This window comes from Dulcicalothrix desertica PCC 7102 (assembly GCF_003991905.1).
Classification (GTDB): Bacteria; Cyanobacteriota; Cyanobacteriia; order Cyanobacteriales; family Nostocaceae; genus Dulcicalothrix; species Dulcicalothrix desertica.
In genome coordinates this window covers 219,475-277,145 of the sequence record NZ_RSCL01000007.1, presented here as the reverse complement: position 1 = coordinate 277,145, position 57,671 = coordinate 219,475, and the positions used below count along the sequence as shown (strand labels likewise).

At 37.9% G+C, this 57,671-nt stretch carries 51 protein-coding genes and 3 pseudogenes (1 of these 54 running past the window's edge); 19 read left to right on the top strand and 35 right to left on the bottom strand.

The annotated features are described in order from the left end of the window. On the bottom strand, window positions 1-978 hold the 5' portion of the coding sequence (locus DSM106972_RS16875) for an O-antigen ligase family protein (protein WP_127081780.1). The gene continues 267 nt to the left of window position 1, outside the view; 978 of the gene's 1,245 nt are visible here — the first part of the coding sequence; the start codon lies at window positions 976-978; its stop codon lies off the left edge, out of view. A gap of 18 nt (window positions 979-996) precedes the next feature. Further along, entirely contained in the window at window positions 997-2,394 is a 1,398-nt protein-coding gene (locus tag DSM106972_RS16870) for a GumC family protein (RefSeq protein WP_127081779.1), read from the bottom strand. Window positions 2,395-2,790: 396 nt separating this feature from the next. Between DSM106972_RS16870 and DSM106972_RS16865 the strand changes: the two genes are divergently transcribed. Further along, the gene (locus DSM106972_RS16865; RefSeq protein WP_127081778.1) at window positions 2,791-4,533 is read left to right on the top strand and encodes an ABC transporter ATP-binding protein; all 1,743 of its coding nucleotides are present in this window, start codon (window positions 2,791-2,793) and stop codon (window positions 4,531-4,533) included. A 677-nt stretch (window positions 4,534-5,210) separates the two neighbouring features. Continuing rightward, a complete protein-coding gene (locus DSM106972_RS55360; protein WP_325052193.1) occupies window positions 5,211-5,678 on the top strand; it encodes a DUF2267 domain-containing protein in 468 nt (155 codons plus the stop codon). A gap of 14 nt (window positions 5,679-5,692) precedes the next feature. On the opposite strand, the gene DSM106972_RS51415 is transcribed toward DSM106972_RS55360, so the two are convergent. After that, window positions 5,693-5,833 (bottom strand): hypothetical protein, encoded by a 141-nt coding sequence (locus DSM106972_RS51415; protein WP_158632834.1) that lies wholly within the window; start codon window positions 5,831-5,833, stop codon window positions 5,693-5,695. Window positions 5,834-5,953: 120 nt separating this feature from the next. On the opposite strand from DSM106972_RS51415, the gene rbp reads away from it, so the two are divergent. The 3 genes from rbp (at window position 5,954) to DSM106972_RS16845 (ending at window position 7,514) form a co-directional block, all read left to right on the top strand. Beyond that, window positions 5,954-6,259 carry an RNA-binding regulator gene (rbp, locus tag DSM106972_RS16855; protein WP_019491445.1) on the top strand — a complete coding sequence of 102 codons (306 nt, stop codon included), beginning with the start codon at window positions 5,954-5,956 and terminating at the stop codon, window positions 6,257-6,259. 136 nt (window positions 6,260-6,395) lie between these two features. Next, window positions 6,396-6,590, top strand: coding sequence for a 30S ribosomal protein S21 (gene rpsU / locus DSM106972_RS16850; protein WP_019491444.1), 195 nt, complete (start codon window positions 6,396-6,398; stop codon window positions 6,588-6,590). A gap of 159 nt (window positions 6,591-6,749) precedes the next feature. After that, window positions 6,750-7,514 carry a hypothetical protein gene (locus DSM106972_RS16845; protein ID WP_127081776.1) on the top strand — a complete coding sequence of 255 codons (765 nt, stop codon included), beginning with the start codon at window positions 6,750-6,752 and terminating at the stop codon, window positions 7,512-7,514. A gap of 39 nt (window positions 7,515-7,553) precedes the next feature. Here the strand turns inward: DSM106972_RS16845 and DSM106972_RS16840 are convergent, their stop codons facing one another. The 3 genes from DSM106972_RS16840 to DSM106972_RS16830 all read right to left on the bottom strand — a co-directional run bounded on the left by DSM106972_RS16840 (window position 7,554) and on the right by DSM106972_RS16830 (window position 9,773). Continuing rightward, window positions 7,554-8,441, bottom strand: a complete 888-nt coding sequence (locus tag DSM106972_RS16840) for a hypothetical protein (protein WP_127081775.1) — start codon at window positions 8,439-8,441, stop codon at window positions 7,554-7,556. A 55-nt stretch (window positions 8,442-8,496) separates the two neighbouring features. After that, window positions 8,497-9,012: a hypothetical protein gene (locus DSM106972_RS16835; protein ID WP_127081774.1), complete on the bottom strand. Its 516-nt coding sequence runs from the start codon at window positions 9,010-9,012 to the stop codon at window positions 8,497-8,499. Between the two features lie 116 nt (window positions 9,013-9,128). Next, window positions 9,129-9,773, bottom strand: a complete 645-nt coding sequence (locus DSM106972_RS16830) for a class I SAM-dependent methyltransferase (RefSeq protein WP_127081773.1) — start codon at window positions 9,771-9,773, stop codon at window positions 9,129-9,131. A gap of 258 nt (window positions 9,774-10,031) precedes the next feature. Here DSM106972_RS16830 and DSM106972_RS16825 point away from each other — a divergent pair, with 258 nt between their 5' ends. After that, the gene (locus DSM106972_RS16825) at window positions 10,032-11,651 is read left to right on the top strand and encodes an ArnT family glycosyltransferase (protein ID WP_127081772.1); all 1,620 of its coding nucleotides are present in this window, start codon (window positions 10,032-10,034) and stop codon (window positions 11,649-11,651) included. Window positions 11,652-11,679: 28 nt separating this feature from the next. On the opposite strand, the gene DSM106972_RS16820 is transcribed toward DSM106972_RS16825, so the two are convergent. Together DSM106972_RS16820 and DSM106972_RS16815 are read right to left on the bottom strand one after the other, a co-directional pair. After that, window positions 11,680-12,420 (bottom strand): class I SAM-dependent methyltransferase, encoded by a 741-nt coding sequence (locus DSM106972_RS16820; protein ID WP_127081771.1) that lies wholly within the window; start codon window positions 12,418-12,420, stop codon window positions 11,680-11,682. Between the two features lie 130 nt (window positions 12,421-12,550). Continuing rightward, a complete protein-coding gene (locus tag DSM106972_RS16815; RefSeq protein ID WP_233787083.1) occupies window positions 12,551-13,429 on the bottom strand; it encodes a DeoR/GlpR family DNA-binding transcription regulator in 879 nt (292 codons plus the stop codon). Between the two features lie 60 nt (window positions 13,430-13,489). On the opposite strand from DSM106972_RS16815, the gene DSM106972_RS16810 reads away from it, so the two are divergent. Then, window positions 13,490-15,400, top strand: a complete 1,911-nt coding sequence (locus DSM106972_RS16810; protein WP_127081770.1) for a thiamine pyrophosphate-binding protein — start codon at window positions 13,490-13,492, stop codon at window positions 15,398-15,400. An 81-nt stretch (window positions 15,401-15,481) separates the two neighbouring features. On the opposite strand, the gene DSM106972_RS16805 is transcribed toward DSM106972_RS16810, so the two are convergent. Both DSM106972_RS16805 and DSM106972_RS16800 read right to left on the bottom strand, forming a co-directional pair. Continuing rightward, the gene (locus DSM106972_RS16805; protein ID WP_127081769.1) at window positions 15,482-17,845 is read right to left on the bottom strand and encodes a hypothetical protein; all 2,364 of its coding nucleotides are present in this window, start codon (window positions 17,843-17,845) and stop codon (window positions 15,482-15,484) included. Between the two features lie 222 nt (window positions 17,846-18,067). After that, window positions 18,068-18,466 (bottom strand): hypothetical protein, encoded by a 399-nt coding sequence (locus DSM106972_RS16800; protein ID WP_127081768.1) that lies wholly within the window; start codon window positions 18,464-18,466, stop codon window positions 18,068-18,070. Window positions 18,467-19,010: 544 nt separating this feature from the next. Here DSM106972_RS16800 and DSM106972_RS51410 point away from each other — a divergent pair. Then, entirely contained in the window at window positions 19,011-19,160 is a 150-nt protein-coding gene (locus tag DSM106972_RS51410; protein ID WP_158632833.1) for a hypothetical protein, read from the top strand. 18 nt (window positions 19,161-19,178) lie between these two features. Here the strand turns inward: DSM106972_RS51410 and DSM106972_RS16795 are convergent, their stop codons facing one another. The 4 genes from DSM106972_RS16795 to DSM106972_RS16780 all read right to left on the bottom strand — a co-directional run bounded on the left by DSM106972_RS16795 (window position 19,179) and on the right by DSM106972_RS16780 (window position 22,794). Next, on the bottom strand, window positions 19,179-19,802 hold the full coding sequence (locus tag DSM106972_RS16795; protein ID WP_127081767.1) for a response regulator transcription factor: 624 nt from the start codon (window positions 19,800-19,802) through the stop codon (window positions 19,179-19,181). Between the two features lie 66 nt (window positions 19,803-19,868). Then, window positions 19,869-20,792: a S1C family serine protease gene (locus DSM106972_RS16790; protein WP_127081766.1), complete on the bottom strand. Its 924-nt coding sequence runs from the start codon at window positions 20,790-20,792 to the stop codon at window positions 19,869-19,871. Between the two features lie 132 nt (window positions 20,793-20,924). Next, window positions 20,925-21,413 carry a HugZ family pyridoxamine 5'-phosphate oxidase gene (locus tag DSM106972_RS16785; RefSeq protein ID WP_127081765.1) on the bottom strand — a complete coding sequence of 163 codons (489 nt, stop codon included), beginning with the start codon at window positions 21,411-21,413 and terminating at the stop codon, window positions 20,925-20,927. Window positions 21,414-21,444: 31 nt separating this feature from the next. Then, window positions 21,445-22,794 (bottom strand): hypothetical protein, encoded by a 1,350-nt coding sequence (locus DSM106972_RS16780; protein ID WP_127081764.1) that lies wholly within the window; start codon window positions 22,792-22,794, stop codon window positions 21,445-21,447. A gap of 502 nt (window positions 22,795-23,296) precedes the next feature. Between DSM106972_RS16780 and DSM106972_RS16775 the strand changes: the two genes are divergently transcribed. Continuing rightward, window positions 23,297-23,887 (top strand): L,D-transpeptidase, encoded by a 591-nt coding sequence (locus tag DSM106972_RS16775; RefSeq protein ID WP_127081763.1) that lies wholly within the window; start codon window positions 23,297-23,299, stop codon window positions 23,885-23,887. On the opposite strand, the pseudogene DSM106972_RS53535 reads toward DSM106972_RS16775, so the two are convergent. The 8 genes and pseudogenes from DSM106972_RS53535 to DSM106972_RS16735 all read right to left on the bottom strand — a co-directional run. Then, a pseudogene (locus DSM106972_RS53535) lies at window positions 23,884-24,456 on the bottom strand (type I restriction-modification enzyme R subunit C-terminal domain-containing protein); the annotation flags it as partial. The gene DSM106972_RS16775 and the pseudogene DSM106972_RS53535 overlap by 4 nt on opposite strands. A gap of 161 nt (window positions 24,457-24,617) precedes the next feature. Beyond that, window positions 24,618-24,773, bottom strand: a complete 156-nt coding sequence (locus DSM106972_RS55795) for a DUF4288 domain-containing protein (protein ID WP_127081917.1) — start codon at window positions 24,771-24,773, stop codon at window positions 24,618-24,620. 416 nt (window positions 24,774-25,189) lie between these two features. Next, the gene (locus tag DSM106972_RS53530; protein WP_233787084.1) at window positions 25,190-25,387 is read right to left on the bottom strand and encodes a hypothetical protein; all 198 of its coding nucleotides are present in this window, start codon (window positions 25,385-25,387) and stop codon (window positions 25,190-25,192) included. Continuing rightward, complete coding sequence (locus tag DSM106972_RS16755; protein ID WP_127081762.1) at window positions 25,384-25,824, bottom strand: SDR family NAD(P)-dependent oxidoreductase; 441 nt, start codon at window positions 25,822-25,824, stop codon at window positions 25,384-25,386. The genes DSM106972_RS53530 and DSM106972_RS16755 overlap by 4 nt, the downstream gene beginning before the upstream one ends. An 8-nt stretch (window positions 25,825-25,832) precedes the next feature. Next, on the bottom strand, window positions 25,833-25,964 hold the full coding sequence (locus tag DSM106972_RS54930; protein WP_267901128.1) for a hypothetical protein: 132 nt from the start codon (window positions 25,962-25,964) through the stop codon (window positions 25,833-25,835). 346 nt (window positions 25,965-26,310) lie between these two features. After that, window positions 26,311-26,643 carry a Txe/YoeB family addiction module toxin gene (locus DSM106972_RS16745; protein ID WP_127081761.1) on the bottom strand — a complete coding sequence of 111 codons (333 nt, stop codon included), beginning with the start codon at window positions 26,641-26,643 and terminating at the stop codon, window positions 26,311-26,313. Beyond that, window positions 26,618-26,920: a type II toxin-antitoxin system Phd/YefM family antitoxin gene (locus DSM106972_RS16740; protein ID WP_127081760.1), complete on the bottom strand. Its 303-nt coding sequence runs from the start codon at window positions 26,918-26,920 to the stop codon at window positions 26,618-26,620. The genes DSM106972_RS16745 and DSM106972_RS16740 overlap by 26 nt, the downstream gene beginning before the upstream one ends. Before the next feature lie 284 nt (window positions 26,921-27,204). Further along, window positions 27,205-28,179, bottom strand: coding sequence for an SDR family NAD(P)-dependent oxidoreductase (locus tag DSM106972_RS16735; protein WP_127081759.1), 975 nt, complete (start codon window positions 28,177-28,179; stop codon window positions 27,205-27,207). Between the two features lie 181 nt (window positions 28,180-28,360). On the opposite strand from DSM106972_RS16735, the pseudogene DSM106972_RS16730 reads away from it, so the two are divergent. From DSM106972_RS16730 to DSM106972_RS51405, 4 genes and pseudogenes are all read left to right on the top strand, one after another. After that, window positions 28,361-28,528: pseudogene (locus DSM106972_RS16730) on the top strand (type II toxin-antitoxin system HigB family toxin); the annotation flags it as partial. Continuing rightward, complete coding sequence (locus tag DSM106972_RS16725; RefSeq protein ID WP_127081758.1) at window positions 28,512-28,916, top strand: helix-turn-helix domain-containing protein; 405 nt, start codon at window positions 28,512-28,514, stop codon at window positions 28,914-28,916. The pseudogene DSM106972_RS16730 and the gene DSM106972_RS16725, both read left to right, overlap by 17 nt. 101 nt (window positions 28,917-29,017) lie before the next feature. Beyond that, window positions 29,018-29,293, top strand: a complete 276-nt coding sequence (locus DSM106972_RS16720; protein WP_127081757.1) for a hypothetical protein — start codon at window positions 29,018-29,020, stop codon at window positions 29,291-29,293. Between the two features lie 6 nt (window positions 29,294-29,299). Further along, the gene (locus tag DSM106972_RS51405; protein WP_186538409.1) at window positions 29,300-29,515 is read left to right on the top strand and encodes a hypothetical protein; all 216 of its coding nucleotides are present in this window, start codon (window positions 29,300-29,302) and stop codon (window positions 29,513-29,515) included. An 89-nt stretch (window positions 29,516-29,604) separates the two neighbouring features. On the opposite strand, the gene DSM106972_RS16715 is transcribed toward DSM106972_RS51405, so the two are convergent. Continuing rightward, entirely contained in the window at window positions 29,605-32,148 is a 2,544-nt protein-coding gene (locus DSM106972_RS16715) for a polynucleotide kinase-phosphatase (RefSeq protein WP_127081756.1), read from the bottom strand. Between the two features lie 139 nt (window positions 32,149-32,287). Continuing rightward, window positions 32,288-33,670, bottom strand: a complete 1,383-nt coding sequence (locus DSM106972_RS16710; RefSeq protein WP_127081755.1) for a 3' terminal RNA ribose 2'-O-methyltransferase Hen1 — start codon at window positions 33,668-33,670, stop codon at window positions 32,288-32,290. Window positions 33,671-33,952: 282 nt separating this feature from the next. Between DSM106972_RS16710 and DSM106972_RS52545 the strand changes: the two genes are divergently transcribed. After that, window positions 33,953-34,324 (top strand): hypothetical protein, encoded by a 372-nt coding sequence (locus DSM106972_RS52545; protein WP_201800738.1) that lies wholly within the window; start codon window positions 33,953-33,955, stop codon window positions 34,322-34,324. Here the strand turns inward: DSM106972_RS52545 and iscB are convergent. Continuing rightward, window positions 34,321-35,409: an RNA-guided endonuclease IscB gene (iscB, locus tag DSM106972_RS16700; RefSeq protein ID WP_127081754.1), complete on the bottom strand. Its 1,089-nt coding sequence runs from the start codon at window positions 35,407-35,409 to the stop codon at window positions 34,321-34,323. The two genes, DSM106972_RS52545 and iscB, sit on opposite strands and share 4 nt — an antisense overlap. Further along, entirely contained in the window at window positions 35,348-35,632 is a 285-nt protein-coding gene (locus DSM106972_RS54925; protein ID WP_127081753.1) for an RRXRR domain-containing protein, read from the bottom strand. The genes iscB and DSM106972_RS54925 overlap by 62 nt, the downstream gene beginning before the upstream one ends. 262 nt (window positions 35,633-35,894) lie before the next feature. Between DSM106972_RS54925 and DSM106972_RS16690 the strand changes: the two genes are divergently transcribed. The 3 genes from DSM106972_RS16690 (at window position 35,895) to DSM106972_RS16680 (ending at window position 39,598) form a co-directional block, all read left to right on the top strand. Continuing rightward, the gene (locus tag DSM106972_RS16690; RefSeq protein ID WP_127081752.1) at window positions 35,895-36,344 is read left to right on the top strand and encodes a PIN domain-containing protein; all 450 of its coding nucleotides are present in this window, start codon (window positions 35,895-35,897) and stop codon (window positions 36,342-36,344) included. Between the two features lie 852 nt (window positions 36,345-37,196). Beyond that, a complete protein-coding gene (locus tag DSM106972_RS16685; RefSeq protein ID WP_127081751.1) occupies window positions 37,197-38,168 on the top strand; it encodes a terpene synthase family protein in 972 nt (323 codons plus the stop codon). Window positions 38,169-38,215: 47 nt separating this feature from the next. Beyond that, window positions 38,216-39,598 carry a cytochrome P450 gene (locus tag DSM106972_RS16680; RefSeq protein ID WP_127081750.1) on the top strand — a complete coding sequence of 461 codons (1,383 nt, stop codon included), beginning with the start codon at window positions 38,216-38,218 and terminating at the stop codon, window positions 39,596-39,598. A gap of 117 nt (window positions 39,599-39,715) precedes the next feature. On the opposite strand, the gene DSM106972_RS16675 is transcribed toward DSM106972_RS16680, so the two are convergent. The 5 genes from DSM106972_RS16675 to DSM106972_RS16655 form a co-directional block, all read right to left on the bottom strand. Next, window positions 39,716-45,286, bottom strand: a complete 5,571-nt coding sequence (locus DSM106972_RS16675) for a trifunctional serine/threonine-protein kinase/ATP-binding protein/sensor histidine kinase (protein ID WP_127081749.1) — start codon at window positions 45,284-45,286, stop codon at window positions 39,716-39,718. Between the two features lie 409 nt (window positions 45,287-45,695). Then, complete coding sequence (locus tag DSM106972_RS16670; protein WP_127081748.1) at window positions 45,696-45,992, bottom strand: hypothetical protein; 297 nt, start codon at window positions 45,990-45,992, stop codon at window positions 45,696-45,698. Between the two features lie 141 nt (window positions 45,993-46,133). Then, on the bottom strand, window positions 46,134-46,889 hold the full coding sequence (locus tag DSM106972_RS16665) for a tRNA(His) guanylyltransferase Thg1 family protein (protein ID WP_127081747.1): 756 nt from the start codon (window positions 46,887-46,889) through the stop codon (window positions 46,134-46,136). Then, window positions 46,879-47,328, bottom strand: coding sequence for an ATP-binding protein (locus tag DSM106972_RS16660; RefSeq protein ID WP_127081746.1), 450 nt, complete (start codon window positions 47,326-47,328; stop codon window positions 46,879-46,881). The genes DSM106972_RS16665 and DSM106972_RS16660 overlap by 11 nt, the downstream gene beginning before the upstream one ends. Before the next feature lie 6 nt (window positions 47,329-47,334). Beyond that, window positions 47,335-48,234, bottom strand: coding sequence for a hypothetical protein (locus DSM106972_RS16655; RefSeq protein WP_127081745.1), 900 nt, complete (start codon window positions 48,232-48,234; stop codon window positions 47,335-47,337). Between the two features lie 294 nt (window positions 48,235-48,528). Between DSM106972_RS16655 and DSM106972_RS16650 the strand changes: the two are divergent. Then, window positions 48,529-48,984, top strand: a pseudogene (locus tag DSM106972_RS16650) (DUF4351 domain-containing protein); the annotation flags it as partial. Window positions 48,985-49,043: 59 nt separating this feature from the next. Here the strand turns inward: DSM106972_RS16650 and DSM106972_RS16645 are convergent. Then, window positions 49,044-49,955: a hypothetical protein gene (locus DSM106972_RS16645; protein ID WP_127081744.1), complete on the bottom strand. Its 912-nt coding sequence runs from the start codon at window positions 49,953-49,955 to the stop codon at window positions 49,044-49,046. 152 nt (window positions 49,956-50,107) lie between these two features. Between DSM106972_RS16645 and DSM106972_RS16640 the strand changes: the two genes are divergently transcribed. Continuing rightward, complete coding sequence (locus tag DSM106972_RS16640) at window positions 50,108-50,866, top strand: hypothetical protein (RefSeq protein WP_127081743.1); 759 nt, start codon at window positions 50,108-50,110, stop codon at window positions 50,864-50,866. Window positions 50,867-50,935: 69 nt separating this feature from the next. On the opposite strand, the gene DSM106972_RS16635 is transcribed toward DSM106972_RS16640, so the two are convergent. The 3 genes from DSM106972_RS16635 to DSM106972_RS16625 all read right to left on the bottom strand — a co-directional run bounded on the left by DSM106972_RS16635 (window position 50,936) and on the right by DSM106972_RS16625 (window position 57,483). Beyond that, a complete protein-coding gene (locus tag DSM106972_RS16635; protein ID WP_127081742.1) occupies window positions 50,936-52,123 on the bottom strand; it encodes a glycosyltransferase family 4 protein in 1,188 nt (395 codons plus the stop codon). A 343-nt stretch (window positions 52,124-52,466) separates the two neighbouring features. Beyond that, on the bottom strand, window positions 52,467-53,753 hold the full coding sequence (locus tag DSM106972_RS16630) for a sensor histidine kinase (RefSeq protein WP_127081741.1): 1,287 nt from the start codon (window positions 53,751-53,753) through the stop codon (window positions 52,467-52,469). Next, window positions 53,746-57,483: a PAS domain-containing protein gene (locus tag DSM106972_RS16625; protein WP_127081740.1), complete on the bottom strand. Its 3,738-nt coding sequence runs from the start codon at window positions 57,481-57,483 to the stop codon at window positions 53,746-53,748. Before DSM106972_RS16625 ends, DSM106972_RS16630 begins: the two co-directional genes overlap by 8 nt. Window positions 57,484-57,671 lie beyond the last annotated feature (188 nt).

Genomic DNA, 57,671 nt, shown 5'->3' with positions numbered 1-57,671 from the left:
TACAATTTTGGGACCTCTTGGCTCAACAATTCCATGACCCCATATAGGCGCCTCACTCCAACGCTGTAGGGCTATGCGACCCAAAGCTGCTCTAACTCGTGAAGAGCCTGGTCGAGCATTAGAAAACTGTTCTTTAAATGTTTGAAAAAAATTGAGTAGTACCGGGGCAAACATGCTAGCAAAGAAACTTACTACCCCTGTTGTAATTTGTGTTTTGGGTCGAGTAAAATTTACTAAAAACCAAGTTATGACTGGAACAGCAATAATACTTAGTATTGCTAACCGTGAAAACGTTACTATGACCATAGCGATGGAACCAATTATGCCAATCCACCGCCACTTTTTATTAGGCTCTTGACATGCTAGGAAAAAATAAACGCAGGCAACCATTCCCAACGCAGGAGGCCAAGGAGCAAATAATTGTAGGCGATTTGCATTAGTTTCTTCTTCAAATCCATAAAGTACTATATTATAAAGACTAACATCGTTGCCACCAATTAAATATAATGGAGAAGTGTATAAATTAGGCGGCAAATGTAATATAAATGCTAAATAAGAAATTGGAATAAAAATTAAACTTTGTAAGCAGATTATACAAACAGAACGGTAAAGCAATTGTGGTCGAATATTCAGGCAACCGATAAGGGGAAGTAATGCCAGATAAGCCCATGTTCTAGCCCAATTTATTGACGAAGTAATTATTCTACCCGCTCCTAAATCGAAGTCTATATGAGCCATTATTAAAGCAACTTCCATGACCAACATAGAAATAATCCATACCCATACAGAAAAAGGAATCGTCACTTTTTCTTCAATAGGCGTATTTTCAGTTTGGTTCCAAAGTTTTTTGCCTAAGTAAAGCGTTAGTGACCACGCAATTATAGACATTAAAATGTACTGCGCTCCCAAAAAGTAAAAAACATAGGTTCCTATTAAATAGTACCAAACTAATTTTTCTTCTAAATTTTGAGGTTTCATAATAAGTATTGCTATAATTCATTGCGTTACCAAAGTTTTGCGTTTACGAGCGCGCATCACGAGCAACACCAAACCAGTTGTTGAAAAAAGCGAACCGGAGGCTGCGCCCAGGTAAACATATGATTTTTTCGGTTCGGTAGGACTATCAGGTAAGCTGGGTTCTGTAATAATTTGAATTAGTGGATAAGAACCAAAGGTATTTGACTTGCCAATATCTAATCTAGTCAAAGTAGTCGAAAATACTGCTTCAGCAACTTGCATATCTCGTTTCAGCGCATCCAATTTAGACTCCTGAAGTGTTAAGTTTTTAAGTCTATTTTCAAGTAGGTTGATTTGTTGCTTTATTGCTTGAGCTTGAGTCGTAAGTCCCTTTTGGTCTACCTGAACTTTAATCAGTTCTTGGAAAAGAACCTCCCGACTGCTGCCTAAGTTAGTGCTAGTAAGGTTAAGAGTCTTTATAGTTGCTAAGTTGACCGGGCGCCCTAAAAGCAATTGACTCCGCGCTAGTAATGCGAATTGAGCAGCATCAAGCTTTGCTTTCTCTGCAACTAATGTTGGATGGTCGGGTAAATATTTTGATTCTAGAACAACTACAGTAGTGCTAGCATCACTATAGTTTTTTAAGTTCTGTTGAAATATCTGGTCTGTTTGAAGGACAAAAGCATCTGTAGCTTGCGGCGCCGATAGTTTTAAATTAGCCGATAGTTCTGTCAAACGAGCATTAGCTTGCTGCTGACTCGCTAATACTTCTGCTCGTTGTCTACGTAGCAGTTCAATATTGGTTGTAAGGTCTTTAATTTGAACGTCAGAGTTTAAACCTGAACTTGCTTTGTAATCAGAAAGATTCTTCTGAGCTATTTGCAGTTTTTTCTGCGAGGAATCAAGACCTGTTTGGAAACCTACGTCTCGTCGAACAGCTTCTTGAGTTCTCAACTGATTAAGTCTTGTTTCAAAGGCTTTATAAAAAGCTAAAGATTTATTTTTCGCTTCGTGGGGACTGGCGCCTTTGAACTCAATGGTCATCACAGTGGTGTTATCTACTACTTTAACCCGTGGGTTGCCAAACTCTCCTAGGGACATATTCAAACTAGCAGCAGCAGCTTTTAGTACAGGTTCGCTCTGTGCTATGAATTTATAATTTTCTCTTGGGTCTTGAGAAGAACTAGAAGCATAAGGAGAGGCATTTTCATAGGAAGCTTGACCAATGCCTGGTAAACTTACACTCGCATTTGAACTTGCTCCTGGCAAATTAACAGCCGAATAGCTGGTGTAAGTTGATGGTGTAACCTTTAGATAGAGAAAAGCTGAAACCCAAAAAGCTACATTAGTGGTTAGACCTAAAAGCAAGTAACCTAGCCAACGTCCAAAAGAAGCTGATTTGCCAGAATATCCAGCAGAGATTTGTATATAGGCCATTACAAAAAATCCTCTAAAGTCAAACTTAAACGAAATTACAAAGCCCACACGGCACCATGCAATCACTTGACATTCTGCTATGTTAATGCTATTGGTGACATAAATTTTATATGCAAATCTCAGTATAGTTTCCTCCCAAAACAGTGATAGGAAACACTATCTGATGGCTAAAATCACGGGAAATGCAGACAGTATCCTATCGGAGAAATAAAATTATCCACTTAGATATCCACACCTTAATCATGCGGTTAAATGCTATTACTCGGCTTTTATCTCCGCGCGCTTACTTGTTTTCATGGCAAATAAAATGTGACTATGGGGGGGTGGGTTTAGGGGGCGGGTTTAGTTGATTTTTCGTTCACAATTAGGATAGTCTGTTAACCCGCCCCTACGTACATGGATTCTCAACCTTCTACTCTGCGACGTTTTGCTCAATATCTTATTCCTTATCGTCAACAAATTCCTGTGGCGGTTTTATTTGTTTCTATCGGCGCCTTTTCGCAAGGTGTGGCGCCTTTTTTGATTGGTTGGTCGATAGATAATTTAATTGGTAAGGGTAATTTCTCTGGATTGATGCAAATGCTAGTTGTTGTACTAGCTGTGTATTTAATCGGATTTTCGGCGTTTCGCGGACATATTCTTCGCACTAACTGGATTACTCAAAATGTACTCGCGCAACTTCGTCAAGATATTTTTACAAAAATACAAACTTTACCTCTTTCGTTCTTTGATACGAGTTCAGCCGGTGACTTAATGAGTCGTTTGCTTAATGATGTTAGTACTGTAAACCAAGTATTTGGACTCGCTATTTCTCAAATTGTTAGCAGTTCGTTTAGCTTGGTCGGTATTGCTTTAGCTATGCTCGCTGTAAATTTACAATTAGGACTACTAAGTAATATATTAGTTCCATTAGTAATTATTATTACTACTTTGTTTGGAGGATGGGCGCGTGCTAAATTCCGTTTGACTCGTACTAGTATAGGTGAATTATCTAGTAGATTAGAGGAAGATTTAAGTAGCGTTAGAGAAGCACAAGCTTTTAATCGAATTGAGCGCAATATAAATGATTTTCGCCGTTTGAATGCGATAAATCGAGATGCGAATATTCAGGCAACGGCAATAACAGCAGCATTTTTACCGACTATCGATGTTTTAAATACGCTTTCGCTTGGGGGTGTATTAGCGTATGGTGGTTATCTTGCGGTGGCAGGTAAAATGACGGTGGGAACTGTAACGGCATTTCTTCTTTACGTTCAGCAGTTTTTCCAACCTATTCAAATATTAAGCCAATTTTACACGCAAGCGCAATCAGCAATTGCTGGACTTGAGCGCATTTTTTTGCTTTTAGACGAACCGTCACAGTTGTTCGATGCTTTTGATGCTAGAGAAATGCCACCAATTCAAGGTGGAGTTAGTTTTGAAAATGTTTCGTTTGGGTATAAAGCTAATCAAACTGTGCTGAAAAATGTCTCTTTTTGCACTGCACCAGGACAAATGATAGCCCTTGTCGGCGCCACTGGGGCAGGTAAAAGTACTATTATTAACTTGATATTACGCTTTTACGATGTTACTAGCGGCGCCGTTAAAGTCGATGGTATAGATGTTCGCTCTGTTACACAAGCGAGTCTACGTTCTCAAATTGGGATTGTGCTTCAGGACATGATACTGTTTAGCGGTAGCATTGCCGAGAATATCGCTTTTGGGTGCCCAGATGCAACAACTACAGAAATTGAAACTGCTGCTAAAGTAGCTAACGTTCATGAATTTATTATGACGTTGCCACAAGGTTATGATACTCTTGTTGGCGCCCGTGGTGTAACCCTAAGCCAAGGACAAAGACAACTCGTTAGTATTGCACGGGCAGTTTTGGTCAACCCAAGAATTTTAATTTTAGATGAAGCAACTAGCAGCATCGATACTCGCACCGAAGAGTTAGTACAAGACGCAATAGCCAAAATTCTCCAAAATCGCACCAGCTTTGTTATTGCCCATCGCCTTAGTACTGTAACGCAAGCCGATAAAGTTATGGTAATTCAACAAGGGCAAATTCTAGAACAGGGAACCCATACTGAACTTATTGCTTTAAATGGAGTTTATGCAAATCTCTATGCTTTGCAACTAGGAACTGACGAATCTTAGAAACCGGGTTTCTTGTCAATATCTTGTAAGAAAACAACAATTTTACATATAAACCCGGTTTCTCAAACTATCGGTAGAGATGAGAACTGACGAACCTTAGAAACCGGGTTTCTTGTCAATATCTTGTAGAAAACAACAATTTTACATATAAACCCGGTTTCTCAAACTATCGGTAGATACAACAGTGTTACTACTGATAGATGTTAATACATGTTTTTTTTAATAATTTAATAACTTAGACAGTCATACTTGAGTATTTTAGCTAAGATTTAGCAATTTGCTGTTCGTGTCATTTAATCATTCAAGTATTAATTAAATAATTTGCGGAGGGTAGAATGCCGATTACAATTCGGAAAGATATTGCCTACACTATTCTAAAAAAAATTAGCGATAGTGGGCAAGAAATGCATGAAGTTAAATTTGAAGATGCTGATTTAGCAGGGTTGAATGTCACCGAAGCTGACCTTTTAGGACATTTAGATTATCTTAATCAAAATCACTTTATCAAAGCTAAATTCTCTGGAAATGCGTATGCAGAACCAGCAAAATTAGCTGAAGAAATTTTGCACCCAGAAAAAATAGAGTTTGAGGGAGGCGAAATTACTGAGAAAGGGCGCAAATTACTTAATAAAATTGAAACTGAGTTATCAAAGGCATCAGGGGGGGCAGAAGTTAATATCGCTTCTAAAGATTTGCCATTTTTAGAAAAAGTGTTGCTCAGAAGTGGTTTAGAAGATATTTTTGATGCTAGAGATGTAACCGAGGTTGTCTTCCGAGTCATGCGTGACTTAATGACAACCGAAGCTGCTGACCGAGTTGAAGCAGAACTCCACAAAGAAGCACTACCAGCAGAAGATAAATCGCTGCAAATGGAAATTGCCGATTTATGGCACGATACAAACCCAATTGTAGGCTTTCTGAGTCGCGTTCGTCCACCGTGGCAAGGCCCCGGAATCTTTAAAATCGATTCCGACCGTTTCTTATTCCGGGTTGCTAACGAGAGCAGTTTTTCGCACGAAGTAGACCGTGAACAAGTCGTAAAGGCTGTATTTTCCGCTACCAAGGAAGAACTTTCACAAGAACGTATTCAGGAAATAGCTAGTTGGCTACCTGACTATGTTCGTAAACTCTGGGAAGAAGCGTAATTATATCTACCTTATTAAATCACGTAGGGGCGCCTTTCAACAGTGCCCCTATAATTGTGTAGACCAATATAATAAAGACGGGTTGAGGCGCCGTCAACTAACGTGTCAAACCCTTGAATACGAAGGTTAACGTTTGCTTCAAAACCGACCCCCATGCTAGAATAATCTGCTATACTGGCTATCTAAGATTTATATTCGGTTGTGAAAATCATTTTAGCTTTTAAAACGGTTTCTCCGAATCTAATTCTCTACGTGTCCCGATTTTGGAGATCCCAATGTCTATTTATGTAGGTAACTTATCCTATCAAGTTACGGAAGATGATCTGAAGCGTGTTTTTGCAGAATACGGTAAAGTCAGTAGTGTCAAGGTACCCACCGACCGTGAGACAGGTCGGATGCGCGGATTTGCATTTGTTGAGATGGAAAGCAGCTCGCAAGAAGATGCAGCGATTGAAGCTCTGGATGGAGCGGAATGGATGGGACGTGATTTAAAAGTTAATAAAGCAAGACCTCGCGAGGAAAGAAGTCCATCACGCGAAGGTTGGGGTGGCGGCAACCGAGGTGGTGGTCGTCGTTACTAAGCTTATAACACAAAGATTTCACAAGTTTTGATTTCATTACTCTCCCAGCAGTTATAAGCTTTCATCGCTCTTCAACTGCTGGTTTTTACTGTTCACACTTGAGTTAAAATATTCACAAATATAAGGAGTTGTACTAATGACGCAAGTAGTTTTAGGCGAAAATGAAGGAATAGAGTCCGCTTTACGGAGATTTAAACGTCAAGTTTCGCAAGCGGGTATTCTCCAAGATGTTAGAACCAAGCGTCACTTTGAGACTCCCTTGCAAAAACATAAGCGTAAAGCTGTTGCACGCAGAAAGCAAAATCGCAGAATGCGCCAGCATTTTAAGTAAGCGCATATCATCTCCAACAGAAACCGGGCTTTTACAAGAAGCCCGGTTTCTTTATGTGTGGGTTATTATGTATCTTTATTTAATGTTGCAGTGTTATAAATACAACAAACACTCACTGCAACCAACAATTAGGTACCAAAACACCGAAGGAGCAAATTTTTGCGAGTCTATCATCTATTAATCGGTCTTATTTTACTTGCCCTATCACCATTCATATTGAACTCGGTATTTAAAAATACAAGTAATAATAACAATGTACCACCGCAACCAACACCGCCTAGCATAACGCCAACTGTAACAGCTTCTCCTGCATCTGCTGTAACAGTACAACCATCCCAAGCATCTACTAACGTTTGGAACAGTGTCTTAAAAACAAAAACGGCGCCTGTTGGTTGGAATGTTGCACCATGTAATGGGGACGCACCATTATTATGCATTTCCTCTAATGGTAAAAACTTGGGTTCCGTCAAAATGGAAATTTACCCACTTTCTCAACAACCGAAGTTTCAAAAAATGCTAATTAATGCGGGTATTCCTGCTGATGCTAAAATTGACTATCAAAATCCCAATTACAAAGGGAAAATAAAAGAAGCGCTCGATGCTTGGGTTACAGACGAATACGCAGTTAATTCTAAAGAGCGTCAAAAAAGTTACAAAAATAAAGTTAATTTTTCAGGTTATCCACCGCAACTCGTGAATATTGGACAACTCCAAGGTGTACGCTACGGTTTCACTGGTCTTAAACGCGAAGGTGGAGTTAGTGAGCAACATCTTAAATATGTAGCATTCGATGGAACTTCACTATATGTAATTAATACAGCGTATGACCCTGCCAGGGTAAGCGCAAAATTTGAGAAGTACGAAAATCTGGCAGTGTTTGAGCCGTTTTTGAGCGAAATTGCTTCTAATTTAAAGTTACCTTAAAAGAAACCCGGTAACTTCTACGAAACCGGGTTTCTATATCTATAGTTCTGCAAATGCGCGTTCAATTAGGCGCCGTGCTAGAGTTTGTGTACCAGTGTGTTCATAATAATTTGTGGACACATCGATAAACGCTGCGACGTAATCTAACTTATCGTCTGCAATTTGCATGAAGTTGTTGAGGTTGTTTAAAACCTTTTGAGGTGTTAGACCACGAGAAACAACTAAGTCACTCATCCAGCCTTTTACTGAGTCAAAGCTTTGACCAATAAAATCAAGTTTACCTCCTGAATTTTGACCAGGAATAGTATCTTTGATGTTGTTGAAAGTCGAATTTTGCTCTAAGTCTTGCGGTGTCATTGCCCCAAGACTCGATGTTACCTTCTGAATAAAGTCGGGGCCTAAAGGTAGTAAAGCATCGACGCAAACCAAAGCTGCCATGCGGATAGATGACTCACCGCTATATTCTCCTAGTGCAGCTACGAAGTCACCAATGCTATCACCAGGAATACCGTTAATTTGGCAAAATGCAACTAACTCAGTTACAAGTTTTAAAGATAAGTCGATTGTTTGAGCTTTGTCGGGTTTGGGTGTGACTTTATCGAGAAAACCCAAAAACGAAAATGTTTCGCCAACTTTATTCGCTAACGCTGCGGCGCCTAATGCTTTATCTGTACCATCAACAGTTTGATACAGCCACATCGCAGTTTGGTATCCTTGTGAACGGTCGTTATATAAATATATCGCGCGTTCGCCAATCTGCTGAACTACATCGTCGTCTGTTTCTCCTGTAACATGCTGAATTGTGTTGACAAAACCAGTTATGTTTTGCCACTGACCAGGCGCCGCAAAATCTAATGCATTTAACATTGAAATTGTCAAGCCACCAGTTGGTAATCCGTCAACTAAATCTTGAATTGGTTTACTCATTATTAATCCCGTTTAGAGTTCGTTTAACTTATTGCATCGTCAATGGAGAGGCAAATTATTGCAGTTTTGACAACCTTGTAAGGTTAAATTTCTGAAGCCAAGCTTCTCTGTCGGTTTCGGTAAACGATGGGTCTTTGGATATAGCAGAAACTTGGTACTTACCAACTAAAATCGATGTTTTAGTTTTACCCAAAGTTTTTGCAGGATATCCACCAACCTGTTTTGTACTAGTCTTATAGCCAGCAGCAGTTGCGGGTGTGCTGGTAGTATCGGAAATTGCTAATTGTGCTACTACTTTACCGCCTTCTTTTAAATTCGCTTCTGCGAAACCTTTTTTCTCTTGAGTGAATACTACGTCAAAACCACCGCCATCTGAAGGGAACAGTTTGTTAAATTCGCTACCTTGAGTCGCATTCTTCGCAACGGCTTGACCGCTACGCTTTTGGCTGCTTTCTTGCTGTACGGCATCAAATCTTCCTGGCGCCTTTGTTGCACAAGCAGTTGTGGACGTTATCAATATAACAGATAGCAGTAAGGCTGCTAATATTCTACGTATACGGGGAAAAGACATTGTATTATCTCCTTGAACTGCACATAAAGCGGATGTCACTAAAGCTTTACCTCGAATTTAACCTTAATGGTGGCTAATGTCATGAAAATATAAACAATAATCATGAGTGATGAGGACTATTGTTTATAAGCGACTACAGCGTAAAAGGGGTCACCACCACCGGCACCTAACCATTGTAGTAAATTCGGAACTTGGGATTGGCGGGCGATAACTTCGGGAGAAGTAAAGCCAGGTACACTATTAAAGTAGCTTTTGACTAATTCAACTCGACCTTTCTCGGAATTTTCACGCCAAGCTTCAATGGCTTTTTGGAAGAACATGCGGTTAGAAAAGCTAAATATTGCTACGCCACCAGGTTTTAAAATTCTGTGTATTTCTGAAAATACTGCTTCTGGATACTGTATATATTGTACAGAGACACAGTTGATAACGGCATCAAAATCTTGGTCAAGCAACGGAAACTTTGGGTTTTCATTCAGGTTTTGAACGAAATAGTGGTTCAACGTAGGGTTTCGTGCGAGTTCTTTTTCATTAAGTCCGTGTCCCTCGACATGAGAAAATTCTATTTCTTCTGGTAGATGCGAAACCCAACTACTCATCATGTCTAAAATGCGCGTATTCGGTTTTAACAGTTGGCGATACAAATCTGTAACCTGTTGAATAAATCCTTCGTCTACATGGGTGACAAAGCGTGGTTCAGAATAGAACAATTTGTCGTTGCTGTCGTCTAGCTTAGTACGTTGATTTGGTCTAAGGAGCATAAATATCTTGGGTTTCGTTTACGTTTTCAAGATTTCTTTGGCAAAAAAGCAAAAATATGATATTGTCTTTTATCACAATTAAATGTGTGTGATACGTTTTAGTACCTCATATATTTTAAAAAACACAATTAAAAAAGACAAGAAAATAAACCTGTTAGAAACCGGGTTTGTTTGTTAATATTTTGCAATGAAACAACGATTTTGCTGAAAAACCCGGTTTCTTGGGTGTCAATTAAATTTTTCGCATACAATGCTTTCATGTTGCACCTAAAAAAAAATATTCATTCCCTTTGGTTAAAATTTCAATACTCACAAGTATTTTCGTATGTGAGTTTGTTATTTTTGATACTACCTTTATTACTATTTAGTTCTGGCAATAACAGCTTGATGGCTCATGATGAAGGACTTTACGCAACTCGCGCACGTTTCATGTTCGACTCTGGCGAATGGATACATCCTTGGAATAGTCCACATCACAAAACACCTGGCATTTACTGGATAATTGCACTTTTCTACAAGTTATTCGGTGTCAACGAGTTGAGTGTTCGTCTCCCAAGCATGATTTTAGGCACGCTCTCTATATTTATTTTATATGAAATAGGCAAAATTATATTAGATCGAAAAATAGCATGGCTAGCTGCTGCTATATTTAGCGTAGAATTCCTTTGGTTACAATATTGTCGTTTGGGAACTCCCGATGTCAGCATGGTTTTTTTGGTACTTTCGGGAATCTTACTTTTATTAAAAGCAGAGCTATACCCTAAGCAATATTCCAAACGATACTTGACATATAATCTCTTATGCTTTTTAAGCGGAATCTGTTTTGGCTTAGGTTTACTAGTCCGCAGTTTCATGATTATTTTACCGATTATTGCTTTAATACCATTTTTAATCTCCTTACAAAGGCAACATAGTTTATTAAAGAATCCATATTTATATATAGGTTTTATAGTTGGTTTAATTCCAACTGTCATTTGGCTTTGGCTAAGTTACTTACACTACGGAAACGGAAGTATTTTTCAACTATTAGATTTTGTCTTTCAAGTCGGTTCAACAGAACGGCATGGAAATGGAATTATTTTTTACATGTGGAACGTTCCCGCTAAATCCTTTCCTTGGTTCTTTTTTGCCCTGTTTGGTTTATTCCTAATAATTAGGCGCCCGCAAGCGAAATATAAATCAATATTAGTTGGGTTCCCAGTGATTTTATTTATAGAACTAAGCTTAATTTCAACTCGTTTATCTCACTACAGTCTTTGTCTATTTCCTTTTATTGCGTTACTTGCAGCAGTTGGACTCGATGCCCTTACTCAAGTTAAAATAATTAAGGGTTATGTAAGTTATAGTTTTGGTATTATAGGTATATTATTACTATTTGCAGGTATAATTACATTATTTATAGATGATTTAGAAATCCATAAATATACAACTTTGATTATAGTATTAGGCGCCGGATGGTTGATTTTACCTATTGTATGGATACAGCGTCATAGATTCGATACACATGCATTTTATCAATACTGGTTAGCAGGATGGTTGATACCAGTTTGGTTTGGTTTAGCTGTACTGGGATATATTGGCGCCTTTAATGACTATAACCCAGAGTTCCGCAAATTTATTGAAAATGAAACAGTGGCGCCAATTATCCAATCATCTCCCATTAGTTTAGTTGATGTCGGTGGCAAAACAGGAGTTTTAATTAATTTTTATACTAAAAACATTGCTGCAAGAGTTAATACACTTAAGGAAGTATCACCAAATAATTATGCCTGGATTGAAGAAAGTAAAATAAATGAACCAATAAATTCTCATGTACCATATCGTGCAATCGGTACAGTAAAAGGGTATAGTTTGGTGCAAGTAATAGAAAACCCATAACACCCTGCCTTCTGTTGAGCTTCTAAAATCAAATTTTGACACCAGTTAAATATATTGATTCTGATTCACGTTCAGGAAGGTCTGACACCCTAAGCAAACCTTCTCCAAAATTAACTTCTTCAATTTGGCTAAATCCAGCTTCTGCCATTAGCAATTTCAGCAGTTCCGCATTATACATTACTTTGTGACCATAACAATAAATTACAGTGTTTATTGCTAACATATTCTTTGCTTTTTCATAAGGTATATTTGGTGGTTGTTGGTATTTTCCTAAATATGGAACACAAATACGTATACATCCATTCTTTTTTAAATACCTAAAACAATTTTTTAAAGCAACAAGCGCTAAATTCAAAGGTATATGTTCTAATACATGACTTAAAATAATTCCATCAGCGACTTCTAAAAGATTTTTATCTTCATTACAGATATTCAAAAATAAATCATAGTTTATCTTCTGCTTGCCCCTTATAATTCTCCACATCTCTCCTAGCGAAGGAAATAGTTCGGCGTTAATGTAATCATTATCTGTATCATCCCTACAGCCAATATTAAGAATTACTGTGTCCGATTTTTTTAAATTAAGAACTTTTTTATTATAACCAATAGTCTGCATAAAATTTGTAAGTGGTAACGTAAAAGCACCACTTACATAAGTTCTAAAACCTCGTAAACCCCAAGAATAAATACTAATGTTATGTTCAAGGAGTTGAATTTCTTCTAGCAATATCTTTCTTTCTTCTGCTGTGAAATCTAAATTCAAGTCCATAGATATACCTACAAAAGTGTTTATTAATTATGAGTATAATTATTTTCTTTTTGAAAAATTATACTAAAAGCTATATTTTTGTAAAGTTTAATTTCAAGTTAGTTGAAGATTAGTTACAATATCTTGACTTTTAGTCGATTATTGACTTATACACAGGCGCCTCGGAATCGATTATAGTTGCTGAATCTATATCTTCACGAATTATCGTTAATCCCAAATCTTTGTAGGAAGTTAGTACCTCCAATGGTACAACAGGCGCCGTTACCAAATAGCTTAACGCATGAATCGAGGCAACAACATAAGGCGCCGCAGTATCAAGCTTTGCCGCAGTTACTAATCCTACTACCTCCGCAGCACTCTTTATCATTGCTTGTTTTACATGGGCTTCATTCAAATTTGTAACACTTATTCCAACCTCTGGATGTAAACTACATACCCCTAACATACACAAATCTGCCCGTATCATCCGTAAGGCTTCAACTGTTGCGGCGCCAATATTAACTAAAGCCTTTTTATAAAGTTGCCCACCTAACATCACAACTTCAATATGAGGATGTTCTGCCAAAGCTACGGCAATTGGTGGACTATTTGTTATAACTGTGGCTTGTAAATCTATAGGTAAATGCCGCGCAACCTGAAGTGTTGTTGTACCACCATCTAAAATTACGACTTGACCTGGAAGTACTAATTTCGCTGCTGCACGTGCTATTGCTTCTTTTTCTATTGGCGCCTGCTGTATTCTATCGGCATAACTCGCTGTTGCGGGAGAACTTAATAAGGCGCCTCCATGCACACGCTGCAATAAACCTGTTTCAGCTAATTCTCTTAAATCGCGACGTATCGTATCTTCTGAAACTTTGAGAACAGCGCTGAGTTCGGAAGAAAGCACCTTTTTGTCACGACGAAGAATTTCTAGGATGAATTGTCGTCGTTCGGCAGTCAACATAATTAATTTTCCGGAAGTTGCGTTTTTTTTCTTGAAATTGCACGTTTGTGAGTTTATACTCATTGTATAACCTCAAAAAGTTCATAGCAAACATTTTCGTGTTCTTCAACCCGTTGACAAATCATGACTACAACAACTCAATTTCCAATCAATCTAGGCGCCTACAAATATTTATCGCTCGACCCGGCAAATGGTACACTGACAGCAGAGCAAAGAGAAGCACTCAAAGCGAATATTCAACTTTGTCGTGATGCGATAGTTTTTTTCACTGCGACTGGAGCAGCAAGAGGAGTAGGTGGTCATACGGGTGGACCCTACGATACAGTACCAGAGGTAATGGTTCTCGATGCATTCTTTAGAGGTGCAGCAGATAAATTTGTACCAATATTCTTTGATGAAGCAGGACATAGAGTTGGTACTCAATATTTAATGTCAGCGTTGCATGGTGATTTACCAGAACAGCAACTTCTACGTTATCGTGAAGCAAATTCTAAATTACCAGGACACCCTGAACTTGGCTTAACTCCTGGTGTAAAATTCAGTTCTGGGCGCCTGGGTCACATGTGGCCTTACGTCAACGGTGTTGCAATGGCACATCCAGGTAAAACCGTTTTTTGTTTGGGTTCTGATGGTTCGCAACAAGAAGGTAACGATGCTGAAGCTGCACGTTTAGCTGCCGCTTTACATTTGAATGTGAAATTAATTATTGATGATAATGATGTAACAATAGCTGGACACCCTTCTAAATATTTACCTGGTTTTACCGTTGCTAAGACTTTAACGGGTCATAGTATAAAAGTATTAGAAGGAGACGGGGAAGATATAGATGATTTATATCGTCGTTTGTGTGAAGCAGTAAATACCCCTGGACCAATTGCTGTTATTAACAAGCGTCCAATGTGTCCGGCAATAGAAGGGTTAGAAGGCTCAACTCACGGTCATGATGTAATATCTGTAGATTTAGCAATTAAATATTTAGAGTCACGCGGACACAGTGCAGCAGTCGAATACCTCAAAAATATCGAAAAACCCAAACAAACTTATACATTTCTTGGTTCTAGCGATAAATGGGGCGCCAACCGCAACGTCTTTGGTGAAGCGGTGGTAAATATATTAAGTCGAATGAGCGAAACAGAACGTAAGGAAAAAGTCAAAGTTATCGATAGTGACTTAGAAGGGTCATGCGGTTTAAAGAAAATTCACGATGCATATCCAGAAGTGTTTGTACCATCGGGTATTATGGAGCGTGGTAACTTCTCTGCTGCTGCTGGATTTGGTATGGAAGCTGGGAAGCAAGGAATTTTCGCTACATTTTCCGCATTTTTAGAAATGTGTATATCCGAAATTACAATGGCACGGTTGAACTACTCGAACGTGTTGTGTCACTTCTCTCATGCGGGTATTGATGACATGGCAGACAACACCTGCCACTTTGGTTTAAATAATATGTTTGCCGACAACGGTTTAGATGATGGTCATGAAACACGTCTATACTTCCCAGCAGACACAAATCAAATGACAGCTTGTGTAGAAGCAATATTCTCTGACCCTGGACTACGATTTATTTTCTCAACTCGTTCTAAAGTACCGACAATTAAAGGTAACGATGGCAAAGAGTTATTTGGAGATAACTATAAATTCGTTCCTGGCAAAGATGAAGTAGTACGCGAAGGAACACAAGGTTATATCGTTAGCTTTGGCGATGGTTTATACCGCGCGCTAGATGCAGTCGAACGTCTCAAGCAAGAAGGAATAGATGTAGGGTTAATCAACAAACCGACTTTAAACGTTATCGATGAAGAAATGATAGCGAAAATTGGTAAGGCGCCTTTCGTTTTGGTAGTAGAAGCATTCAACCGTCGCACTGGTTTAGGAAGTCGTTTCGGTTCCTGGTTACTAGAACGCGGTTATACTCCTAAATATAACTACCTTGCCACCCACAAAGAAGGTTGTGGTGGACTTTGGGAACAGTTCCCACATCAAGGTATTGACCCAGTAAGCATCATCAACCAAGTCAAAAACTTGATTAAATAGTCTTGTGGAACAGGCATCCCTGCCTGTCTCTTAACTCTTTAATGTAAAGGGCGGGCAAGGATGCCCGCTCCACAAGAAGGTTTAAAATCTTGCAAATTTGAACATGATGCTGAATACATTATCTGTGGCGCCTAATTTATTTCCTAGTGGGCCACTACCTAAATTATACTCATTGTTATTCCAACCAAAAGAAAGTATCGGACTGTTTTCTTTATCACTCAATTTCCATCTAGCACTGGCGCCAAATCGTGAGCGGTTATTACTCTCGTTGATAGGAGTATAGTATCCTGAAATTAAGAAGTTATTACTCAATTTCCAACTAACATCAGCGAGTAGAGTGTTAGCAATAGAATTTGGGAGGAGGGCACCAAAATAGTTGACTAAACCGAGTGAAACGTCACCAAGATTTGCTCTGGCGCCTAATGTTACAGAACTACCTGGAGACTTGACTATAAATCTGTCAATTTCTGCTTTACGGTCAATTGCGTAGTTAAACCCGGTTGATAAAACTAAATTGGAGTTTTTGCCCAAACTAATTTTTTTAGAAACATTACCTAATACTTGGCTATAATAATCATTATCAGGATTTGTATATCCAATGGCGCCACCAGAAAACGTCCAACCGTCGTTTGTATATTGGGTAAAATCTGTACCTACGTAGGCATTGATTTTTTCACCACCAATCATCCCACCATAATATTTCCAGATATTGTTTAGGGTTGTGATGTTGCCAGTAATACTAATATGAGGATAGAAATTTGTTTCTTCGGTAAATTTAGTTGTGGTATGAAAATTGGCATCATGGCTAAATACTTGTAAATAAATCTGGCTGTAGAAATCTTTCATCAAATAGTTTGAAAAATTTTGCCCGTTGATATTAGTTGCAATATTAATATTAGAATTAAATCCACCTTCGGCGCCTGCTGCTGACAATATCTTGGCTGGACTTGTTAATTCATAACGTGATTTGGAAGAAAAGGTATATTTTTTAACAGGGGAAACACCAATCCATATACTGTCAAAGCTGGCAGCAGGTATTTGATTGACATTATTGGCATCTTTGTATGGACTCTTAGCTTTGCCAATACCTGAATGATAAAAAGTATAACTATTAGTTGGGATGCGCGTGTTGTTTGCTGCGAAAAATAAATTAACGTTAATATTTTTATTATAAGGCTTATCACTACCTTCAATTTGGGGGTCAGCATCGGGTAATAACAAACCAGTCAATTGGAAAGCTGAATTCAGCAGAGCATTTTTATCTCCTGCAATTGCTCCAAATCCTCGAACGGTACGACCAATCACAGCTTCTTTGTGATTTGCTCTGACAATTCTTCTAACAGTCGAGTAAATACCTACTGGTGTATTTTCAATATCTTCTGTTCTCGAAACCGATGTTTGATTCGATTGAGCATTACCATAAGTGCTACCTGCGTTAGGAAAATATAAATCTATTCCATATTGGTCACCGTTTGCACCCATTTGAAAACCCGGTTGCTTCATAGCTTCTACTGACTCTGGTGATACAACATCACCAAATTTTGAGTTTTCAAGGATTTTTGAAGGAAACAATGTGCTTTCTGGAATAGTACTTTTATCAGTAACAAGACCAGGAAGATATGTACACTGACTAGCAGCATTATTATTCGCATCTAAACATGAACCAATCATGCTTAGTTGAATTTCTGTACCAAGCACTGTTCGTGGCTCAATTTTGTTAACTGTAATTTCTCGCTTTTTACGCGCGGTTTGAAATTGGATATAACTACTACGCTGTTCTACAGTAAAAATATTATCCTTTGTTAAGCTTTCTTCAAGTCGGGTATTGATTCTAATCAGTCCATTGACATCAAAATAAGCATTTGTTTTATCACCAAAATTTGCACCTGTCGATAACTGCCATTTTGTTAAATGGTTAATTTGTGTACCATTTAATGACATATTAGTAGTGAATATACTTATATTTTTTTCATTTTGTATTGACCGTGGTGGAATAGTGAAATTTTTATTGGTGTTTAAGTCAACAACATCTGGCTGAATTTCTAATTTATCTTTACTATTATTTGGTTTACAAAACTGTTTACCACTTTGACTAAATTCGGGTTTTTCTATATTTTCAGCAGAACAAGCTTGAGAAATAGTGTTGTTAGCATTTATTGGTTTTAAATTAGAATTTTCTTGTATTGTAGATAATTCTGGCGCCGATGCTGTTTCAGGTTGGATAAAGGTATTGTTTAAGATTAAATCAGCAGCTTTACCTTCATGCTTAGATAATTCAAGTGGCGCCAATTCTGGTTGCGAGATAGAAGGCGAGGTTTCTTGATTACTGAATTTATCAAGTTCAGATAAATCAGTGTTAGTTTGAGCGTAACCTACTTTAGGAACAAGTATAGTTGCTGAAGTAAATAACAGCCCAAATTTCCTTTTTTTATTAGTAATAGCCATAAATTAAAAAGTATTTGATAGGTTTATAGGTGGCGCCTACAAACCAATATTTTTAGTTAGTGGTCTTTGTCATTAATTTTGGTGGGTCAATTCGCAACGGATACAACGGATGGAACGGATAATTAATGATTAAAAACAAAATCTGGTCATTTAAAGTAAACTATCCGTTACATCCGTTCATAATCCGTTGCTAATAAAACTTATGACACGAACTACTAGGGTTTATTCTCCTAGTTCTGTTGTTGTAGTGAAGTCAATAGTTCCGGATTCCGGATTAACTTTAAGACCTGAAGTTTTGTCACTACCTAAAGCAGCAGCAGCATTAACATTTGTAACAGCATCTCCGTCTTCATTTAAAAGTGTGCCACTTACTGCTGCGGCGCCTGCACTCTTTGAACCAACAGATGCAGAAACAGCACCTTGAGTAATATTTCCTTGTGCATCTGTAGAAAATACAGCAGCAGCAGCAGCAGGATTAGATTTGTCAGCATTATCTAACTGAAAATCAGTATTGATTGAACTATTTTCTAAAGATGTCTGTGCAAAGGACTTGGAGGCTAAACCAAAAGTGCTAGCTACTAAAGCAATAACAGCAATTGATATTTTCACGTTAACTTTCATTGAAATTCTCCCTTTGTTTCTTTGACTGAATTATCTTTTGTCAAATTTGCTACTTTAATTAAGCCGTCTCAAATATTTCAAAGCTGCTTTTTATACAGCATAAAATTCCTGTATTACCGCATATATGACAGTAAATAAGGTTAATTAGAGCTATTTAATTAGCTTAAAGTTCAGTAGTTCAATTCTTCAAAAGTTGGTTTACAGCGCACATTTAAATAAAGATAGCAATTTAACTACCTGCCTTATTTTTCATTGTGCTACTGAGTATTACTTAGACAAAAGTATGTCTCCGGATTGAAGTATAATTTTTTATTACTGTATACAGTAACTTTATTGATGAGTCTTTTTATGTAAAAATACGTTAACTTTTAAACTAAGGTATTTTATTATACATGTAAATTTACTTAAAATATGATTGCAATTAAAATATGATTGTAATAAGCAACTATGACAGTTTTAAAACATATGGCTTATTTCTGAAGCTAGATGTAGTTATAGGTAATTGCTACAAACTAGTTATTAAGTGAGTGTAAGTAAATGTGCTATGAATCCTAACCAAACCCAAAAGTTATTACAAAGTAACAAAACTGCTGACAAAAAAGCTTCTACCCAACTTACAGTTAGTGTCATTGTGGGAGTTGTAGTTATTCTTATAATTGCTGCAAGCAGCTACTATGGCTTAATTCGCTTCTAACATACAAACTTACAAATACTACAACATAACCAATCCTAAGCGTATACCCACAGCTACTGCTTGGGTACGTGTGGAGACATTTAGTTTCTGGAAAATTGACGAAATATGAAATTTGACTGTATGTTCTGATATATGTAGGTTTTGAGCAATGGCTTTGTTACCACTACCTGAAGCAAGTAACTGTAATACTTCTATTTCGCGAGAAGTTAGTACTTGATTAACATTAGTTGGTATTGTTTCTGTACTCAAACTAGACGCAGCGAGTAAATAGTCAATCATTTCTGAATGAAAAACTATCATACCCGCTGCTACAGTTTCAACTGCAAGAATAATCTCTGCTTCGCGTGATTCGGGTGATAATATACCTCGTACACCAGAACGTAGCATCAAGTTAAAATCAAGCTGTTCATTCGATGCTATTACAATGATTGGTATAGAATTTTGTGATTGCACAATATCCCAAAATTCTCTATCATCATTCCAATCAAGCAACAATACATCAGGTTGCTGTTCGTTTATTTGGGTAAGTACATCTAGATAGGCGCCGCTTGTGATAACTTGAAATTTAGGACTTTCTGCCAAAACAGTTGCTAAACCAGCCCGAACTATGGGTGATGCAGCAACCACCAATACACGAATCATATCACCTCCGCACTAGAATTCAAAAAATTAAAATAAACAGGCAGGATGCCTGTTCCACAAGATAGCTTAAAATGGTCGCTCACCTATGGTGACTGTCAAATTGACCAACTCACCACCGCGAACAAGTTGTACTGATATCGTTTGATTAACATATTGTGATTGATTCAAATATGCTAAAACATCATTTGTATCTTTAACGCGGGCGTCATTAAATGTAATTAAAATATCTCCTAGCAATATACCAGCTTGTTCTGCTGGTGCATTATTTTCGATATTAACTACAATTACTCCACCATCGCCTGTTATATTAAGTGCAGTTTGCAAGTTTTGTGGTAAACGTACAGGTTGCATTCCTACACCTAAATAACCTCTGGCAATTCTTCCTTTTACAACTAACTGGTCAACTACACGGTTAACTGTTTTTGAAGGAATAGTCAAAGCAGTCGCACGTCGTCCAGATGTATTCATACCAACTACATCACCATTTGCATCTACGAGTGGCCCACCAGCAAAACCGGGATATAAAGTAATATCAGGACAAATGAATTGGTCTATATTACCACCACTCATACTTTTCCAGGCGCCAGAGCATACACTAATATTCCCCATTACTGCTTTAATATTACCTTCGCGACTTAGTGCCATTCCCAGCACTAAATGACCAACCTTTAAAGTTGCCGCATCTCCAATATTAGCAACAGGGATATCTGGACTGTCAATTTGAAAAACTGCAACATCGGTACTCGCATCACGACCTAATAATTTAACAGGTACAGTTTTTCCACCGTTTAGAGTAACAGTAACTTCCTCGCTATTATGTAGCGACTCATCAGAAGTAACAATAATACCATTACGCCAGTGTATTCCACTAGGTGAAAACCTTCTACCTACATTTACAGAAACAACGGCGCCTTCAACTCTTTCAACAGTATCAGCTAAACTTTGAGAGAGCGATAAAAGCAAGTTAGGAGCATTTGAAGATATAGACATATAAAGATATAACACAACATATTCTATATCATTGCTTATTACATAAGGGCGCCACATCAGAAAATTGGCTAGAAACAACCTAGAAAAATGGGTAGTAGAGACGTTACATGTAACGTCTCTACATTTGGTGGTTCACGAGGTTACGTGTATTAATTTATTTAAATCACTCGCATCAACATCATAAGCGGCGCCGAAACCAACGACAAATCGACCAGAAGTTGGGGTAAGCTGGAAAATGCGGAAGTCTGGCAAGTCGCGTAACATCTGGATAATATTGCCAAATCTTGATTCAAAGTTTGATACGGTTTGAATCCATGTCGCAGTGCTGCTATTGACCAAACTTGCTGTACAATCATAGCTTAAACGGCGCCGAGCAAACATCTGTTGGGTTTTAGATTCGTCTTCGATGAACAAGACGCTAGCTACAGGTTTAACGTTTAGGTTTTGTGTGTGAGTCGAAAGACCGCTAACATATATATAGATGTTTTTCATATCATCCATGACGAACGGTGCATAGCTAGCGTTTGGAAGTCCATCTTGACTGACAGTGCAGATAACAGCGCTTTGAAACTGGTCGGTAAAAGTTTGATATGCTGCTTGAATTGCTTCAAATTGGGACATTTGATTACCAGATTAATTTAATTTATTACATCTATTCTAATTTGATTGCTTCTTCTAGGATGCGATTAATTTGTGAATCACTTAATCCCAATATAAATTCCTCTGGATTTGACATAAAACTTTGTGTACTCGGAGTAAGCATCAGTGTTTCTTTGAATGATAATCCGTTAATGATTAGCATTGCTCTCTCGTATTGTTCCTGGGAAATACTACCCAGAATATAACTATTATAGATTCTGTCGAGCAAAGGTTGTTTTTTAGTTACTTCTGCCATTAATCTTTTTTGAAATTCATCTGCTTTAGCTGGTGTGATGCATGGTTCTGTGACATTGCCAAGGTCTTGAAATAAATTTTTGCTCTTTTCGTTACAAATAACCGCTAAAGTCATTGATGCTGGAACTAGACGCCGCAATCTTCCAGAATAACTGATAGTATTTTTATAGTTCAACAATTGAGAAAATTTTAACGATTGTTCTCCATAAGCAAGATTTACAGAAACATCCCACGTCCATAAAGTTAATGATGCAGAGGGAGTCATATCACGACTGGGTTCAAATTTAAAAAAACCAACTTCTGAATTTGCCTGTTGGTTAATTGCTGTAAAAATTTCTTTACCCATTTCTAAAAAGTAACGTCCATACTTTTCATTATCCAATGAGCCTTCTACTAAACGTAATTTTATAATCTTATCACGCTGCAAATCTTGAATAATCTTTTCGTAATCGCCTAGTTTAAACTTGAACCATCCTAATGAAATAGCGAGTGAAACACGTTTACGAACATATGACCAAACTTGGCTCAAATTTGCTTCAACTTCAACCGTCCAAGGGTCGCCTAAAAATTCTGCTTCTCCAACAATATTAATACCAAATGCCGGATTTGGAATAAATTTATCACCTTGCCCTTGAGTTGCGACGAATTGAGCAAATAAACTATTCCCGGTTCCAATTTGGTAGTTAAACGCAGTACCTAGTTGAATCGTTTCAGGAAATTTGATATCAGCATCTTTATCTATACTAAGAGTATTATTAGCAATAACTGGCTGTACACGAACATTTTGCAGTGGTAGTGGTATTAGCGCAGGATTTCGCACACCGTATGCTTTGCGAATTTGTTCAATAAGCATTTGACGCTGCTCAGATGATATATCTATTATGGCTCTACCTGCAAGAATGGCGCCGACAACGCTATCAATACGATTGTTCTTTTGCATAAAGAACGGTTTGCCAATACCCCAATAGGTAACTTTAAAATCTTGTAGTGTTTCTCCGGGTATGCATGTAACTGTTGTAGGGTAGTAGACAAACTGAGTTGTGCGGTCGCTATCCTGGAATGCTTGTACTCCGGGTACCGTTACACCTCTACTCAAAATTGCCACCATAATTTATTTTCCTGGGTATCGGCAGTATATAAAAACACAGTTAAATATAATTCTTTACTTAAGTCAAGTTATATTTATGCATTCATCGAAAGAAACCTGGAATCGCGCGCGAAATCATCATTTTCATTATAAATTATCGATAATATTCCAGGTTTCTAGAACTTACGCAACAAAATGACTAAACGTATTTGTATTCTAGTTACAATTAATATCTTTTATTAACCATATATTTTTATAGTACTAATTTCCAGACTCGATAATAGTTAGATTTTGGAACTTTTTAAGTAAAAAATCTTAAAAAGCTTCCCTAATGATACAGAGAGATGGTACATATTTTACTGGTCTCCTGCACCTGCCCCAACAATTATTCGGCAAAACTGGTAGTAAAATTTACCAAAAGTGTGTAAAAATATATCAGTATAGCCACAACATGCGGGAGTATGAGTGTAGCTTTTTCGTGTAACCAGGAAATCAACCAATATATAGTACTGTAGCGATTGTTATGCATAGCTGGAATTTAGTAAAAGGATTAATTGCTTTTACTCCCTTAATAAGCACTGCCTTAGTTTTAAATGTGGGAGCGTTGATTCTGTCTGATACAGCGCATGGACTTGTAGTTGCATCTTCGCAAAAGGCGCCTGTTGGAGTTAGTACAGATAAACCTAAAAAACCAGGTCAAGAAGTAGAAATAGAACCTGCCGCAGATGAAATACATTTAGTAGTCAAGTTAAGAGCTAAAACAGTGTATGTATATCGCGGTCTAGAAATTATTGCCACCTATCCGATAGCTGTGGGCAAAGCTGGTTGGGAGACTCCTAATGGTGTTTACCGAGTGTTCGAGCAAGAAGTTAATCCTATATTTAAAAGCTTTAAAACAGGACGTATTATTCAACCAGGCCCCGAAAACCCATTAGGACCTCGCTGGATAGGAATTTGGACTGATGGTAAAACTAGATTAGGTTTTCACGGCACAAATCAACCACAATTAATAGGAAAAGCCGTCTCCCACGGTTGTATAAGGATGCATAATAAAGACGTAATAGCGCTGTTTGATAAAGTCAAGGTTGGTACACTCGTTAAAGTTGAGCCTTAAATACTTTCTGTGTCAAGAGCGTCTCTGTGGTAAAATAGTAAACTTTTTTTACTGCACAGGCGCCGAAAAAGGGTGGGCATTGCCCACCATACAAAAGTACTGCACAGCCAAGATGCCTGTGCCACAACTTCAACATCATTGTCTGGAACATAAATCAAATCAGAACCACCGTTCGCAGCGACAACAAGTTTCGCATCCGGTTGAGCAAGTATTTGACCACTACCACCAATCAACCCATTACCTGATGTTGTTCGCTGTCCTTGGGTTGGGTCAACAGCTATCATATCCACAAAGCGTATTTGATTGGCGTTAAAGTTTTGAGTTTGTAGGTACTTGTTAAATGCTTGTTTTGCTGAAGAACGGTCTAAACCTACAAGCCGAGGTATAAAGCTCTTGATATTAACGGCGCCATATACTTGTTGAAACTGCTCTAAACTTTCTACTACTTCGGAACCGTATAACATTGTTGAGAGTGCTGTTACATCAGAGTAAGTTAACGGTACGTTGCGTTTTAGACGCGCGATAGCAACGTGGTTTTGGTTCTCGCGGATATATGTTTCTACTTTTTTGCGGTACTGTTCTCACGTTCCTGCCATTACTACCCTTCGGGAACGCGGTAGGCGCTTCGCCTTCTCGTAGAGTAGCGCGAACATTCCGCTTCGCTCCATACCCCTTCGGGGAAGTAAACTACGCAATGACACATTTTGGATCATTTATTTGTTGGAATACTCTAAGTGAAAGTTACTGTTTTATGATTGGGATTTAAATAGGTGTGTTCATTCTCCCGACCAAGCTCTTCTGCTTTGTCAAAAGCTTCTTCTGGTGAATCTGCACGGACGAGAACAATATTGACATGAACAACATTGCGCGGATTTTCCTCAACTATAGTTGCGGTAACTGAACGGTAGCGCTACTGCGGCGCCTACGCAATCCTTGGTAAATCAGTTGCAACTCCATCCTCCGTCCAATCTTCCTGAATCCAAATCTAAGTACGTAGTAACAAAAAATACTATACATTAGGTTTTTAGTACTTAAAAATAAACTAACTTTTAATAGCGACCACCGTTATTAAAAGATAAGCCCTTATCTTTTAATAACGACTATTACCATAACACCTTCATCGGAAGCAAACATGAGTTTTGTCGCTTGAAGATGAAACAGGCGATATGGTGCATAAATCCTATCAACAGAAACAGATTGATGGTGGCAAGATGAATCAATTTGTCGCCTATGGAGATGCAAGCGGATAGTTAGATACAATGCACCCCGCTTGCTGAAGTCGCAGGATAGTACTTCAGCACCCTAAAATAAATCACCTACCAGTTCTCCTATTACAATTACTACAAAATTACAGAAGCAAATTAATAATAGTTGCTTGTGCAGTATCTTGTGATTTGACTGGTGCAGGAGTTGATACATTACACGGGAAACTTGTGGTTGTACACCTCGACGTAAAAATTCTTTAGCTGCTTCGCGCGCGCACAAAAAATGTCCTGTCATACCAATTTAATGTGAAGCTGCAAATAATTAAATCCCCCCCAGCCCCCCTTAATAAGGGGGGAGTAAGAGTAATAAAGCGCATCTTCATATAAAAATGGTATCAGGTTTACTCCAATAACAGTATTCCACTCCTCAAGAGTCATATCGACAAATGACGAGTCTTTTTGGATACTCGTATTAATAACTAAAATGTCTATAGTGCCAAATTCTTTGAATACCTGGCTAAACATCGATTTAACATCGTCTTCATTGGCAACGTTAGCTCGGATAGCAAAAGCTTCACCATCAGCTGCTTTGATATCATCAACGACTTTCTCAGCTTCTTGGACTTTGGAGTGGTAATTATACTCAAAACGGCTTAAAACTATACTTTTCAAGCAAACGCAAATCTTTAAGATGCTACCCTGCGGGAAAACTGCGTTTACGTACCTCAGCATGACAAAGTTCACTTTTTACCCGTTTGCAGTATAATAGCTACAGCAGCAGCATATGAGCGTGCAATAGCTTCACCAATACCAGAATTGGCGCCACATACAAGTGCTTTTTGACCTTTAAGCGAGTAAGGAGAACAACTCATAATAATTTCAATCAGATACAAACTAAAATTTTAAGTAGCTAAATAATTGCTGATTTTATCTTGATGCTTTTGTAATGTGATAATCGCTTGCTTTTCTAGTTGCCGCACACAACGATTTTTACATTATCCTACTTGTGAGGATGTGATTCAGTTCTTTTGCTATTCCACAACTTATGGAAATACAAAACAAAGAACAAGCATCGATAACAGCTAAAAAATAGTTATCAACCTTATATTGCTTCTGTAGAGTTTGTAAATAAAACTTTTACAGCACTTAAAATTAGTAGCATGTCATAACGGTAACTGTAAGTTATTAAAATTAAGCTACAAAATTCGCATACTGACCTTACTCATAGTAATAACAACAAGTTAAGAAATATACTTCAGCTTCTGCAACTCGGTAGGTAAGTCGATGTTCCAAGTTTATCCGCCGAGACCAAATATCTGCTTCCATATACTTTAATGGCTCTGGTTTTCCAATCCCCTCAAACGGGTCTTGCATCACAGCGGTAATTAAATCCATTATTTTCGATGCTTTTTGGAAATCATGCCTATACCACCATGTTAAATCTTCCTTAAATTTAAGGGTAAAATAAGGAACTCGGTTAACAGTAACAACAATTTTTACTTGATCTGGTTGAGAATCATCTTGTTCAAATTTCTTTTTTTTCTTGCTCAATTCCCAACTCCTGCTTCAATTCTTCGATACTTTGAGGTTTTATATTGCCCGTTTTAGATTCCTCAATAGCTTCCATTAATCGACTTGCGTTTTTAGGCGAACGCAAAAGATACACTGTTTCAACCAAGCTTGTTAAATCTGACTCCGCAATTAACGCTACATTCTCACCATCACGACGATTAACTATATATACTTGACGACTTTCTACAATCGTCTCTAATAATTTAAAGAAATCGTTCCGAGCTTCTGTTGGAGATGTAATTTGGTAAGATAACATAAGAGATGTACAGTTTTACGTACATTATATCAGATCACACCATAAATTACGAATAACTCTAGCAAACAACCGTAAGGTGCCTGCAACAAAGTTTACGCGCGCTCGCTTCATTTGTAGATTGTAGAGACGTGATTAATCACATCTCTACATTTATATTTGTTACAGTGCAGAGGACGATTGCAAGTGCCATAAGCCTAAAAATAAAAACGCTGGTAAACAGAGTTATTCATTCATAATTAAACAGCACTGTTAATCGCCAGTAGCTCAAAAAGATACAAAAAGTATCAAATTTTCGGTGAACTGAGGGCGCCTATTAACAACAACGCCCACGGTACTTTAATATCGGGTATTAGCGATGAATATTTTCTTAGTCCAGGCAATCCAAAGGGTAGTACAAAGCGTAAAGAACGCAGCGAAACAGGACTATTACCACCTTCATCTACAATCCCATATTTGCGAGCAAGTTCGGCTACAATTTGGACTCGTCCTGTACGACGCATAATAGATGACTCACCAGCTAACTGAGCAATAACTCGTCCTGTTAATAAAGGACTTTCCCAGTTATAGCGCTCACTAAATAATGATTTCATTGGGTCACTGCTATCTTGTTCATTAAATTGGTCAGCTAAACTGGAAAAATGCTCAGTTCCAACAATACCGGGCCATATTGATATGGAAGCGACGTTATGAGGCTTTAATTCAACAGCCATATCTGCTGCTAACCTATCACATGCAGCTTTACCGGCGCCGTAAGCAGCACCAAAAATATACGACAGTCCACCCCAAGAGGAAATAGTGCTAATTAGTCCCTGTTTACGTTTGGTCATCATGCGAGCGGCAAAAACACTTGCTATATAATGACTACGAAGACCAACGTTATTACTAGCGTCCCAAAGACTAGTTTCGTTATCCCAAAAAGGTTTACCGTTAGCGTCTGTTAATGCTCTCACACCTGCATAAGCATTATTTACAAGTAAGTCAAGCTGTCCATACTGTTCATCTTGAATACGCTCGAACAGGAAACGCACTTGTTCATCATTGCTATGGTCTACCTGAACAGGAATACATATACCCCCAGCTTGCTCAACTGCTACTTTTGTATCATTTAAACTACCAGAATTACTACTGCTATTTGATTCAAGGCTACGTCCTGTAATATAAACAGTGGCGCCTGCTTCACCGAGTCCCACAGCAATACCCTTACCTATACCTCGTGTGGCGCCTGTCACTAATGCCACTTTTCCTTCAATATTTACCATAGTTTTTTCTTATTATCTAACAAAAATTGTAGCTAATAAAAGCATCGAGTTTTAGTAAAAATAGCCTATAGACAAGCACACGTATAAAATAGCTTGTTACTTTTAGTCCCTGTATGGGAAAACTAAAACTAACAGAAGTTAGGGAAAGCATCTTTATAATATGACAAAACAATACTCCTCTACAGTCTTTGGTTCCAAAGGGAATGTACTATCACGGACGAAAAGGTATTTTTACCGCTATCGTTTAATAGTCAGTATAAACTATGTAAAACAGACAATTTACTTCAAATATTTTTTGACCCACGCTGAGTACGACAAGGATAATTGGAAAAATGACCCTCACTTTTAATCACGAAGTTTACGCTAATCTTTTAACATCAGCCTTGCCACAAGCAATTAAAACTACTTCGGAATACGAACGAGCGCTTTCCATTATTGAAGATTTAATGTACAAAAAGAGTTTAACACCTGAAGAAGACCAGATTTATGACTTGTTTATAGTATTAATTGAAAAATTTGAAGCGGAAAATTATCCGCTGCAAAATTTATCTACTCCTCACAGTCGGTTACTGCATTTAATGGAAGCTAATAATTTAAAGCAAACTGATTTATTAGACGTGTTTGGCTCAAGTGGTATTGCTTCTGAGGTCATAAATGGCAAACGTGAGATAAGCAAAACTCACGCGAAAAAACTTGGCGAGCGTTTTAATATTCCAGCAAGCGTATTTTTAGCTTAAAGCTTATGCCTACACAAAGTCGGCATGTTTCAGAATTAAAATTTAAAGTATTTATTTAAACCAAAAAGGCGTTGTGTATGCAACTATAACGACTATTGAACATGCTTAATTACACTGAATCCCCAAACTATTATGATATTAATGCTTATCATGACCCCTCAACAGAGCATATATATCGTGCTGCGAAAAAAGCAGGTGTAAAAGGAACTTACGTTATTCATACTAGCCCTTCTAGCAATAATATTTTACCAGTTCGACCTGTTGTATATGTAGCAACAGCACAAACAGTAGAAGCTGCGAGAATAATACACCGTAACTTACATCTTGCACCATTGTCAACAAGCTTAAAGAAACCGGGCTTCTGTACGAAAAATTAACGTTTTATGGCAAAGTCTTTGTCAAGAAGCCCGGTTTCTAGGTCTGGTGCAAGATGTGAGGTAAGCTTTGGAATCTTGGTAATGTACCTAATATTTCTTCCAAATCACATTAGAGTATATACAGGTTTTGTTTACTCTCAAGGTAATGATTCGGACGGTTTGATAGATTTAGTAGACCTCAATATTACAGAATTAATTATAAAGGCAGGCGCCTTTCCTTAAAATTTGTCCTCTGTGTACTAATAGTCTCTGTGGTAAATAAGAATACATGAATGCACAGGCAGGGATGCCTGTTCCACAAGTCTACAAGATTACAATCTGGGGTCTACGGGTTCACTTTCTAGGGCTAAAATACCGAATACGCACTCGTGTATTCTTCGTAATGGTTGATGGGAGACGAACCTTTCTAACGATTCTACACCAAGTGCAAATTCGCGCATTGCTAACGAACGTTTATGCGATAATCCTCTTTGACGCAGACGATTTAAGTTTTCTAGACTAGTATATTCGGCGCCATAAATAATCCGTAAATATTCTTGTCCACGGCATTTAACAGCAGGTTGAATAATACCACGATTACCTTTAACTATATAGTCCATAGGTTTAACAACCATACCTTCCCCACCTGCACCCGTCATCTGCTCCCACCAATTAATACCTTCAGCTTGGCTACTAGGGTCATTCAAATCAATGACTTTATAATGGGTAGCTAATAAAATAGGGTCGCATAAGGCAATTTTGGCAATTTGTTCCATGTGCCAACGATGGGTTTTGTCGGTATGTACGGCGCCTTCTGTTGCTAGGATATGAAACGGCGCCAGTTTGATATCAGAAATATCGTTAACATCCCAGCAGTAGCGACGGTAAGCGTCAATATATAAATTAGCCATTTGGGCGCGCTGTGTAAATGCAGTTAATTGGGCGCCAACGTCAACTCCTCGCGCGCTAGCTTTTTGCAACATCGCAACGGCATTACCAAGTCCGGTGCGTGATGATACACCAACGGGAGCATACTGATTTTGTAATAACGCTTGAGCTTTTGCTGACCAAGGCATTAGTTCACAGTCGAGACATACCCAGTCGGTATTAAATGTTTCCCAAAAGTTACTTGTAGATAAAGCTTGATTTATTTTGGCAATAAACTCAGCTTCTAAAGCATCATCATTAAAAAACTTTCTGCCTGTACGAGTGTAACAAATACCAATACCTTCGTTAACGAGACCAAAACGCTTTCTTACTGCATCTTCATCACGACAAACTATGACAACAGCACGCGAACCCATATGTTTTTCTTCACAGACTACCTCTGAAATACCTTGATTTTGATAATAAGCAAAAGCTTCTTGGGGATGTTCCAAATATCCAGGTAACTTTGAAGTCTCTACAGGTGACATTGTAGGAGGTAAGTAAATTAACCACTTGGGGTTAGCGGCAAACCTACTCATGACTTCGAGTGCAGCAATGGCATTTTCTTCGCGAATCGTTATATTATTTTGCAAGCGCACGTTAATAATGCGTTTACCCAACACATCATCCACATTCAACACATCATCATTTTCCGACTGTAGAGACGTTACATGTAACGTCTCTACCAATGGTTTAACAGGTTCGCAATAAACTTTGGCAGCAGGTACGCTAACTAATTCTTTTTCGGGATAGCGTAAAGCTGTTAATTTACCACCGAATACACAACCTGTATCTATATCTATTGTGTTATTCAACCATTCGGCTTCTGGTACTGGTGTATGCCCATAAACAACCATTGCATCACCTCGATACTCACCTGCCCAGTTGAAACGTACTGGTAAACCAAATTCGTCTATTTCCCCTGTAGTCTCACCATACAATGCAAACTCTCGCACGGCGCCACTTCCTCGTCCTTGCATTGCCTGCTTCATACCTGCATGTGCAACAACTAATTGTCCACCATCTAAAACATAGTGACTTACTAATGAGTCGATAAATTCCCGTAGTTCTTTAATATATGGTTCACGGGTATCTTCGGGTAATGCGTCTATTTCTGCTAAGGTTTGCTCTAACCCATGATTAACTTTAACGTTTTTACCGCGCAGTTTTCGCAGTAGTTTATGTTCATGGTTGCCTGGAACGCATAAGGCAGTACCTGAGTTAACCATGTTGCGAACTAAGTTTACTGTATCTAAAATACGGGCGCCTCTATCTACTAAGTCTCCAAGAAATACTACTTTGCGTCCTTCTGGGTGATAATAGTTATCTCCCTTTTGATAGCCTAGTTTTTCTAGTAGAAGTTCTAGTTCATCGCAGCAACCGTGGATATCGCCGATAATGTCAAACGGCCCACGTTCGTGTTTACGGTTATTCCATAATGGTTGACGTTCTATTTCTATATTATTGATATCTTCTAAGGAATTTAAAACGTAAACGTAACGAAAACCTTCTTTTTCTAGTCCGCGTAAGCTTCGACGCAATGCTAGTGTATGACGCTTGACTACATGGGCGCCAAATTGTCTGTCTGGACGCTGTTGGTTACGTTCGTGACAAAGTTGTTCGGGGAGGTTGAGGACTATGGCTACAGGTAAAACATGAAATTCCCTTGCCATTTTTATATATTCTTTACGGTCTTCGGGCTGGACGTTGGTGGCATCTATAACTGTTAGTTTCCCTGCTGCTAGTCTTTTGTTGGCGATGTAGTGTAGTACGTCGAATGCGTCGTGTGATGCTTTTTGGTTGTTTTCGTCGTCAGATACTAGTCCTCGACAAAAGTCTGAGGAGAGGATTTCGTATTGCTGGAAGTTTTTGCGCGCGAAGGTTGATTTACCAGAACCAGAGGCGCCGATGAGTATTACTAGTGAAAGTTCAGGGATTGTTATTTTCATATATATATATGTGTAATGAACGCGAAGTTGATCCCCCCAACCCCCCCTTAATAAGGGGGGGCTAAGAATTGGCTTATTTACTTTTTTAAAGGCTAGAACCCACTCTTGTTCCCCCCTTATCAAGGGGGGTTAGGGGGGATCAGCACTTAAAAACAGCCATTTGTGTCGGCGCCCCAACTAAATTGTCATTATCTCCAATAGGTTGAAACTCGACTGTGTAATTAAATCTTTGTGCAACTTGATTTGCCCAACTTTGAAATTCTTCTCTTGTCCACTCAAAACGGTGGTCTTTATGTCGCAGTTTTCCAGCGGGTAATGTTTCAAATTTGACGTTATATTCTATGTTTGGTGTGGTTACTATTACTGTTTTGGGATGGGTAAACTCGAAGACAACCCGTGATAGAGAGCTTAAACGCGGTAAGTCTAGATGCTCGATAACTTCGATGAGTGTGACTGCATCATATCCTTTGAAACGTTTGTCTTGATATGTTAATGCGCTTTGAAAAAGTTGTATTTTGTCCCATTGGTTGCGTGCTAACCGCAGTTTTTCGATGCGTTCTTTAGCGATGCCTAATGCGCGATACGATACATCAACACCTGTGATTTTGTCGAAAAAGGCATCTTTAATTAAATATCTCAGCAAAGTTCCCTCTCCGCAACCCAAGTCTATGACGGTTTTGAGGTTGTTTTGTTTAAGGGTATCAACAACAGTTAACATTCGCTGTTTATTGAGGGAAAGCGGTTTCTCTACTGCTGCTTCTTCTTGTGCGTGTTCTTCTTCGCTGCTATCTGGGTCAGGGTCTTCTTGTTCCACGAGTTGCGCTAAAGCTGCACGAGTTAAACGACCTTGACGTTTCAGGTAACGACGAGTTATTTGCTCTTTTGCTGGGTGCGAACTTAACCAACCTTCTCCATGACGCAGAAGTTTCTCAACTTCGTCTTCTCCTACCCAATAATGCTTTTCGTCATCAAGAACAGGAATAAGTACATAAAGATGACTGAGTAATTCAGATAAAGGCAAAGTGTGCTGTAACTCTACGGTGTAATATTTACTGGCGCCCCAATCTGGAAATTTTTCATCAAGCTGGTGATTTTGTGCGCTAATGGTATAACCCAACGGTTCAAATAATTCGCGTAGAAACTCTTCACCCCCACGACAAGGTAAAACGCTTATTTTCGCGGTTAAAGGTATTGGGGTTTGCACAAGTTCAGGACGGTCTTTACATCTACCACCAAGCGCAGTCCCAAACACCTGCGACATCGCAACGCTAAAAAACGACGAAGCTACATAAGGTCTATCATTAACATACTGTTCGAGAGTGGCGCCTTTACTACGCACCAATTTTACAGCGTCAATATCCAACAGTAGCGCAGCAGTACAGAGAGTATCGCTAGCTTCTGGGTAAAAAACATGCGCTTGTCCAAAAGAAAGCGAGAACGACTGACACTTGTCAGGGTGCTTATGCAATAAATAACCCAGGTCTGTAGCTGGTGTATGTGTTGTTGTAATTGTTAATAGCATGAACTTTCAAAACGGTTCATAAAAGGTCTTTTACACTTCTACAGTTATAACCCCACCCAATTTCGGAAAACCACCCTAAAATTACTTATGGACTTTCAAAAATTTAATTCTCCATCTTGTGGAATGGGCATCCCTAATGTTGTGGAATGGGCATCCTTGCCCGTTCCAAACTAAAGGCGGGCAGGGATGCCCACCCCACAAGAAAATTTTAAATATAAACGCTGCAAGAAACGTAAAAACAGCTTAATATTACTAACAGGACATAACTTCATGAGGTTAGCAATGTCAGAAAAGAGATCAGACAATACAAATGCAGAAAAAAACCATTCAGGAAAGGCAACTCTAGCAGCTATTCTTAACGAAGTTGAGCAAACCCCAGAGGAACAGTGGGAGACTTTATTACAAGTAATTCGCCAATTTCGGCAAAGCTTGAAAATGCAACCGTCTCCTACTGAAGCATGGGAAGCTGTTATGAAACAAATTCATAGCCAAGACCTTACACAACAAGCCGCGCGTCAACAGGCTCTTAGCGACCTGTTACAATCATGGGAGGAAGAAGGAGACGAGCAAGAACAAAAGGAAACTTGGGAATTTTTAAAGCAAGCTTTGAATAAAGATAGACTTTCTAATCGTCCTTTGTTCCCGTATTATTAGGTAGCGATTTTTTGGAGTAATTCGGAGTCAATAGTAGTAAAGGAATACCGATATCCATCAGAACGATGAATAGGTTTGGTATTTTTGGGACTAAAGCTTGTTTCTTTTCCTCTAAATGGAATAAATATCAGTGTTTTCGCTGCCTTCTTTACACGTCCCAGTACTGATGTACCGTCTTTTTTCTTAACTTTGATGATATCACCTGCTTTCCAGTCCTTCCTTACGTGTTTTGGTGCGTAACAAGAACGTGGGAAACCATGTTTATCCATCGTCACAAATTGACGATTTCCATGTCCATTACATTTTACCCGTAATGGCTGAATAGTTTTTAATGTCACTTCCTGTAACGCATTCACACATCCCGCATCAATAAAATGAGTTTTGGGCAGATTTGATTTTATACGCATCATTTTAGTATAGGCACCTGAACCGCAATAGGCAGGAATATTGAAAGACTTCAATGAATCAAATAATTTATTTCTAGTCGAATTAACCGCAGCAGCATCCCGGAGGCTTTGTTTTTGATGCCTTTTGATATTATCTAATCTTACAGGGTCATTTTTTAAAAATTCATCTATTGATTGATTACTTTTATTTTGATTACAGCGTTGGCAAGATAGTGTTAAATTATTAAATCTGTCTGACCCACCCTGAGATTTTGGGCGAATATGTTCAATCTCTAGAGGTACATTAACAGCATCACAGTAAGCACATTTTCTACCCCAATGTTCTAACAGTGCTTCCCGTAAAGTATATCCCTGTAAAGTGCCTTGTTGATATTCGATGCCTTCTATAGAGGGGTTTTCTAGTTTCTGTATGTCAAATTTAACACGTTCAAATGCAATACTTTTTATCGGTGCCAGTTTAATAATACGTTTTACCCAAGTCATAGTAGTATCAACTCGGTGTTGAAGACTTGGAGGTAACCAACCAGAGGGCTTTTTGTGGTTTGGTCGCTCTTTACGGTACCTAGTATTTCTGCTTCGTCGTGCGTGTCGAGTGTTAGACCTTGCTGTTAAACTTTCAGAAATAGATAATCCACGATGTTCGCTCTTCCATTGCCCAAACAATTGTTTCTGTTTCAATGTCAACAAGTGCAATGCCAGTGAATTTTGAACCCGGGTCGATGCGTAATTCTAAATATGGTAATGGTAATAAGTCAGCTGATTTTTTGAGAATGATTGTTGTAGGATACCATTTAAATAGTGCTGCTTTTTGACTATCTAAGAGTTTCCTTGCTAGTCCGGCAGTACACATTGTTAATGGTTTTTTATCACTATCAAGTACGAAGATAAAATTAGTAGTCATGGTTGTGACTAGTCTCCATATGGGTAAAGTGTGCCTCGACACTGCTTACAGGCTTGTTGTTAGTCTTCGGTTCAACGACAATGGGAAAAATCGTTTTCATCCTTGATCGACGCTTGAGGCTGGCTAACCTCATTAAGTCTTGACCTGTAAGCGGACTAAAAGGGTTTTATGCCTAACGTAAAATGAACAGTTCTACGTTGAGTCTGGGCATGACCCGGAATTATTAGAATTACTCCTAATTACTCCGTTTTCCCATCACGCCATGAGTCGAGTAATTTTGTTAGATACAGGTATCCTTGGTTTAGTAACAAACCCAAAAGCAACCCCAGAGAACCAAGAATGTAAACTTTGGCTCAACTTATTGAAGGCAAATGGAAGTATACCAATAATACCTGAGATTGCAGATTATGAATTACGCCGTGAGCTACTTCGGGCTGGCAAAACCAAAGGTATCAAGCAGCTTGACAGACTCAAAACAGTTGTTTTATATCTTCCCATTACTACAGAAGTAATGCTTAAAGCCGCAGAACTGTGGGCAACTGCACGACAAGGTGGATATCCAACAGCAGCACCGGATGCGCTCGATGGCGATGTTATTTTAGCCGCTCAAGCTTTACTGGTTGCAAATGAGGGTAATGAAGTTATTATTGCAACAACAAATGTAGGACATTTATCTCGTTTTATAGATGCCCGTGAATGGCAAGATATTTAATTTTAGTTTAAAAGAATTCCAAAAATTAAATTTTCTCAGAATTTAAATAGGGTTTGCGATGCCCATTGCAAATCTAGGACGGCAATTGCTGCAATCTAAAAATCATTACTCGTATGTTTGTACTATTATCACCTTTAAATCAAACTTTAACTGTGTCAATTTGTCATCAGTTATTAGAATGATATTTGCTTGATACTTGAGGCTTATTTGCTTACTAGTAATATTTGTTACTAAAGCTTATACCTTAGTTTTTTAGACCTCAAAGCCATATTCAGAGATTAATACGAGTTTTTGAATAACATGATTGGCGCCTAATAATCTCAGTAATGTCACAATTTCTTGATATTTAAGAATAATTACGTAGGCTTTGAGTATAAAAATATGGTTATCAGCATAAATATATTTCAATCATAGCATTGATATAAAGTATTAAAATTAATATTAAAGTGTATAGTGTTTAGCAATTTCCGTCCATACTTGGAAAGCTAACTTGCTTCAACTTAATCCAAGTAAAGGTTGTAAGCTCATAGCTAAAATACAACAACTTTAAAAAACCAAGCAAGCAAATGTATTATTTTTTACATAGTAGTTAATTGCTTGTACACACCTGATTAATTACTGATAAATACGGTTAAAAATTTTAATTAAACATAAAATAATGCTTGCACGGACTAAATTTTTAAGCCTAAGCGATATATTGAAATACCACTTGCAGTGTTAATAAATATCATTCTCGCACTGTAGCAAAATTGGTGTATCAGTAATAGCTCAATGAGGATTTAGAGGTCAGCTTCTTCTGTGTACTGTAGTTTGTGTCTTTCTAACTGTTCCCATTGATTGATAGAGTTATTTATGGAAAAAATCATTTTCCCCGATTTATACTGCCCATTTCCATCGCAGATAAATAAGCATGTAGATGTTCTGGAAGAATATGCGTTGGAATGGGTACTTCGCTTCAACCTTTTAGAAAATGAATCACGAGTCTATCAGCGTTTTAGCAAGTCAAATTTTTTTTTGCTAACCGTATATGCCTATCCTCATTGCCAACTTGAAGAACTGAAGATTGCAAATGACTGGTTGAGTTGGCTGTTTATTTGGGACGATCAATGCGATATGTCAGAGTTAGGTAAACAACCTGAAATTTTAAAGGATTATCAAAAGAGATTTCTAGAAATATTCAATGGAATAGAACCTACGAGTCAAGACATACCTCTTAGTCATGCCTTAAGTGATATACGGAAGCGTATGCTTCAAATAGGTGACCCAATATCTTTTGATCGTGTTGTCCGCAGTTTTGAGGGCTACTTTCACGGTTGTATGCTAGAAGCATTCAACCGTTTACAGGGGATTGTACCTGATGTTAATACGTATACTAAAATGCGTAGGTTAAGTGTAGCCGGGGATCTTGTTCTAGCGTGGATTGATTTTTTCAACCATTTGACGATTCCCGACGTTGTTAAAGAGCAGACTATTGTGAGCAAATTAGGAGAGATGACAAGTAATATCATTTCTTGGTGTAATGATATATTCTCGGCATCTAGGGAAATGGCAAGTGGTGATTTTCACAATTTAGTATTGGTCTTTCACTATCAACAGCGATTGCCTTTAGAAGAAGCAATTAAGCGTTGTGTAGAAATGCACAATCAAGAGGTACAAGCGATGATAGATTTAGAAGCGTCTATTCCACATTTTGGGGAAGAGCTAGATGCTGAACTAGAAAAGTATGTATTAGGATTAAATACCTGGATAAGTGCCAACCTGAATTGGTATGCTGATTCTGCTCGGTATCAGTCTTTAGAAAAGCTAGAGCTAATGGCGGCTTAAGTTGAAGATGAGAACGCTTTTAGGAAAACTTTGCAATAATAACTCAAATGAAACTACCTAACCCTCTCAAAACTTCACCTTTGATACAGAGGTTTCAATGGGTTGCTGATCCTATTGGATATATGGAAAGCGCCGCCCAGCAATATCCCGACATTTTTACTGGTAAGTTGGTTGGTTTTGGGGATACTGTGGTATTTGTAAACCATCCGGAAGCAATCAAGGAAATTTTCACTAATGATAGAAAAAAGTTTGTAGCAGCCGGTAAGTTAAATAAAATTTTGAAACCCTTTCTAGGTAACTATTCATTCCTCTCAATAGATGGCGATCGGCATAAACGGCAACGACAACTGGTGATGCCCTCATTCCACGGAGACCGGATGAAAGCTTACGGTCAGCTAATATGTAGCCTCACTGAAAAAACTTTTAGGCAATTGCCACTAAATAATGTTTTTTCATGCCGTAATGTCACACAGGATATATCCCTGCAAGTTATCTTAGAAGCTATCTTTGGCTTATATGAGGGAAAAAGATATCAACAACTCAAGCATTTACTGCCCTTACTCTTAGATTATTTTAGGTCTCCACTCACTTCTAGTTTATTCTTCTTCTCATTTTTGCAACAGGATTTCTGCGCTTGGAGTCCTTGGGGAAAATTTCTGCGTAGTCGGCAGCAAATAGATGAATTGCTTTACGCAGAAATTGCTGAACGTCGGGAAAAACCTGACCCAGATCGAATTGATATCCTTTCCTTGCTAATGTTAGCGAAGGATGAAGCGGGTCAAGGTATGACAGATGTGGAATTGCGCGATCAGTTGATGACCTTACTACTTGGTGGATATGAATCTACAGCAACGGTAATAGCTTGGGCATTGTACTGGATTCACCAAAAGCCGCTAGTCCACGAAAAACTGCTCCAAGAACTGAGTACACTCGGTGATTCCCCAGACCCTATGAGCATTTATCGATTGCCATATCTCACAGCAGTATGTAATGAATCGATGCGAATTCATCCAATTTTGATGTTCTCGTTCCCCAGGTTAGTGCAAGAGCCAGTAGAATTACTAGGACATTCTTTAGAACCAGGGACGGTACTGCTGGCTAGTATTTACCTCACTCATCACCGTAAGGATTTATATCCTGAACCAAAACTGTTTAAACCAGAGCGCTTTTTAGAAAGACAATTTTCTCCCTACGAATTTTTGCCCTTTGGTGGTGGTGTACGTCGATGTATTGGTGAGACTTTAGGGCAGTTTGAAATAAAGCTAGTATTGGCAACAATCCTATCAAACTATCAACTTGCACTGGCTGGTAATCGACCAGAGCGGCCTCAGCGTAGAGGTTTTACTTTAGCACCTGCTAGTGGAGTAAAGATGGTAATTAGAGGGCGGCGCGCATCTCCATTGTATATGGCAACTACATACGCATATTAATTTTATAACAGTAGTGTTTCATATTATTAATTCTAGGAAATGTAGAGACGCTCCTTATCGCGTCTCTACAAAGGTTTTGATTTTTATTCAACCGCACGGAATTAGTTACATAAACCACTACTGCACAGGTATTTCAATCACAAACTCAGTTCCCGCTCCTGGCGTAGAATTACAGATTAACTGACCTTTATGTTTATCTACTACAACTTGATAGCTAATCGATAACCCCAAGCCTGTACCTCCTCCAACTGGTTTAGTAGTGAAAAATGGGTCAAAAATTTTCTGTTGGACTGCTTCTGTCATACCACAACCGTTATCAGCAATTAAAATTCTCACTGTACGGTTGTTTACTAGCTTAGTGCAAATCCTAATTATAGGAGTTTGAGGTTGACTATTCTCTATTCCCCATTTTTTAGTCCTCATTCCCTCTTCCAAAGCATCAATTGCATTACTAAGAATATTCATAAATGCCTGATTAAGTTGACCTGCATAGCAATTAACTTTTGGCAGTTGTTCGTATTTTTTAATAACTGTAATCTCAGACCGCTCACTTTGTTTTTTCAGTCGATGCTGCAAAATCATCAAGGTGTTGTCAATTCCTTCATGAATATCTATAGGCTTCATTTCTGATTCATCAAGACGGGAGAAGTTTCGTAAGCCTAATACAATATTACGGATGCGTGAAGTCCCCATATTCATGGAATCTAGAATCTTGGGCAAGTCTTGTAATATAAAATTAATGTCAATTTCCTCAACTTGTTCTTTAAGTATAGGGGAAGGGTTGGGGTATTCTTGTTGATAAATATTTATCAAATTCAGTAAATCTTGCACATACCTACTAGTATATTGAATATTCCCGTGAATAAAGTTGATCGGATTATTGATTTCATGGGCAATGCCAGCGACCATTTGCCCTAGAGAAGACATTTTTTCACTTTGAATTAATTGGCTTTGGGTACGTTGTAAATCTCTTAGGGTTTGTTGCAAACTTTGATTTTTATCGTTAAGTTCTTGCGTTCTCTTCTCTACCATTTCCTCTAGGGTATGGTTATATCCTATTAATTTTTCATTAGCTTCAGCTAAATTTCTGTAAAGAATGGCATTCTCTAAGGATATTGCAGCTTGCGTGGTAAGGAGTTGGAGTACTTCTAGCCGATTATTTGTAAACGCTCCCGTAGTCAGATTATTTTCTAGGTAAAAAATTCCGAGCAATTTACCTTGATTAATAATTGGGATGCACAAAAGGCTACACGGTTGTTGATGGATAATGTAGCGATCGTTTACTAAAAATGTGTCAGTTTTTGCATCATCGATTACTAATATTTGTAAAGTGCGTTTGACGTAATTCACTAAAGTAATGGGAACATCATCGCTCAACTCTAGGGAAATTGAAGGGAACTTTGTGGTTGAACTAGAACTGACTGCGGCGATTGTTAAATTTGAGTTATTACCTTTGCTTAAAATTAAAGCACATTTAGAGGCGCAAGCATTTTCTATAACAACTTTTATTAAAGTGGAAACCAGTTGTTCAAGCTCAATTTCTCCCGAAAGTGCTTGAGATACTCTCAGGAGTGCGGCTAAATCCAGAGAGTCAGAAATGCTTGTCTTTGATCCAATAATAGTATGGTGATTGCTGAGGGTGGATAGAGATTTGCTATTAGAAGTAGTTTTATGGCTAGGATGGGGGCTAAGTTTTTCTTGCTCAAGAATGGGAGCAAGTAATTGAGTATAGCGGTTTGCTAAATCTGTAACTTTGGCTTTCGCTCCCCAACGACTGTAACAATAATAGGCATTAGTTAAGTAAGTTTGAGCAATGTTTTGTTTACCCAATTCTAGATAAAAATTAGCTGCAAGTTCGTTAGCGAGAGCTTCTTCATTAATATACTCATTTTCTTTGGCGAGAGAGATAGCACGATCATATAATTCTATAGCCTCGAAAAATTTACCAATAACACGATGCTTTTCTGCTTCGACAAGATAATATTTATGTAAATAATTCATTGGTGCATAATCTGCCCATTTCTGAATCTTTTCCTGATTTGTTAATATTTTATTGAGAATATAATTTTGCTGAGTCTGGGATGCGTCAGGATACAGTGCTAGCCTAGCAAGAGATTCGTAAAAATAGATAAGAGGAACAACAATATTTCCTATCCCGCCATCTAAATACTTTTCTGCCTGAGTAGCATGTTCTACTGCCTGTGAAAAGTCTTGAAATAGGTAACACAGATGTAATTTGCTGAAATTTAAATATAAAAGCCCAACTCTATCTTTGCCTTCAAAGAGAAGTGGTAGCATTTTATCCTCATCATAAGCTTCACCGATTAAACGGCAGGGGTCTTCTACGTCTCCAAGCAGGTTACAGACTAATTGTCTATAGATACTATTCCAATGAAATGCTCTTTCTTGATTCATCTGAGAGATAGCACTGCTGTAACTTGCCATTGTTAATTTTAGTTCTATCAACTCTCTACCAATGAAGTATGAAGCGTAGCAATAGGTGTAAAGACAATAGCTAGCATATTCCAAATTTCCTGTTTCTAATCCAGTCGAATAAGCTTCTAATACAGGTTTTAATACTTCCTTTGTATGCTCCTTCCAAGATCTGATATATGGATTAAATGTTGCAATAACCTTTACATCAACTTCTTTCATTTGGAACTCACGCAAAAGATTTATAGCTAGCTTACCAAATTGATAGCCAGATTCGATGTCTCCTACTACCGCGTTGAGAATTAGCCCGTAGGTGACGTAGGCAAGGGCAGATAACGGAGCATTACCATATCTCAACGATAAATTAATCTGTTTAAGGACATTAAGGGAGAATAGTTCAGGAACTGCTTGATAGGTAAAAGGATTAATACTAGATAGAATACGCATCATTGCCAATTTGTCAGCATGTATCATCTTTGGCAAATTAATTAAGTCCTCAATATGTCTCCCATTCATGTTTGATGCTACTTCTGCCATTGCGAGCTGCATATCTGACTGGCTAGGATTCTCAGGAAACTCAACACCCAATAACTTCAAAAATGCTAGCGCGATATTGACAGCTTCCAGTGCTTTGTTTTGCGCCCCGTAAGCCTGAATTTTTACTTCATGAACTTTTACTTTCTCTAGTAATGTTTTAGCCTGAGCCAACACTACTTCAACAAATCCTTCCATTTGTTCAAATTCGCCAGCCAAGTATGCTGCCTCTGCTGCTGTCTCATACAAAGCTAGAGATAAATCATATTCCTGAACCCAACTATCCGGAGTAAGTAGCTCGATTCCTGTAGTTAAATACCTTAAGGCAGCGGGATAAGCTGTTGATGCTAAAGCCTTACGTCCAGCTAGCAAATTCATCTGGGCTAGCTCATCATACTTAGTTTGATCTGCAATTAATTCAACTGCAATATTACAATGATTAACAATCTGAAAAATATTTTCTTCCCGTTCTGCAACCGGGGTATTATTCAACAGTAATAGCCCAATTTCTAAGTGAATTGCCTTTTGTTGGTCTTCGGGAATCAGAGAATAGGCAGCTTGCTGTACCCGGTCATGGATAAATTTGTATTTAGGAGTTTGCAAATTCCTTGCTGATAATTCTTTAGAGTCTTTACTTTCAAAGCTATCTTTCTGACCATCACCATGTTGAAATAACTTGTAAATGTTAGTTTGAGGTACAACTAACCCTTCTTGTAAAGCTTTCCATATATCTGATGCTGTGTCTACTACAGATTTTTTATATACTGTAGCGAGAGTCTGTAAGTCAAATTCGTTACCAATACAAGCTGCCAGCATTAAAACTTGTTGAGTAAGTTCTGGCAATTTTTTTAATTGAATTGCCATAAACTCGACGACATCATCTGTAAGAGCTATTGCCTGTACTTCAGCAATATCATACTGCCAAGATCCAACATCAAAGCTAAATCTAATAATGCCATCTTGATATAAAGAAGTAAGTAGTTGAGTAGCAAAGAAGGGATTTCCATTGGTTCTTGCAAACACTATTTGCGTAAGAGGTACAGCAAGTGTTTCTTCACACCGTAGGGTATCAGCTATCAAATTATTTAATTCACTTTGATTTAGGGGTTTTAAAGTGATGTGATTAATGGTTGCTCCCGCTTTTTCAATTTCTTGTATTGTTAAATAAAGCGGATGTGCTTTTGATACTTCATTATCCCGATATGCACCAATTAGCAACAAACCCCTTGCAGTTTCGTTGGTTTGACTCATCAATAATTCGATGAGTTTTAAAGAAGCTGCGTCTGCCCATTGCAAGTCATCTATAAAGATAACAAGGGGATGCTCTTTAGTAGTAAAAACCTGAATAAATCTCTGAAACAATAAGTTAAAGCGATTTTGAGCCGCACTGCCAGAAAGTTCGCTAATTTCTGGTTGTTTACCAATAATCTGTTCAAGTTCGGGCAAAATATCAGTAATTACAGCCGCTTGTTCTCCCAATGCCGACAAAATTTTAGTTTTCCAATGTTGAATTTGGGTATCAGTTTCACTGAGCAATTGCCCAATTAAATCCCGAAGCGCTTGTACTAACGCGGATAAGGGAATATCACGCTGGAACTGGTCGAATTTTCCTTTAATGAAGTAACTACGCTGCCGCGCGATGGGTTTATGGACTTCGTTGACCACGGCAGTTTTACCAATTCCAGAGAAACCCGCAACTAACATCATTTCTGTTGTCCCACCTGTTACACGCTCGAAAGCAGCAAGTAGGGTTTCAACTTCATGTTGGCGCCCATAAAGTTTTTCAGGAATCAGGAAACGGTCTGATACATCTCGTACTCCCAACTCAAAGGCGCCAATGTTCCCAGTTTTGTTCACAGTTTGCCATTGGTCACGGCACATGGACAAGTCATACTTTAAGCCATGTGTACTTTGATAACGGTCTTCGGCATTTTTTGCCATCAACTTGGTAACAATGTCAGACAAAACCGGGGGAATATTGGCGTTAATATCGCTAGCTTTTAGTGGTCGTTTTGCAATATGAGAATAAACTAATTCTATTGGGTCAGTAGCGGTGAAGGGTAACTGCCCTGTCAGGAGTTCAAAAAAGGTAACACCCAAAGAATAAAAGTCGCTGCGATAGTCGATACCTCGATTCATCCGACCCGTTTGTTCGGGGGAAATGTAAGCGAGCGTCCCTTCTAAAACGTTAGGATTAGTGAGGAATTGAATTTCTCTCGGTAATAGGGTGGCAAGACTAAAGTCAATGATTTTTACCTCACCAGTGCTTGGGTTAATTAGAATATTGGCGGGTTTAATGTCTTTATGGATGACTCGATAACGGTGCAGTCCCTCCAAAATAGAGACAATTTCAATGGCAATGGGAAAAAATTGACTTAAAGAAATAGCATTATTCTCCATTCCCTGATCTTGCAGTTGCCAATCTGCGAGGGAAATGCCACCAAAGTCTTCCATGACTAGGGCATAGCCATTGCGATAATTTTCTATACTTAAAGGTTTGACTATGCCAGGAAGGTCGAGGCTTTTAGCTATGGTGTATTGATTGCGGAACTGGGTAATTTCACTGAAGGTAGGGTATTCAGTCGCCATTAGTTTAAGAATGACCGATTGTCGATCTTTTTCTCTAATACCTCGATAAACTAAGGTTTTGCTACCTGAGTAGATTTTTTCTGTAATGTGATAGCCAATCACTTTATCTTTTATATCTAATAATTTTGTCATAGTAACTTATACTTATACTCTTCTATAAGTTAAGTATTCCCATTAAAAGGCTGCGATTATCAGCAGTTTCAACAAATTTTATGATGTTGTAGTATCATCTCAAACAATGTAAACAAATTTGAGAGTAGGCGCCTACATATTTCTTCCACGTGTAAGTCAGGTTACACAATAAAACCTGTTTTTTTTGTATATTTTGCTTCTTTTTCGCTTTTTTTCGCCTTTAACGACAGAAAATAATACCCTAACCTTAAAACCTTATTCCCATATCTAAGTCAATAAATCATAAGTTTGATTAAGTACGGAAAATTGGAGTTTTAAATTTTCTCTAGTTAAAATATAATAACAAAGTACTACATAGTGTCATGGATATCAGGCGCCGTTCATCGGTGAAAGTCACTTATACATTAGATTAAATTATGTAAACTTGATTTTTACCCCATTCCAGCCAAGCGGAGGCCATCTGTTTTATTTTTCCTCGTTGTTCAGGTTTTATAGGATTTTCACCTGTAATTTGAGATAATGCTGATAACCAGTAAAGAGGGTTATTTTTTAACTCTCTCAGCAATAATGCTAATATTTGATTCCCCATACTAATAATTTCTTGGTAAGCGGGATGCTGAGACATTTGAACAGTAGAAGACATTCCTTCTACTTCACTTTCCCATTGAGAAGCAAGATCTGGAACTGTGATGTTTATGTCGCTCATACAAAATATACTACTTTTATATATAATGCATTTATATTATAGTCATTTACGGCGCCGTAACAAAAAATCAAGCTCAAGCTGTGAAGTGCCTGTGGTAAACAAAACGACCTCACTGCACAGGCTTTTCGGGCTGTGCTACAATTAGCTAGTAAGCTTCTGAATAAAATTACTATACTCATCTCTCATGGGTAATTCTAAATCTCGCTTAATTCGGCGCCTGGTTGCAGTAACTGTTTCGCCTGTTTTAGGGTTATATCCTTCTTTTTGATATTCTTCCCAGTAAAGTCCTACTCCTCGTTTTTGCCAGTTGGGAAGGTTATTAAAGTTAATACCATGTTGAAACAAGAGTTCGTTTTTATCTGCAACTGATAATCCATCCATCATGCTGGTTGCGAGTCTAGCGCTTTTACCGTCACGACGTAAGCACCAATAACAATGTGCGTTGAGTGCGTTACGATGTGCGTCTTCGTTACGCCAGCGAAAGTAGTTAACGACTTCGGTAATATTAGGTAGTTGTGATATGCGACAATCAAAGCAAGCTATATCTCCTAAAAGCAATGAGAACCGCGCGCTTGCTTCTCCTGCCAATACTGAGTTGAGCTTGCGTGTTTTGCGTCCAAAGCTTACTTCATCATATGCAAATAATAAAGATATTTCATCGCTTTCTGTATAACCGTAAATAATATCTATACCACAGTTCATTAAATGCTCGACTGTTGCCAACATCATATCGCGAACTTTCTCGTCGAACGGCGCCTCAAATTTATGTACTTCTTTTGTTAACCGAGTAAAACTGCGTCCATCTAACCGAGCAACTATATAAATACCTGGTAGAACACAATGGTCGTGTGCGGTTTCAAAAACGCGCATCCTTGTATCGAGTTCATCAAATTTCACGGAAGCATTCCTTTACTATAAACGAGTAATTATTAACTGTTTTAATTGAGTATATTGCATCAAATCCTTCTTCCCATGTTGGTAAAACTAACCTTTTATATGTACTTAGTATTCCAACAAGAGGAATGATTTCTTTTCCTGTACGCTCGTTATTTCGTTGCTTACACTCTTCTAAATGAGAATCAAAATAATAAGCTACAACTCTAAATCTATTTTTTTTGGCTGGCAATATATAACGACTTCTTTCTTCAAGCGTTGGGTTAGTATTATCAATAACGAACGATTGTTTTGCTTCTAAACAAGCTTTGAGAAATATTTGTTCTCTGTGTCTTGTTTTAAGCATATCCAAATTAATACGCATGTGGGTATTTAATAACCGTTCACGATAAAAAGTTGATTTTCCGGCGCCTTGAAGTCCTATAAATATAATTGCCTCCATAATTGCCTATTTAATTATTGACTGCTTTTCTTGTAAAACTGTATTAATATATGTTACAATTCGTTGGTGAAACTTACCGCAACTTGCAATGGTAGGAGTATCAGCAAAATTAGGATTTTGGCTTCTGGCATAAGTTTGAATCCTTGACCACACATAGTTAACATTGCGTTTTGCGTGTTTACTTTTCTTCTTTTTAGAAGCATTAATACTAGGCTCTTGAATCGCATTTTTATTAATGCTTGCATTTTGTAGAAATGTGTCAAAATTTTGTTGTATGTACTCAAAGAAAGACTGCTGTATAAGTTTTGTACGTAAGCGTTCAAGTTTTTCTTTTTCAGCTTTCTCTTGTTCTTCGCGTTCCCAATCTTCAATAATAGTTTGTACGTTTCTAATACACTGAAACACGATGTCAGATGCTATTAAAGCTTTTCTAACCTGAGTATAAACTATTGAATAAACCTTATCCGAAGCTGCAAATTCTTTTCGGATGCGTGCTTCTTCGTCATCAGCCAAATATCCAGCAATTAAATTTAAGGTTAAATCATCAGATTTAAATGCTGACATGGAAATTGCTCCAGTTTTAAATGCTATTTCAATTAGTCTACATGTATTATATTCATTAAGTGAATAGCTGTAATTTTCCAGATAAAACCCTAATAAAGAACGCTTTGCAGATTTTCTTTTATTCTTTGCTTCTAACATTTTGGCACGTTTTGCCAAATTTGTTTCTAACTCATCTTTTTTCTCTTCTCGTACTTTATCTACTAAGTCACGCTCCCAGAGCTTCATCGGCGCCGCGCATTTGTAGTGAGGGTTGCTAGCAATTATCGGTTGACCTAAATATTGGTCAATCATTTTTTGAGTAAATCCAAAAGATTTAATTGTTTTTAAGCAATAACGTGACATGCTTCTCTACCTCACCAATCACTTACACTACCTGCGAAGTAACACTATTGTACCAGGTAAAAATCAGATTTTTATGAAATTTCATAGTTGATACTTAAGTCAACAAGCTCATAACTATATTTGTAATAACTATATTTGTAACTCAAATCTCTTGTGGAACAGGCATCCTGCCTGTCCCATATACCATCAATGTAAAAAATAATACTCAAAACCCTTTATAAATCAATACATAAGCATACTTCCATACCTGGTGCCTAATATTATAAACTCCGAACATCTGCACTACTAGTAAAGGTGTATGAGTATTTGAAAACGCAGCAGACAGAGAAAAATCCAGAACAGCGTAAATACTGGAAGTTTTCTCGTATTCGTAGGCTTTACGATAAAGGACTAGATGAACAAGATATTCGTAACCTATATAGATTTATAGATTGGGTTATGATATTACCATTAGGGTTAGAAAATGAGTTTTGGGAAGATTTTAAGCAATTTGAACAGGAGCGTAATATGCCTTACATGACAACTGGTGAACGCATTGGCTTTGATCGTGGTAAACTTTAAGGACTAGTTGAAGGAGAACTATCAATGGTTCTACGACTTCTGCAAAAGCGCTTAGGGCAACTGTCACCAACATTACGCGCGCAAATTGAGTCTTTAACGCTTGATCAAATAGAGGCACTTGGCGAAGCTTTACTTGATTTTACAGGCGCCGACGATTTATCTCGGTGGTTACAGCAAAATCAATCGTAGGTTGGCTGTAGCACCGAGTAACCCAACGTACTCAACGTCCATGTTGGGTTACACCCAACCTACGATACGTTATTCCAAAATTCTATTTCATCGTCGCTAGGTACGCTGACAAATACTTGGAGTGATTCGATGTCATAGTTAAAGATAAGTTTTTTGTTATAGTAAGTGTTGTTATATAAAACTTTAATTCCAGCTAGTGGTAATGTTTCAATTATGTATTCTTCATACACAAAACTTTGATACCCGTCTTTACCCTTATCAAGGGCGCCTTCAAGTTTAGCTTTTTCAAGTAAAGCTTCTATTTTTCCTACTAAGTTTTCAGCCCAGGTTTTTTTGGGAGTATTTAAGGATTTAAAGTAATTAATGACTTCTTGTTTTTTGTGCTGAAAAGAGTTAATATTTATCCAGGCGTTTTCGTGAAATTGAGTTTCGTTCTGTTTTTGTACTATATTTAATAGTATTTTGACGGGAGTATGCTGATTTTTTATTAGCTCTTGTCTTAACCGTAACTCTTCTTTCTCGTATTTAATATTTGCTGAAAAACTTGTTTTTTTTGCGATGGCTTTGATAATTTTTTCGTCTACATCTTTAGAATTAGCTAGGTTTGCATTTACTGTTGTATTTTTAGTGGATAGTGCAATTTCTTGAAGCAATAGTGAAGTTTTTACATTATAAAATATTGGATGGCTTCTTTCTAGTATCCAATCTTTAAATATCTCTGGTTTTGATAGTTGTAGTAAAGGTATAAATGGGTTGTGCTGAATTATTTGATCTGCCATTCCTCCATATCTTTGGAAAATACTTTTTATTGTATCAGGGTTTGTGTTGGGATTTAAGCCAATTGCTTCAACTATTTGATTTTTTCTAGCTTTCGGAAAATCTTTCAATGAGTTATATATTTCATCTAATCTTTGGGAATGAGTTGTTATGCAAGAAGATTCAGCCAAAATTTGATTATAATCTAAATTCATATAAGTTTACTTGAAAATACTAGAAACCGAGTTTCTCCATTGATATATTATAATATAAATGACAATTTGTCTGCGACAATGAATGGGTAGAACCCTGTTGATTATCTGGTTATAATATAAACTAAAAATACCAAAAATAATAAGCTTGTTTTATGAATAATAGTGAGCGCGCGAATTACGTAAGTGCGTGGAATGATGTTATAGAAGCATGTTTTATCGATATAATCAAGTATATGCCTGATGTTTATAAAGAAATTGATGTAGAGCTTCCTTATGAGTTCTTGAATCAAGATTTTCAAGAAATTAGGCGCGATATTGAAATGATTGGAGAGTACACGAGTAAGTTAGTTAGAGTGTGGCTTAATCAAGAAAAAGAAGATTGGATATTGCTACATCTCCATGTCCAAGCAGAATACTTTGAAGATTTGCCCGGAAAGATGTTTATCCATAGTGGTCGAATTTTTCAGCATTTTAAGCAGCACTCTTTGACTATAGTCATTTTATGCGATGAGGATAAAAATTGGCGCCCAGACGAATTTTCTCATGGTCATGAAGCCTTCGGTACTGTCTTAAGATTTCGCTTCGGAAACTTGAAGCTTTTAGATTTTAACTCAAGCTCGCGATGGCAAGAGTTAGAAAAGTCCGATAACCTTTTTGCCAATGTCATTATGGCACATTTGAAAGCTTTAGAAACTTTACAGGCGCCTCAACAGCGAAAAATTTGGAAAACCAAGTTAACTCATCGACTTTATGAAAAAGGACTAGAGGAGCAAGATATCCGTAACCTGTATAAATTTATTGACAAAGCCTTAATACTACCAGAGCCTTTAGAAAAGGAGTTTTGGGAGGAATTGAAGCAATTTGAATCAGAGCTTAATGTTACTTATATTACAAAGGAAACGCTTGATTAAAATGCTAACTCCGCGCCTACTGTACGGGCGGGTTCAGTGATATCCTGCTTAATGAGTGTAAAATCTAAGTTAACCCGCCCCTCCTAACATCACCGCGCGTACAAGTTTCGCAATTTTTGACCAGTCGAAGTTGGCAGTTGCATATTCGCGACATTCATGACGTGATGGAACTGCAATTTTTTTCAATAATGCTTGTTCTAAAGTTTCTGCTATTGCGTTACTACTTGTCGAGGCACAAATTAAGTTAGGTGAGAATGATTGTAATATTTCTGGCATTCCACCAACTGGTGTGCAAACAACCGGAGTTCCACAAGCTAATGATTCAATTAATGATAATCCGAAACCTTCAAATGATTGACTGGGCATTACACTCAGGTCTGCGGCTTGATATGCTACTGGCAGTAACTCATCTTTTAAAAATCCAATAAATTGAACGTGGTTATCAAGCCCAAGTTCGGTTGCTTGAGAAACTAAAGTATCTAGTAAAGGACCTCTCCCCCCTACTGCTAGCCAAATATCAGGATTTTTAGATTTTATTGCAGCTACCGCTTCTAATAATTTATCTATACCAACACGATGCACTAAGCGACGTGATGTAAAAAGAATTTGACGGTCTTGGGGCCAGCCTAGCATTTCTCGTGCTTGTGTAGGAGATAAATTAGGCTGGAATTTTTCAATATTAACTCCACCAGGAATTACATAAATTTTATTCCAAGGAATTTGATACTTCTGGTGTAATATATTACCAAATGCTTTTGAAAGAACAATAAATTTGTCGCAACGATTATATGTTCTCTGCTCAATTAACCATTTCTTAAGTAAAAGGCTAATTTTATTCCCCCCAGATTCCTCTACGCTTTCTGATGTCCAGGGGCCATGAAAGTTAAATGTAATTGGAACTTGTTTTGGGAGTAAGTCTAATATTGGAAAGCTGTACAAAGCAAAATGTAAATTGATGGCATCGGGTGTAAAAGTGCGTGATGCTCGAAAATTTGAGCGACAAGTCCACATACGGTTCCAAATTTGTGCATCTGGAGAAGCTAAGTTTGTTAACTTTATCGGTAAATTATTGTCGTTTGAGGGCAACCCAACACCGCAAAGTTCAATAGTGTCTTTTTCTGCCAACTTGTGTGTTAGCTCATAGACATACCTCTCCAACCCTCCCGGTGATTTGGGAAACCAACCAGCACCTACACACAAGATTGACGCAGGCTTAAAAATATTATTATCCTTGCCGTTCACCAATTCTACTTGCATTTTCTTAAATCGCGCCTCTAAACTTGTTTAATATGGATTGAGAGTGTTACTAACACTATGTTACTACCTGAAGCTAGGGTATCAATCCAAATATTAATTACATGGCTTATGCATAGAAACCGGGTTTCTGATTGAAATCTTGCGATATAAATAACGATTTTGCGTAGAAACCCGGTTTCTGATTGAAATCTTGCGATATAAATAACGATTTTGCGTAGAAACCGGGTTTCTGATTGAAATCTGGCAATATAAATAACGATTTTGCGTAGAAACCGGGTTTCTGATTGAAATCTTGCGATATAAATAACGATTTTGCATAGAAACCCGGTTTCTGAGCGAATTTTTACACTATCGGTAAAATAATAGTAAATAAACTTCCTTTACCCAGTTCAGATTCTACAGTCAGCTGACCTTGATGCTTTGACTCAATTATCTGCTTACATATCGATAAACCTAACCCAGTTCCTTGGCCAATTGGTTTTGTTGTATATAAATGGTCAAATATACGCTTTTTGATACCAGGCGCCATTCCATAACCATTATCTTTGATAGAGATAATCATTTGCTGATGGTTTGTTGCCGTTGAAATAGTGATTACATTCGGGTTTTCGACAATTTCAGAATATGTACTGTTCTGGTTTGCTTCTTCAAAACTATCAATAGCATTAGCTAGAATATTCATAAATACTTGGTTCAATTGACCAAGATAGCAAGGAACTTTAGGAATACTACAGTAATTTTTTATTATTTGGATTTCTGGACGAGTTTCGTTGGCTTTGAGGCGATGAGATAAAATCATCAAGGTGCTATCAATGCCTTCATGAATATCAGCGCTTACCTTGTCATCAGTATCGCTGCGAGAAAAAGTGCGTAGTGATGTACTAATTTCACGAATGCGGTCGCAACCAATTTTCATGGAATTTAGCATTTTCGGTAGGTCTTCAATTAAATATTCTAAATCAACTTCGGTGATTTTCTTTTGAATCGTTTCGCGTACAGGAACTTCTTGTTGGTAAAGTCGTAAACATTCAATCACGTCTTGAACTGCAATTAAAGCTTGGTCAAGATTCCCTGAAATAAAGCCAATGGGGTTATTAATTTCATGTGCAACTCCTGCAACTAAGTTACCCAAACTTGACATTTTCTCATTTTGAATTAATTGCAGTTGAGAATCTTGTAATTTTTCTAATGTTGCCGTTAATTCATATGTACGTTCGCTAACAAGTTGTTCTAGTTTTCGAGTTAAATTACGAAGTTGTAAGTGGGTATTTACGCGCGCTAAAACTTCTTCTCGTTGGAATGGCTTGGTAATATAATCTACGGCGCCAACAGAAAAACCCTTAACTTTCTCTTCGGTGTCAGACAGTGCAGTCATAAAAACAACTGGAATATCTTGAGTTGACTGAGAAGCTTTGAGGTGCTGACAAGTTTCAAAACCGTTAATTCCAGGCATCATTACATCGAGCAAAATTAAATCAGGTGAAACAAGTTGGACTTTTTCTAAGGCACTTTCTCCTGTTTGAGCAACAAGGACGCGATGACCAGCTGATTTCAAGCACTCAAACAACACCTTTACATTAGTCGGGTTATCATCGACAATTAAAATTAAGTTTTGTACGGTGTTATTCATGACCTTCCTTTACGCAAACTTCAACTAATTTAAGAATCGCTGCTTCGTTCATCTCAGAAACAAGTTGTAACAACTTGTTGGTAAATTCTTGATAATTTATATTTAATTGCTGAATTCTATATGCTTCCATCTCGACCGCTTCAATATCACCGATGCGCGCACTATTTAGCAGTGATTTTAATTCTCGTTTCGGTGGTATCTTAAACATTGCCGAAATGTCAATTATCTGCTGTTGTGGTTGTTTCTCTGTTTCTTGCTCTATTTTTTGCTCTGTGTCGTAAAGCCAAGATAAATGTAAATATCGACCAACTTGCCTTAGTAACTCGTCTACGTCAACTGGTTTTGTAAGAAAATCATTCGCACCAGCGGCAAGACTTTCAGCACGGTCACTATTAAATACGCTCGCAGATGAAACAATAATTACATAGTTTGGGCAATTGGCGCCCTTGCAAATAATATGCTTTTCTTGTTCTCGTAACTGCCGTGTTAAAGAAAGTCCATCTAAAACAGGCATTGCTAAGTCGGTAATAATCAAATCGGGCTGAAATAACAAAGCTTTATTGAGTCCATCTTGTCCATCAGACGCTTCGATACATTCAAAACCCAGTGGTTCGAGCATACTTACAATCACCGAACGGTTATCCCAACGGTCATCTACTACCAATATTCGGCGCCTAATTCCTTTATAACCAATAATAGTACTTGTGTGTAGGCTACTATCAACATCACCGCAAACACATAGTAGATCAACATCAAACCAAAAAGTACTGCCTTCACCCAAAGAACTGGTAACTTGAATTTTACTACCCATCATATGTATAATTCGCTGGCTAATTGCGAGTCCTAGCCCAGTTCCTTCTATAGAATGACGCTTACTGCCAACTTGTTCAAATGGGAGAAAGATTTTTTCCAATTCTTCTTGTTTAATACCAATACCAGTATCTTGTATGTGAAAACGGATTTTACAAATGGGAACTGGGAGTTCCATTGTGTTGCCATTATCTATTACCTCAAATTTAAAAACTACCTGACCTTTATCAGTAAACTTAATCGCATTTCCCAGTAAATTTATTAGCACTTGCCGCAAACGCTTTTCATCGGTATGCACTACCAAATTCACCTGTTTAGTTCCAACGTAAATAAAGCTGATATTTTTTTGCTGCGCGCGAATAAAGCATATCTCAACAATGCTATCAAGGAATGAGCGAAGGTCAAAATCACTGTAGTATAAATCAAACTTTTGAGCTTCAATTTTAGAAAGGTCAAGAATATCATTGATTAAAGTTAATAAGTGTGAACCACACTGATGGATCGTATTGATTTTTTGCTTATACGCATGAGAGAGATTGCTATCACGCTGAAGAATTTGTGCGTAACCTAAAATACCATTTAATGGCGTGCGAAGCTCATGGCTCATGTTCGCCAAGAATTCGGTTTTTGCACGGTTGGCACTGTCTGCAAGTTCCTTAGCTGTGCGAAGTTCTGCTGTGCGTTGCTCTACACGCTGCTCAAGTTTTTCATTGACTTGTTGTAGTGCTAACTCAGCTTTTTTACGCAATGTTATGTCTTGAGAAGTGCTGAGTATCCCAATTATGTTACCCTCAGCATCGTGCAGTGGTACTTTGCTCGTTTCCATCCACGCGCGATTACCCGAAGCTTGAAGTTGTGATTCAACAATTCCTAGTATTGATTTACCTGAGTCTACAACAATACGGTCGCACTGACGATAATATTCGGCTTCTTGTATTTCCCACGGTAAATCACAATAATTTTTGCCAACAATATCTTCTGGTGAAGTAATTCCAGCGACTTGAGCAAAGTTAGTATTACAACCTAAAAAAACCGAGTTACGATCTTTCCAATAAACATGTAAAGGAATTGTATCTAAAATTAGCTTCAAAAATTGCTGCGATTCACGTAACTGAAGTTTTTCTAGGCGCCGTTCAGTAACATCAATCCCAATACTTACAATACCAATAATACTACCTTCGCTATTACGCAATGGGACTTTTTGCGTATCGTAAATGCGTCGTGAACCGTCAGCTACCGTCATTACGTCATAGTGATTATTAATCGTTTCACCAAGCAGTACTTTAGTATCATCACAACGCCAACCGCTAATTTTTTTACTTAAATTACCAAAAACTAACTCTTCAGAAAAACCAATCTCTAGGTCATGCTTACCAAGAATATCTCCAGAAGACTTGCCAAGACTATCAGCAAAACCTCGATTGGCAAGAATATAGCGGAAGTTACGGTCTTTGACAGAAATCCAATTTGATGTTGCATCGATTACGCTACGTAATAAATTTGCCTGATACTCAATTTGTTCGAGACTCGCAACCAATGCAGCTTCGGCAAATTTACGGTCACTAATGTCTATTGCAACACCAATCAAACCTTCAACTGTACCCAGATTATTTTGAATTGGTGTGTTGCGAATCTCAAAAAATACTCCTTCAAAATTTGTTTTATAACTTAATGCTTCACCCTTCAATACTCGCTTAGTATTTTCAATCACATCTGGATAGTTGCTGAAAAACCCGTCTACTAATTGCCCTGTGACTTCACCCTGCTTCAGTCCTAATGTTTCCAAACCTTGACCTTCAGCAAAAGTAAATCTACCATCTTTATCTAAAGCGTAAAGAATAATTGGCGCCGAATTAATTACAGTTCGTAACCGTTCTTCACTAGTTCGCAAAGCTTCCTCAGCTACTTTACGTGCTGTAATATCAATGATTACTCCATCCCAAATAATTGACCCATCAGCTTGAAGTTCGGGACGAGATATCGCTTGCACCCACTTTTGTTTTCCTGAAGGTAAATTAAATCGTCCTTCCCATGTCCAAGGTTGTAAAGTTTGGGCAGAAACCTCTATTGATTCTTGATAGCTTTGACGGTCATCTGGATGCAGCCTAGGAAACAATAATAGTGCATCTTGTACTGCTTCTTCGGGAGTTGTTTCAAATAACTCACGACATCCCGAACTCACATAAGGAAGAGACACAAAACCATCTTGCTCACGACGAAATTGATAAATTACTCCAGGTATATTATCGGCAACACGTTGAAACCGTGCTTCACTAATTCGCAGTTGTTTTGTACGTTCGAGTAATTGTGACTGAACTTGCTGTAAATCTTGTAACGATTCTTCTAACTGTTGAAATTTATAAGCATTGTGAAGTAATATAGCAGCTTGAATGCAAAGTATATTTAATATTTGTATCATTGTATTAGTGAATACATTTATTAAATCACTTTCTAAATAAATAACACCAACAAGGGCGCCGCAGTTAGTTAAATTAGTTATAGGTATACACAAAAAACTCTTTGCTTTATACTGTGAAAAGTAAGCATCATCACAAAAAGCACTATCAATATTATTGATAACAAAAGATTTTAAATTACACTCAACTTGGCTAATTACAGCAGCAGGAAATATTTTATTATTTTTATTGAAATCAGAGTCAGCTTGATGTGGTGGATAGAATCCAGCAACTTGTAATTCTTGAACAGGATTGTTCAATAGTAAAATACATCGGTTGGCGCCTGTATGTTGAACAACTGCCTCAGCTAAACAGTCAACCAATTGGTCGAGTTGAACATAACTCGAAAGTTTATGTAAAGTTTTAATAACGCTTTCTAGGTCAGAACCTGACAGCGAGGTACTAACCTCAGTGCCAGAACAGCTTTGAAAAGATTCTGAACTAGAAACACTTGCTATATTCATTTTTCGACTATATTCCCGAACTATCGTCCTACCTACCTAGTATTCCCAGTTCGATTCGCAGAATTTAAGCTGATAAAGGTAAATTTGAGTCAAATAGAAACAAAACCAGGTTTTTTAAGCTTTCAATATCTACAGGTCTACAGGTGTTCTAGTGGTCCATGTCATAAGTTTTGGGGAGTAGGAAATTT

Excerpts from the sequence above, each read along its gene's own strand:
- DSM106972_RS16870 (WP_127081779.1), bottom strand. The coding sequence starts at position 2,394 with ATGGCCTATATACAAATCTCTGCTGGATATTCTGGCAAATCAGCTTCT.
- DSM106972_RS16865 (WP_127081778.1), top strand. The coding sequence starts at position 2,791 with ATGGATTCTCAACCTTCTACTCTGCGACGTTTTGCTCAATATCTTATT.
- DSM106972_RS51415 (WP_158632834.1), bottom strand. The coding sequence starts at position 5,833 with ATGGGGGTCGGTTTTGAAGCAAACGTTAACCTTCGTATTCAAGGGTTT.
- rbp (WP_019491445.1), top strand. The coding sequence starts at position 5,954 with ATGTCTATTTATGTAGGTAACTTATCCTATCAAGTTACGGAAGATGAT.
- rpsU (WP_019491444.1), top strand. The coding sequence starts at position 6,396 with ATGACGCAAGTAGTTTTAGGCGAAAATGAAGGAATAGAGTCCGCTTTA.
- DSM106972_RS16840 (WP_127081775.1), bottom strand. The coding sequence starts at position 8,441 with ATGAGTAAACCAATTCAAGATTTAGTTGACGGATTACCAACTGGTGGC.
- DSM106972_RS16835 (WP_127081774.1), bottom strand. The coding sequence starts at position 9,012 with ATGTCTTTTCCCCGTATACGTAGAATATTAGCAGCCTTACTGCTATCT.
- DSM106972_RS16830 (WP_127081773.1), bottom strand. The coding sequence starts at position 9,773 with ATGCTCCTTAGACCAAATCAACGTACTAAGCTAGACGACAGCAACGAC.
- DSM106972_RS16825 (WP_127081772.1), top strand. The coding sequence starts at position 10,032 with ATGTTGCACCTAAAAAAAAATATTCATTCCCTTTGGTTAAAATTTCAA.
- DSM106972_RS16820 (WP_127081771.1), bottom strand. The coding sequence starts at position 12,420 with ATGGACTTGAATTTAGATTTCACAGCAGAAGAAAGAAAGATATTGCTA.
- DSM106972_RS16815 (WP_233787083.1), bottom strand. The coding sequence starts at position 13,429 with ATGAGTATAAACTCACAAACGTGCAATTTCAAGAAAAAAAACGCAACT.
- DSM106972_RS16810 (WP_127081770.1), top strand. The coding sequence starts at position 13,490 with ATGACTACAACAACTCAATTTCCAATCAATCTAGGCGCCTACAAATAT.
- DSM106972_RS16805 (WP_127081769.1), bottom strand. The coding sequence starts at position 17,845 with ATGGCTATTACTAATAAAAAAAGGAAATTTGGGCTGTTATTTACTTCA.
- DSM106972_RS16800 (WP_127081768.1), bottom strand. The coding sequence starts at position 18,466 with ATGAAAGTTAACGTGAAAATATCAATTGCTGTTATTGCTTTAGTAGCT.
- DSM106972_RS51410 (WP_158632833.1), top strand. The coding sequence starts at position 19,011 with ATGAATCCTAACCAAACCCAAAAGTTATTACAAAGTAACAAAACTGCT.
- DSM106972_RS16795 (WP_127081767.1), bottom strand. The coding sequence starts at position 19,802 with ATGATTCGTGTATTGGTGGTTGCTGCATCACCCATAGTTCGGGCTGGT.
- DSM106972_RS16790 (WP_127081766.1), bottom strand. The coding sequence starts at position 20,792 with ATGTCTATATCTTCAAATGCTCCTAACTTGCTTTTATCGCTCTCTCAA.
- DSM106972_RS16785 (WP_127081765.1), bottom strand. The coding sequence starts at position 21,413 with ATGTCCCAATTTGAAGCAATTCAAGCAGCATATCAAACTTTTACCGAC.
- DSM106972_RS16780 (WP_127081764.1), bottom strand. The coding sequence starts at position 22,794 with ATGGTGGCAATTTTGAGTAGAGGTGTAACGGTACCCGGAGTACAAGCA.
- DSM106972_RS16775 (WP_127081763.1), top strand. The coding sequence starts at position 23,297 with ATGCATAGCTGGAATTTAGTAAAAGGATTAATTGCTTTTACTCCCTTA.
- DSM106972_RS53530 (WP_233787084.1), bottom strand. The coding sequence starts at position 25,387 with ATGACAGGACATTTTTTGTGCGCGCGCGAAGCAGCTAAAGAATTTTTA.
- DSM106972_RS16755 (WP_127081762.1), bottom strand. The coding sequence starts at position 25,824 with ATGCTGAGGTACGTAAACGCAGTTTTCCCGCAGGGTAGCATCTTAAAG.
- DSM106972_RS54930 (WP_267901128.1), bottom strand. The coding sequence starts at position 25,964 with ATGAGTTGTTCTCCTTACTCGCTTAAAGGTCAAAAAGCACTTGTATGT.
- DSM106972_RS16740 (WP_127081760.1), bottom strand. The coding sequence starts at position 26,920 with ATGTTATCTTACCAAATTACATCTCCAACAGAAGCTCGGAACGATTTC.
- DSM106972_RS16735 (WP_127081759.1), bottom strand. The coding sequence starts at position 28,179 with ATGGTAAATATTGAAGGAAAAGTGGCATTAGTGACAGGCGCCACACGA.
- DSM106972_RS16725 (WP_127081758.1), top strand. The coding sequence starts at position 28,512 with ATGACCCTCACTTTTAATCACGAAGTTTACGCTAATCTTTTAACATCA.
- DSM106972_RS16720 (WP_127081757.1), top strand. The coding sequence starts at position 29,018 with ATGCTTAATTACACTGAATCCCCAAACTATTATGATATTAATGCTTAT.
- DSM106972_RS51405 (WP_186538409.1), top strand. The coding sequence starts at position 29,300 with ATGGCAAAGTCTTTGTCAAGAAGCCCGGTTTCTAGGTCTGGTGCAAGA.
- DSM106972_RS16715 (WP_127081756.1), bottom strand. The coding sequence starts at position 32,148 with ATGAAAATAACAATCCCTGAACTTTCACTAGTAATACTCATCGGCGCC.
- DSM106972_RS16710 (WP_127081755.1), bottom strand. The coding sequence starts at position 33,670 with ATGCTATTAACAATTACAACAACACATACACCAGCTACAGACCTGGGT.
- DSM106972_RS52545 (WP_201800738.1), top strand. The coding sequence starts at position 33,953 with ATGTCAGAAAAGAGATCAGACAATACAAATGCAGAAAAAAACCATTCA.
- DSM106972_RS54925 (WP_127081753.1), bottom strand. The coding sequence starts at position 35,632 with ATGACTACTAATTTTATCTTCGTACTTGATAGTGATAAAAAACCATTA.
- DSM106972_RS16690 (WP_127081752.1), top strand. The coding sequence starts at position 35,895 with ATGAGTCGAGTAATTTTGTTAGATACAGGTATCCTTGGTTTAGTAACA.
- DSM106972_RS16685 (WP_127081751.1), top strand. The coding sequence starts at position 37,197 with ATGGAAAAAATCATTTTCCCCGATTTATACTGCCCATTTCCATCGCAG.
- DSM106972_RS16680 (WP_127081750.1), top strand. The coding sequence starts at position 38,216 with ATGAAACTACCTAACCCTCTCAAAACTTCACCTTTGATACAGAGGTTT.
- DSM106972_RS16675 (WP_127081749.1), bottom strand. The coding sequence starts at position 45,286 with ATGACAAAATTATTAGATATAAAAGATAAAGTGATTGGCTATCACATT.
- DSM106972_RS16670 (WP_127081748.1), bottom strand. The coding sequence starts at position 45,992 with ATGAGCGACATAAACATCACAGTTCCAGATCTTGCTTCTCAATGGGAA.
- DSM106972_RS16660 (WP_127081746.1), bottom strand. The coding sequence starts at position 47,328 with ATGGAGGCAATTATATTTATAGGACTTCAAGGCGCCGGAAAATCAACT.
- DSM106972_RS16655 (WP_127081745.1), bottom strand. The coding sequence starts at position 48,234 with ATGTCACGTTATTGCTTAAAAACAATTAAATCTTTTGGATTTACTCAA.
- DSM106972_RS16645 (WP_127081744.1), bottom strand. The coding sequence starts at position 49,955 with ATGAATTTAGATTATAATCAAATTTTGGCTGAATCTTCTTGCATAACA.
- DSM106972_RS16640 (WP_127081743.1), top strand. The coding sequence starts at position 50,108 with ATGAATAATAGTGAGCGCGCGAATTACGTAAGTGCGTGGAATGATGTT.
- DSM106972_RS16635 (WP_127081742.1), bottom strand. The coding sequence starts at position 52,123 with ATGCAAGTAGAATTGGTGAACGGCAAGGATAATAATATTTTTAAGCCT.
- DSM106972_RS16630 (WP_127081741.1), bottom strand. The coding sequence starts at position 53,753 with ATGAATAACACCGTACAAAACTTAATTTTAATTGTCGATGATAACCCG.
- DSM106972_RS16625 (WP_127081740.1), bottom strand. The coding sequence starts at position 57,483 with ATGAATATAGCAAGTGTTTCTAGTTCAGAATCTTTTCAAAGCTGTTCT.